The 56,418-nt window shown below is 62.3% G+C and carries 49 protein-coding genes, 1 other RNA gene and 3 pseudogenes (2 of these 53 running past the window's edge); 28 read left to right on the top strand and 25 right to left on the bottom strand.

The features are described 5' to 3' along the window. Positions 1-174, bottom strand: the beginning of a protein-coding gene (locus tag NUH87_RS14450; protein ID WP_338526816.1) for a hypothetical protein. Its footprint begins 435 nt before the window's first position; the window shows 174 of its 609 coding nt (coding positions 1-174); its start codon is at positions 172-174; the stop codon falls past the left edge of the window. 361 nt (positions 175-535) lie between these two features. On the opposite strand from NUH87_RS14450, the gene NUH87_RS14445 reads away from it, so the two are divergent. Continuing rightward, on the top strand, positions 536-2,605 hold the full coding sequence (locus tag NUH87_RS14445; RefSeq protein WP_338526530.1) for an AsmA family protein: 2,070 nt from the start codon (positions 536-538) through the stop codon (positions 2,603-2,605). Between the two features lie 120 nt (positions 2,606-2,725). Further along, positions 2,726-3,616, top strand: coding sequence for a triacylglycerol lipase (locus NUH87_RS14440; RefSeq protein WP_338526529.1), 891 nt, complete (start codon positions 2,726-2,728; stop codon positions 3,614-3,616). Positions 3,617-3,630: 14 nt separating this feature from the next. On the opposite strand, the gene NUH87_RS14435 is transcribed toward NUH87_RS14440, so the two are convergent. Next, on the bottom strand, positions 3,631-4,785 hold the full coding sequence (locus NUH87_RS14435; protein ID WP_338526527.1) for a hypothetical protein: 1,155 nt from the start codon (positions 4,783-4,785) through the stop codon (positions 3,631-3,633). A 96-nt stretch (positions 4,786-4,881) separates the two neighbouring features. Here NUH87_RS14435 and NUH87_RS14430 point away from each other — a divergent pair. The 3 genes and pseudogenes from NUH87_RS14430 to NUH87_RS14415 form a co-directional block, all read left to right on the top strand. Further along, positions 4,882-5,045, top strand: a pseudogene (locus NUH87_RS14430) (triacylglycerol lipase); the annotation flags it as partial. A gap of 218 nt (positions 5,046-5,263) precedes the next feature. Then, complete coding sequence (locus NUH87_RS14425; RefSeq protein ID WP_338526525.1) at positions 5,264-5,539, top strand: hypothetical protein; 276 nt, start codon at positions 5,264-5,266, stop codon at positions 5,537-5,539. Between the two features lie 244 nt (positions 5,540-5,783). Beyond that, positions 5,784-5,996 (top strand): hypothetical protein, encoded by a 213-nt coding sequence (locus NUH87_RS14415; RefSeq protein WP_338526524.1) that lies wholly within the window; start codon positions 5,784-5,786, stop codon positions 5,994-5,996. Positions 5,997-6,006: 10 nt separating this feature from the next. Here NUH87_RS14415 and NUH87_RS14410 read toward each other — a convergent pair whose 3' ends face one another. Next, the gene (locus NUH87_RS14410) at positions 6,007-6,954 is read right to left on the bottom strand and encodes a LysR family transcriptional regulator (RefSeq protein WP_338526523.1); all 948 of its coding nucleotides are present in this window, start codon (positions 6,952-6,954) and stop codon (positions 6,007-6,009) included. Between the two features lie 131 nt (positions 6,955-7,085). Between NUH87_RS14410 and NUH87_RS14405 the strand changes: the two genes are divergently transcribed. The 3 genes from NUH87_RS14405 to NUH87_RS14395 all read left to right on the top strand — a co-directional run bounded on the left by NUH87_RS14405 (position 7,086) and on the right by NUH87_RS14395 (position 12,050). Next, positions 7,086-8,609, top strand: a complete 1,524-nt coding sequence (locus NUH87_RS14405) for a CoA-acylating methylmalonate-semialdehyde dehydrogenase (RefSeq protein WP_040064049.1) — start codon at positions 7,086-7,088, stop codon at positions 8,607-8,609. A 14-nt stretch (positions 8,610-8,623) separates the two neighbouring features. Then, a complete protein-coding gene (mmsB, locus tag NUH87_RS14400) occupies positions 8,624-9,508 on the top strand; it encodes a 3-hydroxyisobutyrate dehydrogenase (RefSeq protein WP_338526521.1) in 885 nt (294 codons plus the stop codon). A gap of 178 nt (positions 9,509-9,686) precedes the next feature. Beyond that, positions 9,687-12,050, top strand: coding sequence for a DNA polymerase II (locus NUH87_RS14395; protein WP_338526520.1), 2,364 nt, complete (start codon positions 9,687-9,689; stop codon positions 12,048-12,050). Positions 12,051-12,146: 96 nt separating this feature from the next. Here the strand turns inward: NUH87_RS14395 and NUH87_RS14390 are convergent, their stop codons facing one another. Together NUH87_RS14390 and NUH87_RS14385 are read right to left on the bottom strand one after the other, a co-directional pair. Continuing rightward, on the bottom strand, positions 12,147-12,494 hold the full coding sequence (locus tag NUH87_RS14390; RefSeq protein WP_040064052.1) for a cupin domain-containing protein: 348 nt from the start codon (positions 12,492-12,494) through the stop codon (positions 12,147-12,149). A 39-nt stretch (positions 12,495-12,533) separates the two neighbouring features. Continuing rightward, positions 12,534-13,466, bottom strand: coding sequence for a LysR family transcriptional regulator (locus tag NUH87_RS14385; RefSeq protein ID WP_338526518.1), 933 nt, complete (start codon positions 13,464-13,466; stop codon positions 12,534-12,536). 80 nt (positions 13,467-13,546) lie between these two features. Between NUH87_RS14385 and NUH87_RS14380 the strand changes: the two genes are divergently transcribed. The 4 genes from NUH87_RS14380 to NUH87_RS14365 all read left to right on the top strand — a co-directional run bounded on the left by NUH87_RS14380 (position 13,547) and on the right by NUH87_RS14365 (position 16,898). Further along, the gene (locus NUH87_RS14380; RefSeq protein WP_338526517.1) at positions 13,547-14,314 is read left to right on the top strand and encodes a sulfite exporter TauE/SafE family protein; all 768 of its coding nucleotides are present in this window, start codon (positions 13,547-13,549) and stop codon (positions 14,312-14,314) included. 137 nt (positions 14,315-14,451) lie between these two features. Next, positions 14,452-15,348 (top strand): LysR family transcriptional regulator, encoded by an 897-nt coding sequence (locus tag NUH87_RS14375; protein WP_338526515.1) that lies wholly within the window; start codon positions 14,452-14,454, stop codon positions 15,346-15,348. Positions 15,349-15,505: 157 nt separating this feature from the next. Then, positions 15,506-16,399: an NAD-dependent epimerase/dehydratase family protein gene (locus NUH87_RS14370; RefSeq protein WP_338526514.1), complete on the top strand. Its 894-nt coding sequence runs from the start codon at positions 15,506-15,508 to the stop codon at positions 16,397-16,399. Between the two features lie 130 nt (positions 16,400-16,529). Beyond that, the gene (locus NUH87_RS14365; RefSeq protein ID WP_338526513.1) at positions 16,530-16,898 is read left to right on the top strand and encodes a glyoxalase superfamily protein; all 369 of its coding nucleotides are present in this window, start codon (positions 16,530-16,532) and stop codon (positions 16,896-16,898) included. Between the two features lie 65 nt (positions 16,899-16,963). Here NUH87_RS14365 and NUH87_RS31280 read toward each other — a convergent pair whose 3' ends face one another. From NUH87_RS31280 to NUH87_RS14315, 11 genes and pseudogenes are all read right to left on the bottom strand, one after another. Then, entirely contained in the window at positions 16,964-17,668 is a 705-nt protein-coding gene (locus NUH87_RS31280) for a methyl-accepting chemotaxis protein (RefSeq protein WP_422393942.1), read from the bottom strand. 198 nt (positions 17,669-17,866) lie between these two features. Next, a pseudogene (locus NUH87_RS31275) lies at positions 17,867-18,751 on the bottom strand (methyl-accepting chemotaxis protein); the annotation flags it as partial. Between the two features lie 395 nt (positions 18,752-19,146). Next, the gene (locus NUH87_RS14355) at positions 19,147-20,607 is read right to left on the bottom strand and encodes an ArnT family glycosyltransferase (protein WP_422393918.1); all 1,461 of its coding nucleotides are present in this window, start codon (positions 20,605-20,607) and stop codon (positions 19,147-19,149) included. Positions 20,608-20,729: 122 nt separating this feature from the next. Then, on the bottom strand, positions 20,730-22,562 hold the full coding sequence (gene ggt / locus NUH87_RS14350; RefSeq protein ID WP_338526510.1) for a gamma-glutamyltransferase: 1,833 nt from the start codon (positions 22,560-22,562) through the stop codon (positions 20,730-20,732). A gap of 135 nt (positions 22,563-22,697) precedes the next feature. After that, positions 22,698-24,857 carry a hypothetical protein gene (locus NUH87_RS14345; protein WP_338526509.1) on the bottom strand — a complete coding sequence of 720 codons (2,160 nt, stop codon included), beginning with the start codon at positions 24,855-24,857 and terminating at the stop codon, positions 22,698-22,700. An 11-nt stretch (positions 24,858-24,868) separates the two neighbouring features. Then, positions 24,869-25,606 carry a PilW family protein gene (locus tag NUH87_RS14340; RefSeq protein ID WP_338526507.1) on the bottom strand — a complete coding sequence of 246 codons (738 nt, stop codon included), beginning with the start codon at positions 25,604-25,606 and terminating at the stop codon, positions 24,869-24,871. After that, on the bottom strand, positions 25,603-26,025 hold the full coding sequence (locus NUH87_RS14335; RefSeq protein ID WP_338526506.1) for a hypothetical protein: 423 nt from the start codon (positions 26,023-26,025) through the stop codon (positions 25,603-25,605). The genes NUH87_RS14340 and NUH87_RS14335 overlap by 4 nt, the downstream gene beginning before the upstream one ends. Next, entirely contained in the window at positions 26,009-26,473 is a 465-nt protein-coding gene (locus NUH87_RS14330) for a pilus assembly FimT family protein (RefSeq protein WP_338526505.1), read from the bottom strand. Before NUH87_RS14330 ends, NUH87_RS14335 begins: the two co-directional genes overlap by 17 nt. Further along, on the bottom strand, positions 26,473-26,934 hold the full coding sequence (locus NUH87_RS14325) for a type IV pilin protein (protein WP_338526504.1): 462 nt from the start codon (positions 26,932-26,934) through the stop codon (positions 26,473-26,475). Before NUH87_RS14325 ends, NUH87_RS14330 begins: the two co-directional genes overlap by 1 nt. Positions 26,935-27,178: 244 nt before the next feature. Further along, positions 27,179-28,819: an Nramp family divalent metal transporter gene (locus NUH87_RS14320; RefSeq protein WP_338526503.1), complete on the bottom strand. Its 1,641-nt coding sequence runs from the start codon at positions 28,817-28,819 to the stop codon at positions 27,179-27,181. Positions 28,820-29,344: 525 nt separating this feature from the next. Then, positions 29,345-29,523: pseudogene (locus tag NUH87_RS14315) on the bottom strand (transcriptional regulator); the annotation flags it as partial. 74 nt (positions 29,524-29,597) lie between these two features. Between NUH87_RS14315 and NUH87_RS14310 the strand changes: the two are divergent. Beyond that, positions 29,598-30,761, top strand: a complete 1,164-nt coding sequence (locus tag NUH87_RS14310; protein WP_338526502.1) for a cytochrome P450 — start codon at positions 29,598-29,600, stop codon at positions 30,759-30,761. Positions 30,762-30,806: 45 nt separating this feature from the next. Next, positions 30,807-31,466 (top strand): glutathione S-transferase family protein, encoded by a 660-nt coding sequence (locus tag NUH87_RS14305; protein ID WP_338526500.1) that lies wholly within the window; start codon positions 30,807-30,809, stop codon positions 31,464-31,466. A gap of 159 nt (positions 31,467-31,625) precedes the next feature. Here NUH87_RS14305 and ssrA read toward each other — a convergent pair. The 5 genes from ssrA to NUH87_RS14280 all read right to left on the bottom strand — a co-directional run bounded on the left by ssrA (position 31,626) and on the right by NUH87_RS14280 (position 38,324). Continuing rightward, positions 31,626-32,016, bottom strand: a transfer-messenger RNA (tmRNA) gene (ssrA, locus tag NUH87_RS14300). A 79-nt stretch (positions 32,017-32,095) separates the two neighbouring features. Next, the gene (locus NUH87_RS14295) at positions 32,096-32,374 is read right to left on the bottom strand and encodes a hypothetical protein (RefSeq protein WP_338526498.1); all 279 of its coding nucleotides are present in this window, start codon (positions 32,372-32,374) and stop codon (positions 32,096-32,098) included. A gap of 125 nt (positions 32,375-32,499) precedes the next feature. Further along, the gene (locus NUH87_RS14290) at positions 32,500-35,316 is read right to left on the bottom strand and encodes an FAD-binding and (Fe-S)-binding domain-containing protein (protein ID WP_338526496.1); all 2,817 of its coding nucleotides are present in this window, start codon (positions 35,314-35,316) and stop codon (positions 32,500-32,502) included. Positions 35,317-35,396: 80 nt separating this feature from the next. Next, positions 35,397-36,542: an FMN-dependent L-lactate dehydrogenase LldD gene (gene lldD / locus NUH87_RS14285; protein WP_338526495.1), complete on the bottom strand. Its 1,146-nt coding sequence runs from the start codon at positions 36,540-36,542 to the stop codon at positions 35,397-35,399. Positions 36,543-36,629: 87 nt separating this feature from the next. Continuing rightward, positions 36,630-38,324, bottom strand: a complete 1,695-nt coding sequence (locus NUH87_RS14280; protein ID WP_338526493.1) for a lactate permease LctP family transporter — start codon at positions 38,322-38,324, stop codon at positions 36,630-36,632. Between the two features lie 263 nt (positions 38,325-38,587). Between NUH87_RS14280 and NUH87_RS14275 the strand changes: the two genes are divergently transcribed. After that, positions 38,588-39,355 carry a GntR family transcriptional regulator gene (locus NUH87_RS14275; RefSeq protein ID WP_338526491.1) on the top strand — a complete coding sequence of 256 codons (768 nt, stop codon included), beginning with the start codon at positions 38,588-38,590 and terminating at the stop codon, positions 39,353-39,355. Between the two features lie 106 nt (positions 39,356-39,461). On the opposite strand, the gene smpB is transcribed toward NUH87_RS14275, so the two are convergent. Further along, a complete protein-coding gene (smpB, locus tag NUH87_RS14270) occupies positions 39,462-39,944 on the bottom strand; it encodes an SsrA-binding protein SmpB (protein WP_040064091.1) in 483 nt (160 codons plus the stop codon). 128 nt (positions 39,945-40,072) lie between these two features. On the opposite strand from smpB, the gene NUH87_RS14265 reads away from it, so the two are divergent. After that, entirely contained in the window at positions 40,073-40,507 is a 435-nt protein-coding gene (locus NUH87_RS14265; RefSeq protein WP_040064093.1) for a type II toxin-antitoxin system RatA family toxin, read from the top strand. Then, the gene (locus NUH87_RS14260) at positions 40,500-40,814 is read left to right on the top strand and encodes an RnfH family protein (RefSeq protein ID WP_338526489.1); all 315 of its coding nucleotides are present in this window, start codon (positions 40,500-40,502) and stop codon (positions 40,812-40,814) included. Before NUH87_RS14265 ends, NUH87_RS14260 begins: the two co-directional genes overlap by 8 nt. Before the next feature lie 46 nt (positions 40,815-40,860). On the opposite strand, the gene NUH87_RS14255 is transcribed toward NUH87_RS14260, so the two are convergent. Further along, a complete protein-coding gene (locus NUH87_RS14255; RefSeq protein ID WP_338526488.1) occupies positions 40,861-41,388 on the bottom strand; it encodes an outer membrane protein assembly factor BamE in 528 nt (175 codons plus the stop codon). 97 nt (positions 41,389-41,485) lie between these two features. Here NUH87_RS14255 and fur point away from each other — a divergent pair, with 97 nt between their 5' ends. Next, on the top strand, positions 41,486-41,893 hold the full coding sequence (gene fur, locus NUH87_RS14250) for a ferric iron uptake transcriptional regulator (RefSeq protein ID WP_338526487.1): 408 nt from the start codon (positions 41,486-41,488) through the stop codon (positions 41,891-41,893). A 98-nt stretch (positions 41,894-41,991) separates the two neighbouring features. Here fur and recN read toward each other — a convergent pair whose 3' ends face one another. After that, a complete protein-coding gene (gene recN / locus NUH87_RS14245; RefSeq protein WP_338526486.1) occupies positions 41,992-43,665 on the bottom strand; it encodes a DNA repair protein RecN in 1,674 nt (557 codons plus the stop codon). A gap of 241 nt (positions 43,666-43,906) precedes the next feature. Between recN and grpE the strand changes: the two genes are divergently transcribed. The 8 genes from grpE to NUH87_RS14205 all read left to right on the top strand — a co-directional run bounded on the left by grpE (position 43,907) and on the right by NUH87_RS14205 (position 54,263). Continuing rightward, on the top strand, positions 43,907-44,473 hold the full coding sequence (gene grpE / locus NUH87_RS14240; protein ID WP_338526484.1) for a nucleotide exchange factor GrpE: 567 nt from the start codon (positions 43,907-43,909) through the stop codon (positions 44,471-44,473). 99 nt (positions 44,474-44,572) lie between these two features. Beyond that, entirely contained in the window at positions 44,573-46,492 is a 1,920-nt protein-coding gene (dnaK, locus tag NUH87_RS14235) for a molecular chaperone DnaK (RefSeq protein ID WP_338526482.1), read from the top strand. A 194-nt stretch (positions 46,493-46,686) separates the two neighbouring features. Next, positions 46,687-47,811, top strand: coding sequence for a molecular chaperone DnaJ (gene dnaJ, locus NUH87_RS14230; protein ID WP_338526481.1), 1,125 nt, complete (start codon positions 46,687-46,689; stop codon positions 47,809-47,811). A gap of 10 nt (positions 47,812-47,821) precedes the next feature. Continuing rightward, positions 47,822-48,628 carry a 4-hydroxy-tetrahydrodipicolinate reductase gene (gene dapB / locus NUH87_RS14225; protein ID WP_338526479.1) on the top strand — a complete coding sequence of 269 codons (807 nt, stop codon included), beginning with the start codon at positions 47,822-47,824 and terminating at the stop codon, positions 48,626-48,628. 259 nt (positions 48,629-48,887) lie between these two features. Beyond that, positions 48,888-50,024, top strand: coding sequence for a glutamine-hydrolyzing carbamoyl-phosphate synthase small subunit (gene carA, locus NUH87_RS14220; RefSeq protein WP_040064109.1), 1,137 nt, complete (start codon positions 48,888-48,890; stop codon positions 50,022-50,024). A gap of 105 nt (positions 50,025-50,129) precedes the next feature. Next, positions 50,130-53,351 (top strand): carbamoyl-phosphate synthase large subunit, encoded by a 3,222-nt coding sequence (gene carB / locus NUH87_RS14215; protein ID WP_338526478.1) that lies wholly within the window; start codon positions 50,130-50,132, stop codon positions 53,349-53,351. After that, on the top strand, positions 53,348-53,830 hold the full coding sequence (gene greA, locus NUH87_RS14210; RefSeq protein WP_040064113.1) for a transcription elongation factor GreA: 483 nt from the start codon (positions 53,348-53,350) through the stop codon (positions 53,828-53,830). The genes carB and greA overlap by 4 nt, the downstream gene beginning before the upstream one ends. Before the next feature lie 28 nt (positions 53,831-53,858). Further along, positions 53,859-54,263 (top strand): hypothetical protein, encoded by a 405-nt coding sequence (locus NUH87_RS14205; protein ID WP_040064115.1) that lies wholly within the window; start codon positions 53,859-53,861, stop codon positions 54,261-54,263. A gap of 14 nt (positions 54,264-54,277) precedes the next feature. Here the strand turns inward: NUH87_RS14205 and NUH87_RS14200 are convergent, their stop codons facing one another. Continuing rightward, complete coding sequence (locus NUH87_RS14200; protein WP_338526476.1) at positions 54,278-54,586, bottom strand: YhbY family RNA-binding protein; 309 nt, start codon at positions 54,584-54,586, stop codon at positions 54,278-54,280. 107 nt (positions 54,587-54,693) lie between these two features. Here NUH87_RS14200 and rlmE point away from each other — a divergent pair, with 107 nt between their 5' ends. Both rlmE and ftsH read left to right on the top strand, forming a co-directional pair. After that, positions 54,694-55,323 (top strand): 23S rRNA (uridine(2552)-2'-O)-methyltransferase RlmE, encoded by a 630-nt coding sequence (rlmE, locus tag NUH87_RS14195; RefSeq protein ID WP_338526475.1) that lies wholly within the window; start codon positions 54,694-54,696, stop codon positions 55,321-55,323. A gap of 203 nt (positions 55,324-55,526) precedes the next feature. Next, positions 55,527-56,418: the 5' end (the start) of an ATP-dependent zinc metalloprotease FtsH gene (ftsH, locus tag NUH87_RS14190; protein ID WP_040064119.1), read on the top strand. 1,019 nt of this gene lie beyond the right edge of the window; 892 of the gene's 1,911 nt are visible here — the first part of the coding sequence; its start codon is at positions 55,527-55,529; its stop codon lies beyond the right edge, outside the window.

Below are 56,418 nucleotides of genomic sequence, written 5' to 3'. Positions count from 1 at the left end.
GGTTTCACCCAGTGGTGTACGGTCGGAGCCATCGGAAGCCAGGGTATTCAGCACTTGGCTGGCCACTGCATGGCTGGCTTGAGCTTGCGGCGCGGCTTGTTCACGGGCTGGCAAGGCATAGGCATTGGCAGTCAGGACGGCAAGGGTGAGGCTGAGAAGTAATGGGCGTTTCATGATCGGTTGCTCCGTAGGAGGGCGACAAAGTGGGTACGAAGCCAATGCTACGCCTGCAAAATCGATATAAAAGTTCATAAGCACAATGGTAATAATCAACGGAATTGATGGTTCTACCCAAAGCCCTCTAGACCGGGGCTTGCAGAGCGTTACCTTTGCCCTGTGATGGGTATTTTCGACCCACTGCTGCGCCACGCGAGTGCGTGCCGGGAACAAAAAACTGGCTGATTGGTCAGGTCCAGCCGTCGGGTGACGGTCATGATTCGGGGGGAATGGCATTAAACCTTGTCGAGCGTTTACCGGTCGTAAAGGCATAATGCGTCGAGTTTTGAACGCCAGCCGTTATCAGGAGCCCTGTGCAATGACGCGCACTCGAAAGATTCTTGCCTGGACCGGTGCCTGCCTCGTCCTCCTGCTGGTGGCGCTGGTCGCCAGCATTGCCCTGTTCGATTGGAACCGGGTCAAGCCGCCGATCAATGCCAAGGTGTCGGCCATCCTCCATCGCCCCTTCGCCATCAATGGCAACCTGGCCCTGCGCTGGCAACGCGAAGCGGACGAGGGCGGTTGGCGGGCCTGGGTGCCCTGGCCCCATCTGATCGCCGAGGACCTGACCCTGGGCAATCCGGACTGGGCGAAGAACCCGCAGATGGTCACGCTCAAGCGTGTCGAGCTGCGTCTTTCACCGCTGCCGCTGCTGGCGCGGCAGGTGGTCATCCCGCGCATCGACCTGACCGAGCCTGATGCCAACCTCGAACGCATGGCCGATGGCCGGGCCAGCTGGACCTTCCAGCTCGATCCCAAGGACCCGAATGCCGAACCCTCCAGCTGGGTGGTGGATATCGGCGCCATCGGTTTTGACAAGGGGCATGTCAGCCTTGACGACCAGAGCCAGAAAGCCCGCCTCGAGGTGGTGATCGATCCGTTGGGCAAGTCCATTCCGTTCGGCGATATCGTCGGTGACAAAGCGGCGAAAAAGGCCCTGGAGAAGGGTTCGGCCCCCCAGGACTATGCCTTTGCGCTGAAGGTCAAAGGCCAGTACCACGGCCAGAACCTTGCCGGCAGCGGCAAGATCGGCGGCCTGCTGGCCTTGCAGGACGCCGCCAAACCCTTTCCGGTGCAGGCGGACGTGAAGGTCGCCGACACCCGGATCGCCGTCGCCGGGACCCTGACCGACCCGCGTAACCTCGGCGCCCTCGACCTGCGCCTGACCCTGTCCGGCAGCAGCCTGGGCAACCTGTACCCGCTGACCGGCGTCACCCTGCCGGCTTCGCCTGCGTATGAGACCGACGGTCATCTGATCGCCAAGCTGCGCGATCCCGCCGGTGCCGCGTTCACCTATGAGAACTTCAACGGCAAGATCGGCACCAGTGATATTCACGGCGACCTCGTTTATGTGGCGAGTCAGCCGCGACCCAAGCTCAGCGGTACCCTGGTGTCCAACCAACTGCTGATGACCGACCTGGCCCCACTGATCGGCGCCGACTCCAACGCCAAGCAGAAGGCCCGTGGCGGCGAAAGCAAACAGCCGGCGGACAAGCTGCTACCGGTGGAAGAGTTCCGTACCGAGCGTTGGCGCGACATGGACGCCGATGTGGAGTTCACCGGCAAGCGCATCGTCCACAGTAGCGAATTGCCATTTACCGACCTGTATACCCACCTGGTGCTCACCGACGGCGAACTCAGCCTTGAGCCCCTGCGTTTCGGCGTGGCGGGTGGCAAGCTCGATGCGCAGATCCGCCTCAATGGCCGCAGCACGCCGATGCAGGGCCGGGCCAAGCTGACGGCGCGCAACTTCAAGCTCAAGCAGTTGTTCCCCAGCTTCGAGCCGATGCAGACCAGCTTTGGCGAACTCAATGGCGACGCGGATATCGCCGGTACCGGCAACTCGGTGGCGAAATTGCTCGGCACCTCCAATGGCGACCTGAAGATGCTGGTCAACGATGGCGCCATCAGTCGCGGGCTGATGGAGATCGCCGGGCTCAATGTGGGCAACTACGTGGTCGGGAAAATCTTTGGCGACAAGGAAGTGAAGATCAACTGCGCGGCGGCGGACCTGGGGATCAAGAACGGCCTGGCGACCACCCGGCTGTTTGTTTTCGATACCGAGAACGCGATCATCTACATCGATGGCACGGCCAACTTTGCCAGCGAACAGCTGGACCTGAAGATCACCCCGGAATCCAAGGGTTTTCGGCTATTGTCCTTGCGCTCGCCCTTGTACGTGCGGGGCAAGTTCATCAAGCCCGATGCCGGTGTGCAGGCGGTGCCGTTGATGTTGCGCGGCGCGGGCATGGTGGCCCTGGGCGTGATTGCCGGGCCGGCGGCGGGGCTGCTGGCGTTGGTGGCGCCCAGTGGCGATGTACCGAACCAGTGCGCGCCGTTGTTGCAACAGATGAAGGCGGGCAAGACGCCGAAGACGGTGAAGGGCTGACGCGCGGCCCGGCACCGGCGGGCCTGCTCGCCACACTGCATTTGTCATCTTCAATGCCGATGCTTTGACCTTCGCAGTGCAGCCAGGCTTTGGCTTTTGACCTTCATGGATGCTCACGGGATGTCGCAGGAACTTGCTACACGTTATCCGCTGGTGCTGGTGCCGGGTATGTTGGGTTTTGTCCGCCTGGTGTTTTTCCCCTATTGGTACGGGATTGTCCCTGCGTTGCGGCGCGGTGGAGCACAGGTGTTTCCGGTGGCGGTCTCGCCGCTGCATTCCAACGAGGTTCGCGGTGAACAGTTGCTGGCGCGGATCGAGCAGATTCGCCGCGATACCGGGGCTGACAAGGTCAACCTGATCGGCCACAGCCAGGGCGCGCTGACCGCCCGTTATGCGGCGGCGAAGCGGCCGGAGTGGGTGGCCTCGGTGACCTCGGTCGCCGGTCCCAATCATGGTTCGGAGCTGGCGGACTATTTCGACAAGCACTATCCACGTGAGGAGCTGCGTGCCCGTTTGCTCAGCCTGTTGCTGTGTGTCGTGGCGCGGGTGATGGGCTGGCTGGACACCGGCCATCACGGGCTGCGCCTGCCCATGGACCTGCCGGCTTCACACCAGTCGCTGACCAGCGAAGGCGTCGCGCTGTTCAATCGGCAATACCCGCAAGGATTGCCGCAGAGCTGGGGGGGGCAGGGCGATGAGCTGGTGAATGGAGTGCGTTACTACTCCTGGTCCGGCACCTTGCAGCCCGGGATCACGGATCGTGGCCGCAATCTGTTCGATGCGACCAACCGCAGTTGCCGGCTGTTCGCCAAAACCTTCGTGCGCGAGGCCGGGCAGTGCGATGGCATGGTCGGCCGCTACAGCTCGCATCTGGGCACGGTGATCGGCGATGACTATCCGCTGGACCACTTCGATATCGTCAACCAGTCGCTGGGGCTGGTGGGAAAGGGCGCGGAGCCGATCCGGTTGTTTGTGGAGCATGCTCGGCGGTTGAAGTTGGCGGGTGTCTGAAGGGCAGTAGTGCCTTATAGGGTGGTCAGCCATTCCGCCATTGATGAGTCCTCCAGCGCGTACTCGCCCCGGTTCGCCTTCCAGACCAGTTCTTTCTCACGCAGAACGTCGAGCGCTTTCTGGACGTTCGGGGTGGTTGCGTTTGGCTCGGCCTGGACCTGCTCCAGTTTCCGATTCACGTCCAGAAACGTTTGCTCCGCGAAAGGGGTGAATGGTTGCTTACTGATCGTTCGCTCGGCCATCACCACCAGGACTGCCTGTTGAAGTGGCGACAGATCGTTGTAGGCGCTCTCGTAGTCGCTCCAAACCCCAGCTTGGTGATTGAGGGCGCCTGTACGCAGCAGGTCCCCAAGGTTGCAGGCTTCGCCTAGCCCGACGCTGACTTCGGTGAGCAGTTTGTTCAACATCTCAGGGCGGCGTCCGACCAGTTGGAATGCATATTCCATATCCTCGATGTTGAACTGGTTGGTCGCGGCGAGGCGGCGATTCCACACATCAGTGACGAACCCGACAAAGTCGTGTGCCAGCAGTGGGAATGGCGTGATGTTCGCACCGTAGAAGGGCTGCTTGCTCTTGAGGACCAGGTTTGCCAGCTTGTCCCGGCTCGACCCCGTGAAAACCAGCCGCAGGCCGTCCGGGCGGTTGCCACGGTTGAGGTGATCCCGTGCGGCCTTGAGGGCGAACATTGTGTTGACCCCACTCTCGCTGTTGAGTGCATGCTGGGCCTCGTCGATGATCAGGACTATCATCTTTCCAGAGACTTCGTGAAGCACTTCCAGTGCCTTGGCGAGCGTTGTGCCACTGGGTAGCTGGGGTTTGGTGAAATCCCAACTCAGGGTGCGAAGAAGGTTGATCTTCTCGATGCCGGCTTTTTTTGCTGCTTTGCTCACGGCGCTATCGAACTCGCTTAGCGCGCTCCCGATGGCACCTGAGATTAGGTCGGCAGGGTCGGTTTCACGGTTCGCCCAGAGGTCAACGTAGACGGCCAACCATTCTCGCTTCTCGCATTCCGGGATGAAGTCGTTGTTCAGGAAGGTGCTCTTGCCGGTGCGGCGTGGTGCGGCCAAGAACAATCCCGAGCTGTAATCGACAAACGACTCACCCGCCAAGTCGCGGGCAAGCGACTCTGCCAGTGCTCCGCGCTTGAAGATTGGGCGTGATGGACTCATCGTAACTATCCTCATATATCAAGCAGGCTATAATTTATACCTGATTTGATAATGCTGGTATACAACATGTCGAATTTTATGTGCATCAGGCAAAGCTTGGTCGTCCGCTATAGCTTGCATCTGGGGCGGTGATCGGCGATGACTATCCGCTGGACCACTTCGATATCGTCAACCAGTCGTTGGGGTTAGTGGGCAAGGGCGAGGAGCCGATCCGGCTATTTGTCGAGCATGCTCGGCGGTTGAAGCAGGCGGGTGCTTGAAGGGCGCGTCAAGCCGGAATGTCAGGTCAACGGGTGTGCAAATGCCATCGCTGGCTACGGTACTGGCACGTATTTCAGGGTGTAAAAGCGGCAGCTATTCGGCGAGTCACTGGACTATAGTTCGGTGGTCATCGACGAATCGGTGACCGGTCTTAGCCGATCGAAAACTATTACGACACACAGACGCGTCCTATCGATATCGGCTAAGGAGTTACGCCATGACCAATTTCCGCCCGCTGCAAAGCAACCTCACCCAAGTCCCCGTGCTCTACCTCAAGCTCGATGTCCCGGTGCGTGATCTCTATGAGTTCGCCATACAGCGCCTCAAGGCGGCTCGCGACCTGAGCCACAGTCTGACTTGCATGAGCATCGGCAACACCTGCGACCGCGATCTCCAGCACTTCACCGCAGCGGCCTATCTGTTGTTGCAGGATGGTTGCGATGCGCTGGATGCGATGCAGGGGCGGTTCGCGGATCGACTTAGGGAGGTCTGACGCCGGGCGCGATCTTGTGGCGAGCGGGCTTGCCCGCGCTGGGGGGCGAAGCCCCCTAAAACCAGGGAACTCGATCTGTCAGGTGGACCGAGATAGCCGGTTTTGCGACTGCTTCGCAGCCGAACGCGGGCAAGCCCGCTCGCCACAAACCTCGGTCAGACTTGAGATCAGTTCTTAACTGAACGGGGCGACGCGATCCGTATCATCTCTGCCCAAAAAGCTACCAAACAGGAGGCCAAACACTATGTCGAAAGCATCGAAAACTGACAGGGAGCGCCTGGCTAAGCTGAACGACCAGGACATCGACACCAGCGATATCCCTGAGCTGGGCGAAGATTTCTTCCTCCTCGCCGAATTGCGTGTGCCGGCGATGGGCTCTAGGAAGGCTTGCATCGCCCATAATGACGCTATCGCTGGCAAGCCAGCTCCTACAAAGGACCGCGTTCGGCCTAGCTGAGCACCCGGCCTCAGTCGTGGAAAACCATCTCCCGGGTCTTCCCCATCAGCAGCGCCTTATTGCGCTCCGTCACATCCCGGATGTAATCCCACAACAAGGTAATGCGCTTCAACTTGCGCAAATCCTCCCGACAGTACATCCAGAACTGCCGGGTGATATTTACCTCATCCGTCAGCACCGGCAGCAACTTCGGGTCCTGGGCCGCCAGGAAGCACGGCAGGATCGCCAGCGCCCGGCCCTGCTGCGCCGCGACGAACTGGGCAATCACGCTGGTGCTGCGCAAATTCGCCGTGGCATTCGGCAGGGCATTGGCCAGGTACAGCAGCTCATTGCTGAACGCCAGGTCATCGACATAACTGACAAAACGATGCCGCCCCAAATCACTGGCACGGCGGATCGGCGGGTGCTGGTCCAGATACTCCTGGGTCGCATAGAGCTGCAGGCGGTAGTCGCACAGCTTGCAACACACATACGGCCCATGCTCCGGCCGCTCCAGGGCAATGACGATATCCGCCTCGCGCTTGGACAAACTGATGAAGTGCGGCAACGGCAGGATATCGACGGAAATCGCCGGGTACGCGTCGACGAAATGACTCAACTGCGGGGTGATGAAAAAGCTGCCGAAACCTTCCGTGCAACCCATGCGCACATGCCCCGACAGCGCCACGCCAGACCCTGAGACCTGCTCGCAGGCCATGTGCAAGGTGCTCTCGATGGACTCCGCATACCCCATCAAGCGCTGGCCTTCGGCCGTCAGCACAAAGCCGTTGGTACGCGACTTTTCGAACAGCAGGGTGCCCAGTGCACCCTCCAGCGAGCTGATGCGCCGCGACACCGTGGTGTAGTCCACCGCCAGGCGTTTGGCCGCGCTGCTAGCTTTACGGGTACGGGCGACCTCGAGGAAAAACTTCAGGTCGTCCCAGTTCAATGAACCCAAAGACGTGATGTTTTTTTGCATGTTGGTCCGGTTTTTATGTGCATTCTTATTAGAAGAACGCACATCTATACTCCAAAAACAGTCCAGTCACCATGCCCGGGCGCTGCCTCGCCCGCTTCGGATTCGGCCCCACAATAATTCAGGAGACTTCCATGAACGTTTCTCTCAAGCCCGACGCCACCCTCAAGACCGCCAAGCTGCTGATCGATGGCGAGTGGGTCGAATCCAAAACCGATGAGTGGCATGACATCGTCAACCCGGCGACCCAGGAAGTCCTGGCGAAAGTCCCGTTCGCCACCGCCGATGAAGTGGACGCCGCCATCGCGGCCGCCCAGCGCGCCTTCCAGACCTGGAAGCTGACCCCCATCGGCGCCCGCATGCGCATCATGCTCAAGTTGCAAACACTGATCCGCGAACACTCCAAGCGCATCGCCGTGGTCCTCAGCGCCGAGCAGGGCAAGACCATTGCCGACGCCGAAGGCGACATCTTCCGTGGCCTGGAAGTGGTGGAGCACGCCTGCTCCATCGGCACCCTGCAAATGGGCGAGTTCGCCGAGAACGTCGCCGGTGGTGTCGACACCTACACCCTGCGCCAGCCCATCGGTGTCTGCGCCGGGATCACCCCGTTCAACTTCCCGGCGATGATTCCGCTGTGGATGTTCCCGATGGCGATCGCCTGCGGCAACACCTTCGTCCTCAAGCCGTCCGAGCAGGACCCGCTGTCGACGCTGCTGCTGGTGGAACTGGCGCTGGAAGCCGGTGTGCCGCCCGGTGTACTGAACGTGGTGCACGGCGGCAAGGATGTGGTGGATGCGCTCTGCACCCACAAGGACATCAAGGCGGTGTCCTTCGTCGGCTCGACCGCGGTCGGCACCCATGTCTATGACCTCGCCGGCCGTCACGGCAAGCGTGTGCAGTCGATGATGGGCGCGAAGAACCACGCGGTGGTGTTGCCCGATGCCAACCGCGAACAGGCCCTCAATGCCCTGGTCGGTGCCGGCTTCGGCGCGGCCGGCCAGCGCTGCATGGCCACCTCGGTGGTGGTGCTGGTGGGCGCGGCGAAACAGTGGCTGCCGGACCTCAAGGCCCTGGCGCAGAAACTCAAGGTCAACGCCGGCAGCGAGCCGGGCACCGATGTCGGTCCGCTGATTTCCAAGCGGGCGAAAGAGCGCGTGCTGGGGCTGATCGAAAGCGGTATCAAGGAAGGCGCCAAGCTGGAGCTGGACGGTCGCGGCGTCCAGGTGCCGGGCTTCGAACACGGCAACTTCGTCGGCCCGACGCTGTTCTCCGGGGTGACCACCGACATGCAGATCTACACCCAGGAAATCTTCGGCCCGGTGCTGGTGGTGCTGGAAGTCGACACCCTCGACGAGGCGATTGCCCTGGTCAACGCCAACCCGTTCGGCAACGGCACCGGCCTGTTCACCCAGAGCGGTGCCGCGGCGCGCAAGTTCCAGAACGAAATCGATATCGGCCAGGTCGGTATCAATATCCCGATTCCGGTGCCGGTACCGTTCTTCAGCTTCACCGGTTCGCGCGGTTCGAAGCTGGGCGATCTCGGTCCGTACGGCAAGCAGGTGGTGCAGTTCTACACTCAGACCAAGACGGTCACCGCGCGCTGGTTCGATGACGACAGCGAGAACCACGGCGTGAACACCACCATCCATCTGCGCTGAACGAGGAAGCTGCCATGAAGATTGCATTTATCGGCCTGGGCAACATGGGCGCGCCGATGGCGCGCAACCTGATCAAGGCCGGGCACAGCCTGAACCTGTTCGACCTGAACAAGACCGTGTTGCAGGAGCTGGCGACCCTCGGTGGGTCGATCAGCGAATCGCCGAAAGCCGCCGCCCAGGGCAGCGAACTGGTGATCACCATGCTGCCGGCGGCTGCCCACGTGCGCAGCGTCTGGCTGGGCGAGGACGGGGTGCTGGCCGGTATCGGCCGGGGCGTACCGGCGGTGGATTGCAGCACCATCGATCCGCAGACCGCCAAGGATGTCGCGGCGGCGGCGGCCAAGCAGGGCGTGGCGATGGCCGACGCGCCGGTTTCCGGCGGTACCGGCGGTGCCGCGGCCGGGACCCTGACCTTCATGGTCGGTTCTTCCCAGGAACTGTTCGACACCCTGCAACCGGTGCTGGCGCAGATGGGCCGCAATATCGTCCATTGCGGCGAAGTGGGCACCGGGCAGATCGCCAAGATCTGCAACAACCTGCTGCTGGGCATTTCCATGGTAGGGGTCAGCGAAGCCATGGCCCTCGGCGCGGCGCTGGGGATCGACACCCAGGTGCTGGCCGGGGTCATCAACAGTTCCACCGGGCGTTGCTGGAGTTCGGAGACCTATAACCCCTGGCCGGGGATCGTCGATACGGCACCGGCGTCGCGCGGGTATACCGGCGGTTTCGGCGCCGAGTTGATGTTGAAGGACCTGGGGCTGGCGACGGAAGCGGCTCGTCAGGCGCATCAGCCGGTGGTGCTGGGTGCGGTGGCGCAGCAGCTTTACCAGGCGATGAGTCTGCGTGGGGAAGGCGGCAAGGATTTCTCGGCGATCGTTAACTCCTATCGCAAACCGTAGGCCTGTGGGAGCCGGCTTGCTGGCGATGGTGTCCGGATGGGCAATGCAAGGCTCAAGGGCCTCATCGCTGGCAAGCCAGCTCCTACAGGGTTTTGTGGTGTTCTCCAGACCTGTGAGACACCTGAACGGCCAGGACGCGTAGAATCATCCCCCTGAAAAAGCTTTCGAGGTACGGGTGGTGGATCTACAGCAGGGTTTTGTCCTGACCCGGCATTGGCGCGACACCCCCACGGGTACGCAGGTCGAGTTCTGGCTGGCGACCGACCACGGTCCCCGGCATGTCCGGCTGCCGCCGCAACCCTCCGTCGCCTTCATTCCCGTTGCCCATCGCCAACGCGCCGAAGCCTTGTTGCAGGGCGAGCGCGGGGTCGAATTGCGTCCCCTGGAACTGCAGGACTTCCACCATCGCCCGGTGCTGGGCCTGTATTGCCAGCAACACCGGCAACTGATGAATATCGAGAAGCTGCTGCGCAAGGGCGGCGTCGATGTCTACGAAGCCGATATCCGTCCGCCCGAGCGCTACCTGATGGAGCGCTTCATCACCGCGCCGGTCCTGTTCAGCGGCACGGCCAACGCCGACGGCCCGTTGCTCGACACTCAGATGAAACCGACGCCGGGCTATCGCCCGCGCCTGAAGCTGGTATCCCTCGACATCGAGACCACCATGCAGGGCGAGTTGTACTCCATCGCCCTGGAGGGCTGCGGCGAGCGTCAGGTGTACATGCTGGGACCGCCGAACGGCGACGCCACGCAGGTCGACTTCAAGTTCGACTACCGCGACACCCGCGCCGGCTTGCTCGAAGCCCTGAACGACTGGCTGGCCCTGCATGACCCCGACGCGATCATCGGCTGGAACCTGGTGCAGTTCGACCTGCGGGTGCTGCACGAACACGCCGAGCGCCTGAAGGTGCCGCTGCGCCTGGGACGTGGCGGCGACGTCATGGGCTGGCGCGACAACGGCGCGCGCAACACCCATTATTTCGCGGCGGCCGCCGGCCGGCTGATCATCGACGGCATCGAGGCCCTGCGTTCGGCCACCTGGAGCTTTCCCTCCTTCAGCCTCGAATACGTGGCGCAACAGCTGCTGGGCGAGGGCAAGTCCATCGACAACCCGTACCAGCGCATGGACGAGATCGACCGCATGTTCGCCGAGGACAAGCCCGCCCTGGCGCGCTACAACCTCAAGGACTGCGAGCTGGTGACGCGGATCTTCGACAAGACCCAGTTGCTGACCTTCCTGCTGGAACGCGCCACGGTCACCGGCCTGCCCGCCGACCGCAGCGGCGGTTCGGTGGCGGCCTTCACCCATCTGTACCTGCCGCTGATGCATCGCCAGGGCTTCGTCGCGCCGAACCTGGGCGAGCGCACCCCCGAAGCCAGCCCCGGCGGTTTCGTGATGGATTCACGGCCCGGCTTGTACGAGTCGGTGCTGGTGCTCGATTACAAAAGCCTGTATCCGTCGATCATCCGCACCTTCCTGATCGACCCGGTGGGGCTGGTGGAGGGCCTGCGCCATCCCGACGACAGCGACTCGGTGGCCGGTTTTCGCGGCGGGCGTTTCTCCCGCACGCGGCATTGCCTGCCGGCCATCGTCGAGAGCGTCTGGCAGGGCCGCGAGACGGCCAAGCGCGAGCACAATGCGCCGCTGTCCCAAGCCCTGAAGATCATCATGAACGCCTTCTATGGCGTGCTCGGTTCCAGCGGCTGCCGCTTCTTCGATACACGCCTGGCGTCCTCCATCACCCTGCGTGGCCACGAGATTATGCGGCGGACCCGACAACTGATCGAAGCCCAGGGGTATGCGGTGATCTATGGCGACACCGACTCCACCTTCGTCTGGCTCAAACAGGCCCACAACGAGGAAGACGCCGCGCGGATCGGCCGCAACCTGGTGGCCCAGGTCAACCAGTGGTGGCGCGATCACCTGCAACAGGAACTCGGGCTGAGCAGCGCCCTGGAGCTGCAGTTCGAAACCTATTTCAGCCGCTTCCTGATGCCGACCATCCGCGGTGCCGAGGAGGGCAGCAAGAAGCGTTATGCCGGCCTGGTGAGCCGTGCCGACGGTTCCCGGGAGATGGTCTACAAGGGCCTGGAAACCGTGCGCAGCGACTGGTCGCCGCTGGCCCAGGACTTCCAGCAGGAGCTGTACCGGCGCATCTTCGACCGGGTGCCGTATCAGGATTATGTGCGCGACTATGTGCGTCGGACCCTGGCGGGTGAACTGGATGAGCGGCTGGTCTATCGCAAGCGCCTGCGCCGCCAGTTGGGCGACTACCAGCGCAATGTGCCGCCCCATGTGCGGGCGGCGCGCCTGGCCGACGAGTACAACGACGCGCAAGGTCGACCCCGGCAGTACCAGAGCGGTGGCTGGATCAGCTACGTGATCACCCTGGCCGGCCCCGAGCCGCTGGAGATCCGGCGCGCGCCGATCGACTACGACCACTACATCACCCGGCAGCTGCAACCGGTGGCGGACGCGATCCTGCCGTTTGTGCAGGATGACTTCAGCACCCTGATCGGCGGGCAGCTGGGGTTGTTCTGAAGCGCGTCGGTGGGGCGGCTTCCAGAGGCTGAAGCGCGCCACCCACCGATGCGTGTCTGCCGCCGGTCGCGGCAGTTCGCTCCAGGCTGTGCGGGATCAGGCGAAGACGAAGTACTTGCGCACAGTTTCCACGACTTCCCAGGTGCCTTTCATCCCGGGCTCGATCACGAAGATATCGCCGGCGCGCAGGTGGATCGGCGCCAGGCCGTCCGGGGTGATGATGCAGTAGCCTTCCTGGAAGTGGCAGTACTCCCACTTCACGTATTCGACCTGCCATTTGCCCGGGGTGCAGATCCAGGTGCCCATGATCTTGCTGCCGTCTTCGCTGGTGTAGGCGTTGAGGTTGACGGTGTGCGGGTCGCCCGCCAGTTTTTCCCATTTGCAGGCATCGAGGACCGGCAACGGGTGGGTGTCGCGCAGAACGGTGATCGGTGGATTGGACATGCTGGGCTCCGGACGCAGGTTCTTGAGGAAGCCTGCACCCTAGCGGTCGTCGGGACCGGGCAGTTGTCCAGGTTCGACATCGACCTGCCCATGAGCGCATAAGGCGTCGAGCAAGGCCCGGGCATAGCCCGGCAGGTGTTCGAACGAACGGGCGCACAGCAGCAGCTTGCGCCGGGCCCAGGGTTCGGGCAGTGCACGGCTGACCAGGGATGCCGCGTCCGGCCAGCGGTCCAGGGTCGCCTGGGGCACGATGCCGGGACCGGCACCGCGGGCGACCATGCGCAACACACCGTCAAATCCGTCTGCCCGCACGCGCAGTTGCAGGCGCATCCCCAGGTGCAGGGCCTGTTCTTCCAGATACACCGCCAGGGCGCTGCCGGCGGGCAGGCCGACCTGTTCGTGGCGCAAGGTATCGCTGAAGCGCAACTGCGGCTGCCGTGACAAGGGGTGGTTCCGGGGGATCGCCAGCACCAGCGGATCGTCGCAGAAGGAGCGGGTCTGCAAGTCCAGGGTATCCACCGCGTCGGAGACGATGCCGATCTCCGCCGCGCCTTGGCTGATGGCGTGGACAATGCGCAGGCTGGGCAACTCCTGCAGGTCGATGTTGATATGCGGGTGGCTGCACAGGAAGTCCGCGAGCCGTTCCGGCAGGTATTCGCTGATCGCGGCACTGTTGCCCAACAGGCGGACCTGGCCTTTTACGCCACGGGCGTACTCGGCCAGGTCCTGGCGCAGGTGTTCGGCCTGTTGCAGCATCAGCCGAGCATGCTGGGCCAGGGCTTTGCCAGCGGGCGTGGGGGTGACGCCCCGGCGGCCGCGCTGGAAGAGCGGCGTGCCGAGGGACGCTTCCAGGGCCCGTATCCGCGCACTGGCGGCAGGCAGCGACAAGTGACTGCGCGCCGCCCCGGCGGTGATATTGCCGGCGTCGAGAATATTCAGGTACAGCCGGAGGTCGATCAGGTCGAAGTGCATGTTCAGCCTCTCTCTTTACAAGAGGCTAGCTCAAGGCATGACAGATTTTCAAACCCGTCGCGCGGGTCCAGTCTATGGCCATGAAGACCGTTATCGAGTTTTACCAATCCCTGGGCCTTGCCCTTTCGCTGCTGGTGCTGGGCACCTTTTTGCTGGCAGGCATGATCAAGGGCGTGATCGGCCTTGGACTGCCGACGGTTGCCATGGGCCTGCTCGGCCTGGCTATGGCACCGACGCAGGCTGCGGCCCTGTTGATCATCCCGGCGACCCTGACCAATGTCTGGCAACTGGCGGCGGGCGGGCACCTGCCGGCCCTGCTCGGGCGATTGTGGCCGATGCTGCTGGCGATCTTCCTCGGCACCGCCGCCGGCACGCTGTGGCTGGGCGGGATGGACGGCGCTCATGGGATGGTGCGGGCGTTGGGGGCCGCCTTGCTGTTGTACGCCTTGAGCGGTCTGTTGCTGCCGGCGCTGCGGGTCGGAGTTCGGACGCAGCGCTGGTTGGGCCCGGTCTGTGGTCTGGTCACGGGCATCATCACCTCGGCCACCGGCGTCTTCGTGATTCCCGCCGTGCCTTATCTGCAGGCGCTGGGATTGAACAAGGATGAGCTGGTGCAGGCGCTGGGCCTGTCGTTCAGCGTCTCGACCCTGGCGCTGGCACTCGGGCTGTTCTGGCGTGGGGCGCTGGGAGACGGCGCCCTTGGCGCCTCATTGCTGGTCCTGGCCCCCGCGCTCCTCGGCATGCTGTTCGGGCAGTGGTTGCGCCAGCGGGTCAGCGCCGTGCTGTTCAAGCGGGTGTTCTTTATCGGCCTGGGTTTACTGGGAACCCACCTGCTGATCGGCGGCTAGCCGGCGAGGGGAGGCGCCGTTCCGAAAGCTGGAGAAGGCAACAATCAGCACTCTATTCCTGCGTTTACAGCAAAAGCGATTTGCTTCGAGGCTGCGGGCGGCTACTCTCAAGGCTGTTTTTCCAGCGAGGGACACAGGTGAAAGCCAGATCCGATGAGTTGCAGATCTTCGTGTGCGTGATCGAGTGCGGTTCGATTTCCGCCGCGGCCGAGCAGGTCGGCCAGACGCCCTCGGCGGTCAGTCGTAGCCTGTCGCGGCTCGAGGCCAAGCTGGAAACCACCTTGATCAACCGCACCACGCGACGCATGGACCTGACCGAGGAGGGCAAGTTCTTCTTCGAGCGGGCCAAGCAGATCCTGGAGCAGATGGATGAACTGGAAGAGCGCCTCTCCCTGCGCCAGCAGACGCCGGCCGGACGCCTGCGGATCAATGCCGCTTCGCCTTTCATGCTGCATGCGGTGGTGCCTTACATCGCGGAGTTTCGCCGCCTGTACCCGGATATCCAACTGGAGCTCAACAGCAACGACCTGATCATCGACCTGCTGGAGCAAAGCACCGATATCGCCATCCGTATCGGCAACCTGGCGGACTCGACCCTGCACGCGCGTTCCCTGGGCAGCAGCCCGCTGAATATCCTCGCCAGTCCCGCGTATCTGGAGAAACATGGGGTGCCGGCCAGCGTCAGTGAGTTGTCCGCGCATACGCTGCTCGGTTTCACCCAGACCGAAAGCCTGAACCACTGGCCGTTGCGGCATGCCCAGGGCGATCGTTGGCAGATCCAACCGGGTATCAGCGCATCCAGCGGCGAGACCTTGCGCCAGTTGGCGCTGGAAGGGCAGGGCATTGTCTGCCTGTCGCATTTCATGACCCACCAGGATATCCAGTCCGGGCGTTTGCAGGTGATTCTGCCCGAGGCCAATAGCGGCTATCGCCAGCCGATTCACGTGGTGTACTACCGCAACTCGCAACTGGCGTTGCGGATCCAGTGCTTCCTCGATTTTATCCAGGACAAGCTGGCGGGTTATGCCGTGTAGGCGCTGGTTTGCTCCCGGCGGTGCTCCGACGATGACGTCGATTTTTTCAGGTAATTCGTGATTCCCGCGCAAGAGTGAATTGGGTAATACGGGCTTATTCGGCACGGATAAGTTTTCGATACTGGCCCTATCACTTATCCCTGCACGGAGTTTCTCCATGAACGTCTTCATTACCGGCGCCGCCGGCTTTATCGGCGGTTCCATCGCCACTGGCCTGGTCAAGGCCGGTCATCAGGTCACGGGCCTTGTACGCAGCGCCGAACAGGCTGAGGAAATGCGTCATCTGGGCATCACCCCGGTGATCGGCACCCTGGATGACAGCACGCTGCTCGCCGAGCAGGCACGGCAGGCCGACGCGGTGATCAACGCCGCCAGCAGTGATCATCGCGGTGCGGTCGAAGCCTTGCTCGGCGCCCTGTGCGGTTCCGACAAGGTGTTCCTGCACACCAGCGGTTCGAGCATCGTCGGCGACGCCTCCGGCGGCCTGGCCAGCGATAGCATCTACCACGAAGACCAACTGCCCGAACCGACCGTCGACAAGGCCGCACGCGTGGCCATCGACAACCTGGTCCTGGGCGCGGCAGCGTCCGGCGTACGCTCGGCGGTGCTCTGCAATACGCTGATCTACGGCCACAGCCAGGGCGTGAACCGCGACAGCGTGCAGTTGCCACGTCTGCTCAAGCAGGCACGCAAGAGTGGTGTGGTGCGCCATGTCGGCACCGGCCGGAACATCTGGTCCAACGTGCATATCGATGATGTGGTGGCGTTGTACCTGCTGGCACTGACGAAGACCCCGGCGGGCGCCTTCTACTTCGTGGAAAGCGGCGAGGCCGCGTTCATCGAGATGACCACCGCCATGGCCCGTGCCTTGAACCTGGGCGAGCCTCAGGGCTGGCCGCTGGCCGACGCTGAAGCCGAGTGGGGTTATGAAATGGCCAACTACGGCCTGGGCTCCAACAGCCGGGTGCGCGGCAAGAAGGCCCGCGAACAGCTGGGCTGGTCGCCCAAGCGCACCTCGGTGACCGAGTGGATTCTCAACGAGATGGCGTGACGCGGGACCGACGCTTTGCGACGCGGATTTTGCGACTGACTTCGCTCTTTTGGCGGTAGTGGCACCTGGCTATTAAAGAATCTGCTTTCCAGGCCGAAGCGCTTTGATCAGGTAGCCAGGAAGACCCGTCATGAGCTTCGGTAAAACCACTCCCATCTTGCGGATCCACGATGAGGGCAAGGCGTTGGCGTTCTACGTTGACTTCCTCGGGTTCCGTGTCGATTGGCAGCACCGTTTCGAGCCCGGGTTTCCGTTGTACCTGCAAGTGTCCCGGGGCGATTGCGTGCTGCATTTGAGCGAGCACAATGGCGATGCCATGCCGGGGGCGGCGCTGCGGATCGAGACCGACGAACTGGAGGTCTTCAGGGCGCAGTTGCTGGACAGGGCAAGCGGCGACACGCCGCTCGAGATCCAGGCCATGCCTTGGGGCAGCATGGACATGACGATCAACGATCCGTTCGACAACCGGCTGGTGTTCACCAACGCGATTTGCGTCTGACCCCATCACCTTCACGCTCGCCTGCTCCACGGATTCCGTTCCGTGGAGCAGGCGAGGCCGTGATGTCACACGCGGAAGTGACTGACCATCATCTGCAACTGATTGCCCAGGCGGGCCAGCTCGACGCTGGACGCCGCGGTTTCGTCGCTGGCCGAAGCGGTCTGTTCGGACACGTCGCGCACGTTGATGATGCTGCGGCTGATTTCCTCGGCCACCGCGCTTTGCTGTTCGGCCGCCGCGGCGATCTGCTGGTTCATCGACTGGATGTTCGACACCGTGCGGGTGATGTTTTCCAGTGAGCTACCGGCCTTGCGGGTCAGGGCGACGCTGCTGTCGGTCAGGCTGCGGCTGTTGTTCATCACGTTCGCCACTTGCTGGGTACCGTTCTGCAAGGCGGCCACCAGGCCTTCGATCTCCTCGGTGGACTTCTGGGTACGCTGGGCCAGGCCGCGCACTTCGTCGGCCACCACGGCAAACCCGCGTCCGGCTTCACCGGCCCGGGCCGCTTCGATGGCGGCGTTGAGCGCCAGCAGGTTGGTCTGTTCGGCCACGGCCTTGATCACGTCCATGACGGCGCCGATCTTGTCGCTTTCCTGCTGCAACACGGTCATGGCTTCGGTGGAGCGCACCACTTCGGTGGCCAGGCGTTCGATCTGGGCAATGGCCTCGCCGACCACCTTGTCGCCTTCGCGAGCCTCACCGTCCGCCGCGGCGGCAGCCTGGGACGCCTCTTCGGCATTGCGCGCGACCTCCTGAACGGTGGCGGTCATCTCGTGCATGGCCGTGGCGACCTGATCGGTTTCGACTTTCTGGCTGTTGACCCCGGCGCTGGTCTGCTCGGTGACCGCGGACAGTTCCTCGGCGGCGCTGGCGATCTGGGTGACGCCGTCGCGGATACCGCTGATCAGGTCGCGCAGGGTCGTGCCCATGCGCTGGATGCCTTGTTGCAACACACCCAGTTCGTCACGGCGGGTCACTACCAGGTTGTGGGTCAGGTCGCCGGCGGCAATGCGTTCGACCACGGCCAGGGTGTCGCGGATCGGGCGGGTGATCTGCCGGGTGATGATCACGGCGGCGAGAATCCCGACCAGCAACGCCAGCAGCGTGCTGCCCAGCTGCAAGGTGCGGGCCTGGGCGCTTTCGCTGTCACGACGGTCCAGTTGGATCTGGTACAGCGTTTCGCTGAGCGAGACGATGTCAGTACCCTGGTCGGTCATTTCCTTGCGTGACAGCACGATGGCGGCGTTGGCCGCCTTGTACGCCTGCAAGGCGTTACGGTAGTTGCCCAGGGCGGTTTCGAGCTGGCTCACGGAGCCTTGTTCGGCGCTGCTGAACGCTTGTGCCAGTGCCTTGAGGCCGTCGATCGCTTCGTTCAGTTGGTTGAACGCTTTCTGCTCGGTTTCCGGGGTGCTGTTGGCGGCATAGCCGCGTACTTCATAACGTGTCAGCTGGAACTGTTCCTTGGCCCGGTTGATGGCCTGGAAGCGTTCGAAGCGGCCCTCCTCACCGGGCGGCATTTGCAGCACCTGGTCGTGGATGGTGGTGATCAGCTTGCCGACGACCTCGGCGTTGTCGCCCATGGTCTGGCGTGCGCCGTTGCCGGTGCGATAGGCATCGCGCATCTTCTTCAGCGATTGCTGGTATTGGCTGATGACGTCGGCCTGTTGCTTGAGCAGCTTGAGGTTTTCCGGGCTCTTGAAGCTGGCGATCAGCTTCTGCTGTTGCGCGACGAACGCGTCCAGGTTGACCTGGACGTTCTGTGCGGCGGTTTCGTCGCCGTTGGCCAGCATGTATTGCAGGCGTGCCACGCGCAGTTTGGTCAGCGAGGCATTGAGCTGGGTGATGTCGCTCATCCAGTTGCTGCGGTCGATCAGACCGCCCAGGCTGCTCCAGCCGGTCAGGGCCAGGATAGTGGTCAGAAGCAGAACCAGGCCGAATCCCAGGCCCAGTTTCAGGTTGACGCTGATATTGCCAAACCAGCTATTCATTCAATTCCTCCAGGAACTTGGTGTCGCGTGCTATCGGGTGGCTGGAAGGTGTTGTTGTTGGAGCCAGCTGAATTTGTCGGTAGAGCTTGTATCGGCGGTAGCACAAATAGCTGAAAGGCATTTTGTCATACAGCATGTTTCTGAACGGCCGGGGGAGGAGGATAGCGTTGTTTATCGGTGGGTGAAGCCGGTTTTTCCCAGGCGAAAAAAACCGGCGCTTCGAGGCGCCGGTTTTTTACCCGTGGAGCGTGTGGGGCAGCTTACTGCCCATAGAAGTTATAGATCCGCTTGCCCCCGATGGTGACCGTGGTCAGGACCTTGGTCGGTGCCGGCGGTGTCGACACTTTCAGGCCCTGGTCGACGATGACCACGTTTTCCGGCGAAGCGGCCAGGAAGGTCGTCAACTCGGCGTCGGTCATCAGCACCTGCTGCTGGCGCTGGGTATAGAACACGGTGGAGGCCAGGCGCTCTTCCGGTTGGAACAAGGCAACCTGCTTGCCGTGGGCCTGCAGTTCGATGACCTGGTCGGTCAGCGGTTTGAAGGAGTTCTTGAGGTCGGAGCGCGACTCCAGCACCGCCGCTGTCAGGTAGCCGCAGACCACCAGCGCCAGCAGCCCCATGGCCAGGGGACGGTGATGTTTCACCAGTTTGGCGCTGAAGGTCGAGGTGGCCGAGCGCCGGCGCAGCCATTCGAGAATCACCGCCGCGTATTCGGCGGCGATGATGGCGGCGGCGGGTGCCATGGACATCATGTAGACCATGCGCTTGCTCGAGGCCAGGGTCAGCAGGGTGAACTGGGCCAGGATCCAGACGGTGGCGAACAGCAGGTGGCGATTGTCCGCCAGGCGCTTGCGCAGGTTCCACAGGCCCAGGTACACCAGCAGGTTCCAGGGCAGGAAGGTTTCCGGCAGCTTGGCCAGATAGTAGTAGAACGGCTCGTAGTGCCCGGCGGTGGTGAAGGAGCCGCTGAAGCGGCCGACGCTGTTGGCCCACAGCACTTGAGTGACGGCCTGCATGCCGCCGCGCTGGTGGAGCAGGACCAGCCAGATCAGCAGGGGGATCAGCCCGATCGCGGTGAACAGCGCCGGACGCAGCCAGTTGCCGAAGGTGAAGCGTTTGTCGATCAGGCTCTGGCTCACCAGGTAGACGAAAATCACGATCCCGGGCAGGGCGAGGCCCAGCACCCCCTTGCTCAGGGTCGAGATCACGATGCCGAGGGCGAACACACACCAGGCGCCCATTGTCTGGTTGCCTTGTGCCCGTTGTTCGGTGGCGCGGAAGAAGGCCAGCAGGGCCAGGGTCACCCCGAGGCTGAGCAGCGCGTCTTCGCCAACCTGGCGGGCATTGCCGAGGTAGCTGGCCATGGTCGCGAGCATCGCGGCGGCGGTCCAGGCCAGCAGGGTGGGACGACCGATCTTGCGCAGGAAAGCAAACAGCGCGAGCACCGTGAACAGGCCGGCGAAGGCCGAGGCGAGGCGCACGGCCAGGGGCGTGCCGCCGAACAGCTGGATGGCACTGGCGTCGAGCCAGAGGCTCAGCGGTGGTTTTTCCAGGAAGGGCTCGCCCAGCAGGTGCGGGGTGACCCAATCCTGGGTCAGGTGCATTTCCATCGCGATCCCGGCCACCCGGGATTCAGTGGAGCCTTGCAGCTCGCGGTTGCCCAGTCCGAAAAAGAACAATAGGCAACTCATCAGGAGCAAAAGCAGGAAGGGGCGTGTCATTCGCATAGTGATACCGAAAGGGAGGAGTCGGGTCGCAAGACAATCTGTTGATCGAAAAAGTATACGGGGCGGTTTCTCAACATATTGTGAAGAGCTGTCCTGTCAGGGTGTGTCGAGATGTTTCAGTCGCCCAAGGCCGCGCCTTCACGTCGCGGATCGGCGCCGCCGGCCCATGATGACTGACCATTGCCGTCACGTATCCGCATGATTGCCTGGGTGCCGCTGGTCATGTCCAGTTCGCTGACGGTGTGCCCCTTGTCCTGCAGGGCCTTCACCAGCTGCGCCGAGAACAGGCCTTGCTCCAGTTCGGTGGGGCCATTGCGGCTGCCGAAGTTGGGCAGGTTGATGGCCGATTGCGGATCGAGCTTCCAGTCCAGCAGGCCAACCAGGGTCTTGGCGACGTACTCGATGATCTGCGAGCCGCCTGGAGAGCCGACGGTGCCGAGGAAGTCGCCGCTCGCACGGTCGAACACCAGGGTCGGTGCCATGGACGAGCGTGGACGCTTGCCCGGCTCGACGCGATTGGCCACCGGCTTGCCGTCTTCGCTCGGGACGAAAGAGAAGTCGGTCAACTGGTTGTTGAGGATAAAACCCTCGACCATCAGGTGCGAACCGAACGAGCTTTCCACTGTGGTGGTCATCGACACGGCACCGCCCTGGTCGTCCACGGCGACGATCTGCGAGGTGGAAATGCGCATCGGCGAGCGGTCCGGGGCCAGGGCCACCTGGATCCCGGCCGGCACCCCGGGCTCGGCCTGGCCCAGGCTGCGTTCGCCGATCAGGCGGGCGCGGCTGGCGAGGTAAGCGGGGTCGACCAGCCCGGCGACCGGCACCGGGATGAAATCGCTGTCGGCGACATACAAGCCACGATCGGCATAGGCCAGGCGATCGGCTTCGGCGATCAGGTGCACGGCTTGCGGGCGTGGTTCGAGACCGGCGGGGCTGGTGCTTTTCACCGGGTCGAGCGGGGGCAGCGCCAGGCGTTTGTCCTGCGCTTCCAGGGCCTGCAAGGTGCCGAAGATCTGGGCGATGGCGATGCCGCCGGAGGACGGCGGTGGCATGCCGCAGAGCTTCCATTGCTTGTAGTCGGAGCACAGCGGCGTGCGCTCCTTGGCCTGATAGCCCTGTAGGTCGGCCAGCGAAAGCGTTCCGGGATTGGCGCTGCCATTGACCGCCGCGACGATCTCTTCGGCGATGGCGCCTTTGTAGAGCGCGTCCGTGCCTTCGTTGGCGATGCGCTTGAGCACGACGGCCAGCTTCGGGTTCTTCAGCGTTGTACCGACGGCTTTCGGGCTGCCGTCGGCATTGAGGAAGTACGCGGCCATGGCCGGCGAGTGGGGCAGGAACGGGCTGGCGACGATCTGCTTGTGCAGCCGCGGTGAAATGGGGAAGCCTTGTTCGGCCAAGTGGATGGCGGGCTCGAAGAGCTTCGTCCAGGGCAGGCGGCCTTGGGTGCGATGGGCCAGTTCCAGGGCGCGCATCACTCCAGGAATGCCGACCGAGCGTCCACCGATCTGCGCCTGGGGGAAGTCCATCGGTGTGCCGTCAGGCTTGAGGAACAATTTCTCGGTGGCGCCTGCCGGTGCGGTTTCACGCCCGTCGTAGGCATGCACTTGCTTGCCGTCCCAGACCATGATGAAGGCGCCTCCGCCGATCCCGGTGGCTTGCGGTTCCACCAGGGTCAGGACGGCTTGCATGGCAATCGCGGCGTCCACGGCGGAGCCGCCCTGGCGCAGGATCTCCCTCCCGGCTTCGGCCGCCAGCGGGTTGGCCGCCGCGGCCATGTGCCGGGCAGCGTGTTGCGTGAGCATGCCGGTGCGATAGCCCGTGCCGATTTCCGGGGCGGCGGGCAGGGCAGTGTCGGTAGAGGGAGGTGGAGCGTTACAGGCTGTGAGCGCCAGGCTGATGACCAGGGCACAAAGGGAAAAACGACGCGATGGGAAATGTGAGTGCACTGTGTAGGCTCCTGCCTTGGACGTGCACGGCACTATAGTCCGGGTGCGGTGGCTGGAACAATCGTCGATCGGGATGATGCAAAAGTGTCAGCACTGCTGACACAAAGACAAGGGACGGGTGAAGGCGGCGCTGAATCAATACGCCCGGATCCAGCGCACCTTCGTCGAGGCCTGGGTCGCTGAGCCGCCACCTCCCGTGCTGGGCGGGGTGGTGGTGATGGTCTGGTCGGCGGTCACGCTCGACACGTCGATGGCGATGCCGCCTTGGGAAATGGTGGTCGTGCTGGTGCCGTTGCCGCCGGTGGAGAGCGCGCCCTTGATATTGGTGGTGCTCCCCGTGGTGGTGACGAGGCCGCCGAGGATGACGTTGCCATAGAGGGTCCAGCCGCTGCTGGCGAGCCCGCCGTTGGCCTCGATGGCGATGTTGCCGATGGGCAGGCCGCTGTGGACCACATTGGACGAGTCGGTCCAGGTGGCCAGGGTCCCTGCCGTTTTGTTGCACAGGTTGGTCGGGTAGAACGAACCGGTACACAGGTTGGTGTAGCCGGCAAAGTTCGGCGAGTACAAGGGCACATGGCCGCTGCTGGTCAGGGTGACATTGCCGTTGCTGAGCACGGTATTGTTCAACTGGCTCAGGCTCTGTACGCCATCGAGGGTGATATTGCCATTGAACCAGAGTACGCCCGGCGGCAGGGCCTTGATACCGGTGAAAGTCCATCCGTTGCTGGGGGACGCGCTGCTGCCGCACGTGGTGTTGCCATAGTTGCAGGTCAGGAAGTTGAACCCCAGCAGGGTGCGCATATCGGTGGTTGCAAGGTTGTAGGGGCCGGCTGACACCGTCGTACCGGCGGAGGTCTTGACGTTCTGGATCGTCAACGTCGGCACGCCGCTGACAAAGTCGAACACGTAGTTGGCCTGGCTTTTCAGGGGGGTGACGTCCACCGCGGAGACGGTGATGTTGCAGTACGGCACACCGGGCAGGCCGGGCGAGGCACCTGCGACATTCTGCGTCAGGTTCGCCAGTGCGGTGCCGGTGTAGGTCGTGCCGTCCTGGTTGAGCACCTTGCCGGCGATCTGGCTGGCAGTGGTGAACGATGGCGTGTTGGATGACTTCACGCTCAAATTGCCGCCGCCCTGGAACTGACCCACAGTCGCGGTGAGGATCGATACATCGCTGTTCGCCTTGAGCGTGGTGTAGGTACCGCTGTAGCCGCCGAACGTCAGAGTGTCGCCCCAGACGGTGCCGACGGTACCGGTGAGGAAGTTGACGCCGCCGCCGTATACCGAGTTGTAGGTCAGCGAGATGCTGGCGGGCAGGGTGCCGGTCCCGGAAATCAGCGTCGCGCCGGCCGTCGTGGTGATAACCCCGCCGGACTGGGTGACCTTGCTCAGGTTCAGGGTATAGACCGTACCGTCGGTGAGGGTGATCAGGGCGGTGCCGGTGCTGGCGGCGGTGATCGAGTTGTCGGTGTTTTTCGTGCCTCCGACCAGGGCGGTGCCGATCGTCGAGCCGCCCGACAGCACATTGGCCTTGAAGGCGCCCGCGGTGATCGCCACATAGCTGCCGCCGGACTGGGTGATATTGACGGTCTTGGCCCCCACGGTCAGGCCAGACGGCTGGCTGCTGGAACTCATGGAGAAGGTGCCCTCGGTGTTGAGGGTCGCGTTGGCCACGATACCGCCGCCACTGAGGTTGATACCACCCTTGGCGCAGCCGGAGACAGTAGCCTGCGAACCGTTGGAAATGGTCAGCACGCCCATCACGGCGATATTCGCCAGGGTTGTGCCGTTGGTGATCGACAGGTTGCCGCCGCTGTAGTTGAAGTCACCGTTGAACTGCAGTGCCGGCGGCAGGTTGCCGCTGGCGGGCGCGCTCGCGGCACTGGCCGGCGTCAGCAGGTAGACCACCTGCAGGGTGTTGGTCGCCAGGTTGTTGGTGGCGGTGATGGTGGCGGTGACCAGCGTGCTGCTGCCGCTGGCGACCTTGGAGATGATCTGCGCGCTGAGCCCGGTGGCGCTGATGGGCAGGCTGCCCACGGTGACATTGGCCAGGGTGCTGTCCTGCAGCAGCTGTGCCTGCAAATACAGGCGCACCCATTCCACACCGCTCCAGACCCGCGACTCCGCCGGCGAGGTGGCGTGTGCCGCCACTTGCTGCTGCTGGGCGCCGCGTATGCCGTACATCATCCCCAGGGCGGTCACGGTCAGTGCCATGCCGACGAACAGGATCATCAGCGTGGCGGCCATGCCGCGTTGAGCGGCGCGTGTCGATGTGGAAAACGAGGGAACTGGCATCGAGCGCTCGGCTAGGAAGTGGGCTTTTCGAAATTGATCAGACAGGCCGTCGCCTTGCTTTTGACGTAGGCGGGCTGGGGATCGGTGCTGTTGGGGTCCAGCGTGCTGTTATTGGCGCTCAGGGTCACTTGCAGGCGATAGGCGGTATTGGTGGTGTCGGTGGTGCGACCGTAGGGCCAGCAGGTGGCGAAGCCTACCGAAAACATCGTGGCGCCCTGGCCGGCTTCGATCAGCGTGGTACTGGTCCAGGTGGTGCTGTTCCATTGCGTCGAGGCCTGGGTACAGCCAGCCGCGCCCTTGAGGCTGACCAGGGCGCCGTTGATGACCGCCAGCCCTGCGCAACTGGCTACCGCCGTGGAACTGGTCTGATAGGACCAGACAATGGCGTTGCCGGTGATGCCATTCGGTGCGGCGCTGGTCAGGGTCGGGAAGTTGGCCTGGGCGGTGGCGGTGCCGGCCAGGGTGCCGTTGGTCAGGGTGGCGCCGGACAGCAGCACGAAATAATTGTCGATATCGGAGCTGGCGCGCGCGGTGGCGCTGCCGCTCCAGAAACCGCCGTTCATCAGTTCGCGCTGGGCCGTCAACAGCGCCGAGGACACCTGGCCATCCTGCCTGGCGCTCTGGATCGAGGTCGCCGAGGTGTAGACCAGGTTTTTATACAACGAGAGCATGGCCAGGATGCCGAGCAGGGAAATGACCGTGCCGACCATCAGGCTGACCAGCGTGAAGCCACGCTGCCTGCGGTTCATGACTCGTCTCCCACGCGGATGATGCCGCCGAAGATGCTGCTGTCCGAGCTGCGGGTGGTGAGTACGACCGAACTCTGTTGCGGCCCGCCGGTAAGGGGGGTGGTGCTGGTGCCAACCGTCACGGCTGGGGCGCTGGTGCAGGTCGCTATGATCGGCACGGTGGCGGTCTGGGTGGGGATGGAGACGACGAGCAAGGCGGCGTTGGTGGTGCACAACAGCGCACCGTTCTGTTCCAGCAGGCTGCGCATCTGGCTGACCACGATATTCTGCAGTTTCATGTCGCGTTGGCTCACCGCTGCCCGTGACGCGGCATAAGTGATGCCCAGGCCGATAAGCGCCATCAGCAGGATGCCGACCAGGGACTCGAGCAGCACATCGCCCCGTTGCCGCCTTGAGGCCGGCTTATATGAGCGGGACATTGACTGAGCTCTCGCTGCCTGCGGTCACCTGGATGGTGCCGGTGGTGCACGAGGTGGTGCTGACCGCGAAGCCGCGGTTGCTGAAGGCGACGCAGGCCAGATCGGCGTTTGCGACCTGGATAACCGCGGCGCTCGGAAGTGGGGTGCTCCAGAGGATCTGCGTGGTCGAGGTACAGTCGATGGTCTGTCCGGGGGTGAGGCTGAACAGTTTCAGGTTCTGGCCGGAGCGACACAGGACGGCGGCGGGCGCGGTGTCCTGCACGGCGCCCTGGTTGCGCAGGGCGATGGCCTTGGCGCGGCTGATTCCTTGCTTCAAGAGACCGGCGGCATCGCGCTGATAACCGCTGTTGGTCCACGACTGGGTCAAGGGCACCCCCACGAGCAGCAAGAGACCGAATATGGTGATGGTAATCATCAACTCGATCAGGGTGAAGCCGCGGTTGTACATCACAACCAACTGCCGTTATACGGACTGCAGGAGGCGATGCTGCGGTTGTTGCCTTGATCCAGTGTGATGACGCAGCCATTGACGTTGCCGCTGGTGCCCGTTGCGGTCACGGTATAAGTCGTGGCGGTGGAGTTGATGGAGTAGCCGAAGGTGCTGGACTGGCTGGGTTGCCAACCTGACGACGGGCTGGTGCAGGGCGACGGGTTGCCGATCAGCGCGCACTGGATCGAGGTCGTGCCGCTGGCCGTCGAGACCGGGTAGGCCAACTGTTTCTGGTAGTAGTTTTCCAGGTTGAGGCTCAGCGCGACCAGGTCGGCCTGGGCGGCCTTGATGTTGCTCTTGGTGACGTAGCTGTTGTAGGCCGGAAGGGCGATGGCGGCAAGGATGGCGACGATCGCGACGGTGATCATCAACTCGATCAGGGTGAATCCCGGTTGTGTTCTGGTGTTGTTCATAGGCATTTGATTGAGATCTCCCCCTGACTCAATGGTCACGCATCATTATATGACATCATTGAATGACCGATTGGGAATCAGGCAAGGCAGAACGCCCCGTCCTGAATAATCTTTCAGTATGCTGCTTATTCCAGATCCTTCTGGTGATCTCCATCAATTCGCCGGTCGAGGTATTGACCGAACGCAGCCCCGCTCATGGCAGGGCTGCGTTCGGTCAGGCTGGCCGGCCTGTGCGTTCAGATCGAGGCGTTTACGCCATCGCCAGTTGGACCACCTTGAAAATCACCATGCCCATGGCGACGACCAGGTAGCCGCGCAGTACACCCATCCAGATCCGGTTGCGCTGCGACAGGACCAGGGGCTTGAGCTGGTTCAGTGGCGGCATGCGCCAGGAATTCATCATCTCCTGGGTGAAGGTCTTCGTCTTATCGGTCAGGCCAACCTCGTCCACGGCTTTGCGAGCGTGCAACACGTTCACCGCGATAGCGATGACCAGGCCCACGATACCGCCGCCGATCAGGATATCGGTGATGGTTTCACCGGACATGTCCGGGAAGGCCACGGCCGAGGTCAGGATCACCGACAGCAGCACCAGGATGGCGACGATGACCGCCGTCACCACATTGGTGAAGCGCTTGTTCACCCAGGGGCCGAGCACTTCCTTGTCATTGCACAGCAGCAGCAGGAACACCGTGGCGCTTGGCAGCAGCACGCCGGCCAGAGTCTGTACCGCGTTGGTCAGCAGGCCCAGCGGTACGCCGGGGATCAGCACCAGAGCCGCCGCGAGGGCGATCAGGCCGCAGTACATCAGGTAGAAACCCTTGGCATCGCCGGGTTTGCGGTGCAGCGAGTGCTTGAGGCTCAGCACATCGCCCAGGGCGTAGGCGGTCGACAGCGACACCGCCATGGCACCGATGATGCTGGCGTCGATCAGCGCGACCGCGAACAGCACGCCCGGCAGGCGACCATGGTACTTGGCGATGCCCGCGGCGATGGCGCCGGCGTCGGTGAATTGACCGAACTCCGGGGTACCGACGAAGACCTGCGCGGTGAAAGCAATCATCGCCACCGCACCGATCACCACCAGGGCGATGCCCAGCCACAGGTCGGCGCGTTCGTACTTGATGAAGCGCGGGGTGATGCGCTTGTCGATCACATAGCTTTGCTGGAAGAACAGCTGCCAGGGCGCCACAGTGGTACCGACGATCCCGATGATCAGCAGCAACACATCCGACAGCTTGCCGTCAGCCGGCAGTTGCGGGGTGAAGAAGTCGTGGGCGACCTGGGTCATGGGCGGATGGATCATCACGAAGATCGGCACCAGCAGCAGGCTGCCGAACACCAGGAACAGAGAGAAACGCTCGAAACGGCGGAAGTCGCCCGTGGAGGCCGCCAGCATGATGAACACCGCTGCCAGGCACACGCCGATCACCTTGGGTACTCCGAGGAATTCCATCCCCAGGCTGATGCCGATGAACTCGGTGACGATGGTCAGGGCGTTGAGAATAAACAGGTCGATGGCACTGAACGCCCCCCAGAACTTGCCGAAGCGGTCGAGGATCAGGCGGGCATGGCCGACACCGGTCACAACGCCCAGGCGCAGGACCATCTCCTGGTTGACGTAGAGCACCGGGACCAGCAGTGCCAGGGTCCACAGCAGCAGCGTGCCGTAGTTCTGGCCGGCCTGGCCGTAGGTGCTGAAGGCGCCGGCGTCGTTGTCGCCGACCATGACGATCAGGCCTGGGCCGAGAATCGCCATCAGGGTTTTGAGGCGATGCCACCAGGTGTTGCGTGGGGCGATATCGTCATGGCGGATGGTGCCGAAGGCTCCGCGGATATCGCCGACGTGGGCGCTGTCGAGGACAGCGGATTCTGTATTCAGGTTGGACATAGTGAGTTCCTCCAAAGCGTGGCATTGGCAGCCGCTTTCGGTTCCCATCGGACAGACGTGCAAAGGTCTTCCTTCTCCTGGCCACGATCCGTGGGCGTTAATAGGAGACGAAATGACAGGCATTCCTGGCGTTACGGGAAGCGCAAAAATTTGGGTATTCAACCGCTGACCGAGATCGGTCCGGGTTGCTGGGAGGTCACACTGAAGGGAATTGCGTAAAGCGAGGGGCGTTCGAGCGGGGGGAGATCAACTAGGGTCAGTCCTACCTGCCAGGCGGCACCATTCCAGTCAGTGTGACCGGCCTACTAGAGCTGGGGTCCATAGGAGTTCTCCGTGGGTATTTCTCTAAATGTAACAGAATGTGAGAAAAATGCTGAGTGAAACTTTATGAAACTTTTATGAGGGGGGCTGCCAGGGCGTGAGGTGGTGGCTGTGGCAAGACGAGTGCGTTGTGGCGTTCCTCAACGGTGCGACCCTTGTTCCATTCGTTGTCTTGGTGACATCGCCTTTCGGCCCTGACCTTTTCTCTTTGAGTCTTGCCAAGCGCGTGCTCGCCGTGGATGCACTAACATAGGCGACGACGGCCATTTCTGTGCTGGTACGGACGTGACGGTCCATCAGTGAGCAAAGCATTTTCGTCCTCGCCGGTTCGGCAATAGCGCCAGCGGCCCGAGAAAGGGCGGTTCATTGCCTTGGGAGTCCATATTTCGTTCCTGAGCGAATCGTCGGCATGAAGAGTGTTCGATAGTAGCCGTTCTTTGTGAACAGGACTCCCCAAATGACGCCGTTTGAAGCAGCCACCCATGCCGATCCCTACGCTTATTACTCACGCCTCAGGCGCCAAGGGGAGCTGTTATTCGATGCAGATCTTCGTTTATGGATTGCCAGTGGCGCCACAGTTGTCGAGACCATTCTGGAGCATCCCGACTGTCGGGTACGTCCGCTACACGAGCCGATTCCTCTTGCCATTGCGCAAGGCGCCGCAGGACATATTTTCGGTCGTTTGATGCGCATGAACGAGGGGCCGCAGCACCGGTGTCCCAGGATGGCTATCGAACCTGCCTTGGCCTCCATGGGGACGGAAAACATCGCAGACATCGTGGCGCGCGTTGTCGAGACACTCGATGGCCCGGTCGATAACCTGGATGAGTTGATGTTCACGTTACCGGTTTCGGTCGTTGCAACCTTGATAGGTTTCACACCCAGCCAGCTACAAGAGGTCGCGGAGCTGACACGGGATTTTGTTGCCTGCCTGTCGCCGTTAAGCAACGAAGTTCAACTCAGTAACGCCAATTCTGGGGCGGCTCGGCTAAGCCAGATGTTCAACGTGCTGCTGAGTAACGATGATAAGGGTAGCCGCTTCTTGAGTCATATCTGTAGCGAATACGAAGCCTCAGCCTGGGGAGATCATGACGCTTTGATCGCTAACCTGATCGGCCTGCTGTCACAGACCTGCGAAGCCACCGCAGGCCTGATCGGCAACACCCTCATAGCGCTCCATCGTCGCCCTGATCTCTTTGAAGACATGCAACCTACACCGAGGCTCGTCGCAGAGCTGGTGGCAGAGGTAGCGCGCTACGACTCGCCAGTACAAAACACACGGCGATTCGTTGCGAAGCGATGCACTATCGGCGACAACGTTCTAGAGGCGGGCGATACCGTTCTATTGTTGCTCGCTTCTGCCAACAGGGATCCCTCCGCGAACCCAGACCCTGACAGCTTCTTGCTCAAACGAAGTCAACGACGAACCTTCAGCTTCGGCTCAGGAAGACATGAATGTCCAGGCCAGCAAGTAGCGTTGACTATCGCCTCGGAGGCGATTTTGGCATTGTTGCATCGACAGCCTACCTTTTCTGCTCGTCCTTATCGGTGGAGTTATTTGCCTTCCCTTAATGGCCGCATCCCTCGGTTCTACCGTGATTGGGAGACACAGCCGGCTTGAAGGTATGAACACCCATCAGTATTTGTATTCTTGGAGGCTCCTAACATGTCACTGGTGCTCTACGGTCATCCCTTCTCGTCGTACACACAAAAAGTGCTCATCGCGCTCTACGAAAACGGGACCCTCTTCGAGTTCCGCTGCCTCGGGCCTGACACTCCGCAGCATGCCGCCGAATGGCTGCGACGCTGGCCGCTGGGCAAGTTTCCGTTGCTGGTGGACGGCGAGCGCAACGTAGTCGAAACCAGCATCATCATCGAGTACCTGCAACTCGTGCATCCCGGGCCGCTGCGCTTGCTGCCCGGAGACCCGATGGCCGCGCTGGATGTGCGCTTCCTCGACCGCTTCTTCGATTTGCATGTAATGAGCCCGGTGCAGCACGCGGTGGGCGGTGCGCTGACGGGGGACCCGGTAAAGCGCCAGGAAGGACTGGCGTTTGCTGAGCAAAAGCTGGAACTCGCCTATGTGTGGCTCGAAGGGCAGCTTGCAGGCAGGATCTGGGCCGCAGGGGCGGACTTCACACTGGCGGACTGCGCGGCCGCACCGGCGCTGTTCTACGCGGACTGGACGCACCGGATTTCCGAGGCGTTTCCCGTGCTCCGCGCGTACCGTGCGCGGTTGCTGGCCCGCCCGTCCTTCGCCCGGGCGGTGGAGGAGGCAAGGTCGTTCCGTCCGCTGTTCCCGCTCGGGGCGCCCGATCGAGACTGAAAGACATAGATGTTCTGGCAGCAGGAAGATTGAGATTGTTGCGGCTGGCCTCATCGCCAGCAAGCTGGCTCCTACAAGGGGGGGGGTGAGTCGGCTCCGAAAAAGCCAAAGCCCAGATGCAACAAAGCCCGCACAAGGCGGGCTTCGTTTTGCTTCGTTTGGTGGAGCCGGGGGATTTGAACCCCCGTCCGCCAGTACTCCGCTGTCGGTACTACATGCGTAGCCGTGTCTATTGAGTTAACCCGCAGCGACCCGACGGGCAGGGTGCTTTGGGCGAGTTGTGTAAGTTTTAGCCGCTTCGTCCACAACGTACTGCACGGCGATTCTGTTCTATATGACAATCATTTTGGGTTTACAGACATCCCCTGATGATTGCTGGCACCGAAGTAGCCAGGAGGAAGGCTAGCGCCGCTTACGCAGCGAGAGCTTGTTCCCCGTAGTGGTCGTCATTGGCAACTATAAGTAGTTGCAACAGTGGATTTACGAGTTCTGTTACCAACTCGGCATGCACCTAGAGTTTCGCAACCGGCGTCGAATCCTAAACGGCCCCGAACCTGCTGTGCATAAATAGCAGGTATGCATAGTGTACGCCAATCCGCCTCGCAAGGCCATCCCGGCGCGCTCCCGCTTTACTGGGCGCTTTTGGGGTGGTTCTGGATTTCCTGGAGCGCCCGGCTGGTGATGGCGACGCATTCCCTGGCGCTGTCGTTGGTGTTCCTATCCGCGGCGGCCTTGGCTTGCTGGATGCTGGTCTCGAGGTTGGCCTGCTGGTTGGCATCCAACTGGGGCTTGGCACTGTTGAGGCTCTGCAGGTTGACCGCGCAAAGGTCCTTCTCGGCCGAGGCGAACGCAGGGGCGGCGAGGACGCAAGCGCTGACGAACAGACCCAGCAGCACAGAACGGTTCATGCATTTCTCCTTGAACGGAATGGCTCGAAGTAATCAGCATCAGGGCGACTGTCGAGTAGAGGAAGAAGTCCCGCGCTCGCGGGACTTGATCTATGGACTGCCGCCGGTTGCCAAGGTTCTATTTTTTATCCGCGCGCCGACTTGGCCCGGGTGACCCGATCCACCAGGTACACCAGCCCGTGGTAGTCGATCCCGCCATGCTGGCTCAAGCCGATCTCGCAGGTGCGGCTGGTGGAGATACCCTCTTCGCAATACTGCACGGCGTCCTTCAAGGTCCGCAGCGAGTGGGCATTGAGCTCTGGGGTGGTGAAGCCCTTGTCGCCGGCAAAACCGCAGCAGTGAATGCCTTCCGGAATCACCACGTTGCGGCTGCAAAGCCGCGCCAGGTCAATCAGGGCCTGGCTCTCGCCCAGATGCTGGGTGCTGCAGGTCACGTGCACCGCAATCGGTGCTTCCTGCGGTGTGAACTCCAGCCGTTCCAGCAGGTGTGTGCGAATGAAGCGCACCGGGTCGTAGAGGTCGAGGCGGGTATCGCCCAGGTCCTGCACCAGGCGCAAGGTGCAGGGGCTGGTGTCGCAATAGATCGGGTCGAGACCGCCGCGGCTGGCATGCAGCAATGCGCCGATCAACTCCTGGCGCTTGTGCTCGGCCTGCTCGGCGTAGCCCTTGGAGGCGAACGGCTGGCCGCAGCAGAGCTGGTCGGTGTTGTCCGGGAACACCACCTGGTAACCGGCCTTCTCCAGCAGGCCACGGGTCTTGTCCAGCAGTGACATCTGCTCCTTGTCGCCCGCCGCCGGCCCCATCACCCTTGAAACGCAGGCGGCCAGATAGACCACCCGTGGGCGTTCGTCGTTGACCACCGGACTGAAGCGCACCGCGTGCTCCGGCTGCGGCATGGCGTTGGTCCATTGCGGCACGCGGCCCTTGGACAAGCGCGTCAGGGTCGACGACAGCTTCGCCAGGCGCGGCGCCCCGAGCAGCCGGCGCGCACCATTGGCGACATGCAGGGTGAAGCGTGCGCCCTGCAATACCGTATCGAAATGCGTCCCGAGCCAGTCGGCGGCTTTCCCGTGGCTGGCGTGCTCGCCCCGCAGCTTTTTCACCAACTCGCCGGTGTTGATCCCCACCGGGCAACGCTGCGCACACAGCCCGGTCGCGGCACAGGTATCGATGCCCTGGTACTGATAGGCCGCCTCCAGTTCCGTGGTGTCCAGGCCTGCGCGTTTTTTCGCCTGGATATCACGCCAGATCACGATCCGCTGGCGCGGGCTCAAGGTCAGCCCCTTCGACGGACAGACCGGTTCGCAGAAACCGCACTCGATGCATTTGTCGACGATCTCGTCGGCGGCGGGCAACGGCTTGAGGTGCTTGAGGTGAATCTGCGGATCGTTGCTGAGCACCACGTCCGGATTGAGAATGCCCTGGGGGTCGAGCAGGCGCTTGATGGCCCACATCAACTGATAGGCATCCCGGCCCCATTCCAGTTCGACAAACGGCGCCATGTTGCGACCGGTGCCGTGCTCGGCCTTGAGCGAACCGCCGAACTCGACGGCCACCAGGTGCGCGACGTCATCCATGAACGCCTGGTAGCGGGCCACTTCGGCAGGGCTGTTGAAGCCTTGGGTGAAGACGAAGTGCAGGTTGCCTTCCAGGGCGTGGCCGAACAGGATCGCTTCGTCGTAGTGGTGTTTGTCGAACAGGGAGATCAGGCGATTGACGCCGATGGCCAGTTGTTCGACCGGGAAGGTCACGTCCTCGATGATCACCGTGGTGCCGGTCTTGCGCACGGCACCGACGGCGGGAAAGGTGTCCTTGCGGATGGCCCAGAGTCGGGCGTTCTCGGTCGGGTCTTCAGTGAAGTCGACCTGCTTTTCCACCGGGAACGACGCCAGCGACGCCATGATCTGCAGCAATTGCTCCTGCAACAAGGACGAGGAAGCGGCGCGGGATTCGATCAGCAGCGCGCAGGCATTGGCGGACAGTTCACGCACGAAGGCCGGCATGCCCGGTTTGTCCTGTACGGAGCGCAGACTGCGGCGGTCCAGCAGTTCCACGGCGGACACCGGTTGGCTTTTCAGTACGGTGACGGCGTTGCAGCAGGTCTCCACATCGGGGAAGACGATCAGCGCCGAAGCCTTGTTCGGGTGGTCGATCACGGTGTCGTAGGTCACCGCGCTGATAAACCCGAGGGTCCCTTCGGAACCCACCAGCAGATGGCTGAGGATCTCCAGTGGTTCATCGAAATCCACCAGGGCATTGAGGGACAGGCCGGTGGTGTTTTTCAGCCGGTACTTGTGCCGGATCTTCGCCGCCAGCTCGGTGTTGGCGCGGGTTTCCCGGGCCAGTACGGCAAGCTGATGGAGCAGCGGACCATGGCTCTGGCGAAAGGCTGCGACGCTGGCGGCATCCTCGGTGTCCAGGCGGCTGCCGTCGGCCAGTACCAGGCGGATTCCGGCCAGGGTGTGATAGGTGTTCTGCGCGGTGCCGCAGCACATGCCACTGGCGTTGTTGGCGACGATGCCGCCGATCTTGCAGGCGTTGATCGAAGCCGGGTCCGGACCGATCTTGCGGCCGAACGGTGCCAGCCAGGCATTGGCCTGGGCGCCGATCACGCCGGGTTGCAGGCGGATTTGCGCACCTTGATCGCGAATCTCGCGACCGTTCCAGTGGTCGCCGAGTACGATCAGCACCGAGTCGCTGATGGCCTGGCCCGACAGGCTGGTACCGGCGGCGCGGAAGGTCACCGGAACTTGGTCGCGGCTCGCCAGCTTGAGCAGGGCCACCACTTCGTCTTCGGATTCGACACGGATCACCAGCTTGGGGATCAGCCGGTAGAAGCTGGCGTCGGTGCCGAAGGCCAGGGTCGAGAGCGGGTCGTCAAAGCGGCGCTCGCTGGGGATCAGGCGTTCGACCGCGTGGAGGAACGGGTGGGGTAGGCTCATGCAAACTCCTCACGGGGTCGCGGCGTCTGGTGCGCTACGTGCCCCGTTCAATCAGGCGGTGATTCGTGCGGGCGCGATGTTCAGGCGCCCAGTTCACGAACCAGCGAATCACGGTTGATCTCGCTGATGGACTTGGCGCCGGTGAGCACCATGGCAACGCGCATTTCCTTCTCGAACAGGTCCAGCAGGTTCTTCACGCCCGCTTCGCCCGCGACGGCGAGTGCGTAGAGGAACGCGCGGCCGATCAGCACGGTGTCCGCGCCCAGGGCGATCATGCGCACCACGTCCAGGCCGCTGCGAATGCCGGAGTCGGCGAGGATCTTCAGGTCGCCTTTCACGGCGTCGGCGATGGCCGGCAGGGCGCGGGCGCTAGACAGTACGCCGTCGAGCTGGCGACCGCCATGATTGGAGACCACGATGCCGTCGGCACCGAACTTCACTGCGTCCCTGGCATCCTGCGGATCGAGAATGCCCTTGATGACCATCGGACCCTCCCAGAATTCGCGGATCCACTCCAGGTCCTTCCAGGAAATCGACGGGTCGAAGTTGGCGCCCAGCCAGCCGATGTAGTCGCCCAGGCCGGTCGGGTTGCCGCGGTACTTCGAGATATTGCCCAGGTCGTGGGGCTTGCCCAGCAGGCCCACGTCCCAGGCCCACCGTGGGTGGGTCATGGCTTGCCAGACACGGCGCAACGGCGCATTCGGGCCGCTCATCCCGGAGTGCGCATCACGGTAGCGGGCGCCGGGAACCGGCATGTCCACGGTAAAGACCAGGGTGGTGACGCCCGCTGCCTTGGCACGCTCCAGGGCATTGCGCATGAAGCCGCGGTCCTTGAGGACGTAAAGCTGGAACCACATGGGGCGGTCGATGGCCGGGGTTACTTCCTCGATCGGACAGACCGACACGGTCGACAGGGTAAAGGGAATGCCCTTGGCCGCCGCCGCGCGTGCCGCCTGAACCTCGCCGCGACGGGCATACATGCCGGTCAGGCCGACGGGCGCCAGTGCCACCGGCATGCTCAAGGTCTCGTTGAACAGCCGGGTTTCCAGGCTCAGCTCGGACATGTTCTTCAGTACGCGCTGACGCAGGGCAATGTTGGCCAGGTCCTCGACGTTATGGCGCAGGGTGTGCTCGGCGTAGGCACCGCCGTCGGCATAGTGGAACAGGAACGGCGGCAGCTTGCGTTGGGCGGCTGCGCGGTAGTCGGTAGAGGCGGAAATGATCATGGGGGCTCGCAGCGTTGGTTGAAAGGGCGCGGTTGCCGGGGACTTGGACTGGCCCCCGGCCCTTGTCACTTTAGGATCGTACAGAGCCTAGTGCACCAGCATGCCGGTGAAGATGTAGCCCTGGAGCAGGGTGATCAGGCCGACAATCGTGGCGAAGAACAGGCTGTGCTTGAGGGTGAAGCGGAACAGATCCGACTCCTTGCCCACCAGGCCGGTGGCGGCGCAGGCCACGGCGATCGATTGCGGCGAGATCATCTTGCCGGTCACGCCGCCGGTGGTGTTGGCCGCCACCAGCAGGACGTCGTTGACCCCGATCTGGTGCGCCGTGGTGGCTTGCAGCGAGCTGAACAGGGCGTTGGACGAGGTGTCGGAACCGGTGAGGAACACGCCCAGCCAGCCGAGGAACGGCGAGAAGAACGGGAACGCCGCGCCGGTCGCGGCCAGGACCAGGGCCATGGTCGAGGACATGCCCGAGTAGTTGGTGACGAAGGCGAAGGCCAACACCATGCCGATGGACAGGATCGGCCAGCGCAGCTCGTAGAAGGTCTCTTTCAAAGTGGTCAGACCAGTTTTGATGCTGATCTTCAGGATCAGCATCGACACCAGCGCCGAGAAGAAAATCGCCGTGCCGGTGGCCGCGATCGGGTCGAGCTTGAAGACGGCCGGAATCGCGGTAGGGGTCGCGACAATTGGTGCGGTCTTGATCACCAACTGGTCCAGGTGCGGGATGGCGAAGTTGAACACGCTGCTGTACATCGCGCCGCCGGTGGCGAACATCGCCTTGAACGACTTCAGGGTCCAGATCGTCACCAGCACGGTGAGGATCAGGAACGGCGACCAGGCCTTGAGGATCTGTCCCAGGCTGTAGGGCGAGACGAGGCTGCTGCGTGGCTGGCCGAAACCACCGACGCTGGCGGTGACCGTCACGCCCGAGGCGGCGCCGGCGAGCTGTGCGCCCGCGGTGCGCTTGGGTTGCCAGACTTTCAGGAACAGGGTCAGCGACACCAGGCTGACCAGCGCCGAGGTGATGTCCGGCAGTTCCGGGCCGATGAAGTTCGAGGTGAAGTACTGGGTCACGGCAAAGCTCAGGCCCGCCACCAGGGCGGCCGGCCAGGTTTCCCGCACGCCGCGCAGGCCGTCCATCATGAACACCAGCCAGAACGGCACGAACAGCGACAGCAGCGGCAGTTGGCGACCGGCCATGGCGCCGATCTTGAACGCGTCGAGGCTGGTGACCTGGCCCGCGACGATGATCGGGATGCCCAGGGCGCCGAAGGCCACCGGTGCGGTGTTGGCGATCAGGCACAGGCCGGCGGCGTAGAGCGGGTTGAACCCCAGGCCCACGAGCAGGGCGGCGGTGATTGCCACGGGAGCACCGAAGCCGGCGGCACCTTCCAGGAAGGCACCGAAGCAGAAGCCGATCAGCAGCACCTGCAGGCGTTGGTCATCGGTAATCGACAGCACCGAACTGCGGATGATTTCGAACTGGCCGCTCTTGACCGTCAGTTTGTAGAGGAACACCGCCGCGACGATGATCCAGGCGATGGGCCACAGGCCATAGGCGAAACCATAACCGGCAGCGGCGAGCGCCATGTCGGCCGGCATCTTGAAGGCGAAGATCGCCACCAGGATCGCCAGGACGAGGGTGATGCTGCCCGCCACATGCCCCTTGAGGCGAAACACCGCCAGGGCCAGGAAGAAGAACACGATGGGAATCACAGCCGCGAGCGCGGACAGGCCGAGGCTGCCGAGAGGGCTGTAGAGCTGTTGCCAGGTTTGCATAGTGGGGTGGCCCCTAATTGTTGTTGGTCAGGCACTGGTCGATGATTTGGATAATTGGTAATACCAATTTACAATCGCCGGACGCTAGGTTAAAAGCCTTGTTGGTGATGTGTCAATTTGCCGCTCTGAAACTTTCGTCTGAGAGGTGTTCGGTGCCAGGGCTGAGCAGGTGATTTATGTCGTGCCTGGCAGGTGCTGGCGGCGTCTCTAATAGGCCAGAATAGGCGGTCCCGGCGAGGGTTCGGGATCGTGAGGAGTGAGTGATGGGGTTTGATCAGATTCGTCAGCGCCGTTTGTCTGACGATATTGTCCAGCAGCTCGAGGAGATGATCCTCGAGGGCACGCTCAAGGCCGGTGAGCGGCTGCCGGCCGAGCGTGCGCTGGCCGAGCAGTTCGGTGTCTCACGCCCGTCGCTGCGCGAGGCGATCCAGAAGCTGGTGGCCAAGGGGCTGCTGGTCAGCCGTCAGGGCGGTGGCAATTATGTGGTGGAGTCGCTGGGTTCGACTTTCAGCGATCCGTTGTTGCATCTGCTGGAAAGCAATCCGGACGCCCAGCGCGATCTGCTGGAGTTTCGCCATACGCTGGAAGCCTCCTGCGCTTATTACGCGGCTTTGCGGGCGACCGAGGTGGATCGGGAGCGCTTGCGCCTGGCCTTCGAGCGGTTGCAGAGCTGCTACGGGCGGGCGGACGAAGTGAGTCGGGCGGAGGAGGGCGCGGCGGACGCGAGTTTTCACCTGGCGATTGCCGAGGCGAGTCATAACGCGGTGTTGCTGCATACCATCCGTGGCTTGTTCGATCTGCTCAAGCGCAATGTGGTGACCAATATCGGCGGCATGTACAAGCAGCGCAGCGAAACCCGGGACATGCTGATCAGTCAGCACCGTGAGCTGTACCTGGCGATTATCGAGGGGCGTGCGCAGGATGCGCGGGAAGTGTCCAGCCGGCACATCCTGTATGTGCAGGAGGTGCTGGAAGAGGTGCGCCAGGAAGTGCAGCGGGTGGCGCGGGCGGAGCGGCGCAAGGGGATCTGAAGGCGAGAGACGCATAAACTGTGGGAGCGGAGCTTGCCCGCGAAGCTTTTGGCGGCCTTGAGGGCCCCTTCGCGAGCAAGCTCTGCTCCCACAGTCGAGATCAGGCTCAGTCTTCCTTGCCCTTGTTGCGCACGGCGCGCTGCAAGTCCCGGTTGGCATCGCGCTCGCGCTCGGTATCGCGCTTGTCGTATTCCTTCTTGCCCTTGCCCAGGGCAATCTCGCACTTGACCAGGTGCTTGCTCCAGTACAGCGACAGGCAGACGCAGGCATGGCCTTTCTGCTGCACGGCCGCGAATATCTTTTCCAGCTCGCGCTGGTTGAGCAGCAGCTTGCGCGTGCGCGTCGGGTCGGCAATGACGTGGGTGCTGGCGGTGGTCAGCGGTGTGAAATGGCTGCCGAACAACCAGGCCTCACCGTCCTTGAGCAGCACATAACTGTCGACCAGCTGTGCCTTGCCTGCACGTAGACTCTTTACTTCCCAGCCGGCCAGGACCAGACCAGCCTCGAACCGTTGTTCGACGAAGTAATCGTGGCGCGCCTTTTTGTTTTGCGCGATGGTCCCTGTGGGGTGTTTCTTCTGTTTAGCCATAGGGGCGGCATTATAGGGAGTTGCGCGTCACTCGGCTACGGTGAAGCTGTGTGCTTGAGCGCGTAGGATGAATCCCGGACAATGCGCCCACTTTTTGTTTGCCGCCCAGCCGTGGAATCAACGCTGACATGACGACCCATATTCAACGTTCGGCCTTGCTGCCTTATCCGGCGCAGGCGCTTTATGACCTGGTGAACGACGTGGCGCGTTACCCGGAATTTCTCCCGTGGTGCTCGGCGGCCCAGGTGCTGGAAAGCTCGGATGTGCTCATGCGCGCCACGCTGACGGTGGCCAAGGGCGGTTTGAGCCAGCATTTCGTTACCCGCAATACGCTGGTGCCGGGGCAGTCGATCGAGATGAACCTGGATGAAGGGCCGTTCAATCAACTGCACGGCATCTGGGTGTTCAAGCCCCTGGGGGCGAAAGCCTGCAAGATCAGCCTGGACATGACCTTCGATTACGCCGGCCCCATCGTGCGGGCAACCCTGGGGCCTCTGTTCAATCAGGCGGCCAATACCCTGGTGGATGCCTTCTGTCAGCGGGCCAAGCAGCTCCATGGTTGAGTCATTGATCGCGATAGAGGTGGTCTACGCCGATGTCGGGCGTCAGTGTCTGCAGAGGGTTTCGGTGCCAGCGGGGACGACGTTGCGGGCGGCGGTGCGCCTGTCGGGGATAGGCGAGCAGTTTCCCGAGCTGGATGTGCTGGGTTGTCCGCTGGGGATTTTCGGCAAGCTGATTGCCAATGCGGAGACCCGCGCGGTTGAGGCGGGTGACCGCATCGAAATCTATCGCCCCTTGCTGGCCGATCCCAAGGAGGTCCGACGCCTGCGAGCGGAAAAAGCGGCCAGGGCCAAGGCACAAAACCTGTAGGCAGCAAAAAGCCCGGACATGCCGGGCTTTTTTTGTGTCGCTTGTTTTACTGCGGTGAAGTCTCGAGCGGTGCCGGGGTCGGGACCGGTACGGTTTTCACGCTGTCGACATCTTTCTGGATCTGGTCCAGCAGCGAACCCGGCTTGACCGGCTTCTCGGGTTTCGGCTGCTCGGCGTTCTGTGCCGGCGCCGTCACCGTCGTGCCGCTGTCCTTGCCGAGAATGGCCTCGTCGCGGCTCACGCCCGGCTTGAAGTCGCCGGACAGGCTGACCAGTTGGTCGTTGCCATTGAACAGCAGGCTGATACGTTCCTGTTGGCGTTCACCGCCACCGGGTTGCAGGCTATACAGATAATCCCAGCGATTGGCGTGGAAGGTGTCGATCAGCAGCGGGTTGCCCATGATAAACCTTACTTGTTTGCGGGTCATTCCGGGGCGCAACTGGTCTATCATGTCTTGCGTGACGACATTGCCCTGTTGGATGTCGATTTTGTAAACCCCGGGGAATGAACAACCGGCGAGTGCGAGCAGTCCCACTAAGGTAAAACTGGTTAGCAACAGCTTGGTGTTTTGCATCGGTGGGCGACTTCCACTATCTTGGCTGGGACAACGTAAACCCCGATCATACCCGTATTAAGAGAAGCTGCGAAGCAGCATCGCGAGAAAGCTGACCATGGTTGAAAATAGCGAACTACGTAAAGCCGGCTTAAAAGTGACTCTGCCACGGGTCAAGATTCTGCAAATGCTCGATTCCACCGAGCAGCGTCACATGAGCGCCGAGGATGTCTACAAGGCGCTGATGGAAGCTGGTGAGGATGTAGGCCTGGCAACGGTCTACCGCGTACTGACCCAGTTCGAAGCGGCCGGGTTGGTGGTTCGCCACAATTTCGACGGCGGCCATGCGGTCTTCGAGCTGGCGGACGGCGGGCATCACGATCATATGGTCAACGTGGAGACCAGCGAGGTGATCGAATTCACCAGCCCGGAAATCGAGAAGCTGCAGAAGGCGATCGCCGAAGCGCACGATTTCGAACTGGTGGATCACAACCTGGTGCTGTACGTGCGCAAGAAGAAAAAGTAAGGCTGTCGCGAATACAGCTTCGCAAAGCGATCAAAGGCGACCCAAGGGTCGCCTTTGTATTTTTGTTGCCTGATTTTTCCTGGCGCAGATGTCCGGGCTCAGGCTTTGGCCGTGACCACCATCTTTTTCGCGTGAGCCAGGGACTCCTTGGTCAGGTCTATGCCCCCGAGCATGCGCGCGACTTCTTCGATCCGTTCGTTTTTGCCCAGTTTCGAGACGGCCGTACGGGTGGCATCGCTGCCGCGCATTTTATGCACGAATAGATGGTGGTGCCCTTGCGCCGCCACTTGGGGCAGGTGCGTGACCGTCAGTACCTGCCCGCGTTCGCCGAGACGGCGCAGCAGTTGGCCAACGATCTCGGCGGTCGGGCCGCCGATGCCCACGTCCACTTCATCGAACACCAGTGTCGGGATGCGCGAGGTTTGCGCGGTGATGACCTGGATCGCCAGGCTGATCCGTGACAGTTCACCACCGGAGGCGACCTTGGCCAATGCCTTGAGCGGCTGGCCAGGGTTGGCGCTGACCAGCAGTTCGACCTGTTCGAGGCCATAAGGCAGTAGCTCGCCGCCGGCGTTGGCATGCAGTTCGATACTGAAGCGTCCACCGGGCATGCCCAGGCGCTGGATTTCCTGTTCCACGGCTCCGGCGAGGCCGGTCGCCGCCTGATGGCGCAGGTCGCTGAGTTCCCGTGCCCGCTCCTGATAATGCCGGGCATAAGCCGCCAGCTCTTCAGTGAGTCGTTCGATGGCTTCATCGTTGGCGTTGAGGGTTTCGATTTCATCCAGCAGCTTTTGCTGGAGGGTTGCCACTTCTGTCGGCTGGATACGGTGCTTGCGCGCCAGGGTGTAGATCGAGTCCAGGCGTTCCTCGAGCTGTTGCAAGCGAGCGGGGTCGGCGTCGAAGTGATCGAGGAAGCGGTTCAGTTCGCCGACGGCCTCCTCGACCTGGATCTGGGCGCTGGCCAGCAGGTTGGTGGCTTCGCCCAGGGCACCGGAGCCGTTGCTGACGCTGGACAGGCGGTTGAGGCTCGCGGTCAGCGCATTGAGCACATTGCCCGAATCGCTCTCGCTGCACTGCTCCACCACCTGGCGGCAAATGCCGAGCAAGGCTTCGGCGTTGGTCAGGTTCTTGTGTTCCTGCTCCAGGTCCTCCAGCTCGTTTTCCCCGAGGTTCAGGTTCTCCAGCTCTTCAAGCTGGTAGCTGAGCAACTGGTGGCGCGCACGCTGTTCGTCGCCGGAGTTGGAGAGGCGCTCCAGTTCCTGGCGGGTCTGGCGCCAGCGCTGGGCCGCGAGCTGCACCTGGCGGGCGAGATCGGTGGCGCCGGCGTATTCGTCGAGCAGCCGGCGATGGGTGTCGGTCTTCAGCAGGGACTGGTGTTCGTGCTGGCTGTGGATATCGATCAGCAGCTCGCCGAGGGCCTTGAGGTCGCCCTGGGGGCAGGGCGAGCCGTTGATATAGCCGCGTGAGCGGCCTTCGGCGGTAATGACCCGGCGCAGGATGCACGGGCCGTCGTTGTCCAGGTCGCGTTCGGCCAGCCAGGCCCGGGCTTCGGGGATGTCTTCCAGATCGAAGGTGGCAAGGATGTCGGCCTTGTCCGCGCCGGGACGGACCACGCCGCTGTCGGCGCGATCGCCCAGGGTCAGCCCGAGTGCGTCGAGCATGATCGACTTGCCGGCGCCGGTTTCGCCAGTGATTACGCTCATCCCGCGATCCAGCTCCAGATCGAGGTGTTCGACGATTGCGTAGTTGTGTACGGACAGGTGCACCAGCATGAAGGCCGCTCCCAGGCTTTAGGTATGGTTATTTATACAGTGCTTTGATTTGCGCTGACAATGCTTGCCCTTAGTTCGATTGGCTTGAATGTCGAGTTTTTTTAGCGCGATCGGTAATCTCGCCGGGCATGCCGGGAGGCGATTGCCGTGCTCCCGGCCCTTGAACCTGAAAATTGCGGCCCCATATACCGGGGCAGAAGCGCGAGTCGAGCTCGCGGACGATATTGAAAGGAGGTTTTTTATGGCTGACGAACAGACTCTGGATTCGCAAAATCAGGAAGCCGGCCCGGCCGCACAGGCCCAGGGCGACGATCTGGCCGCCCGCGTCCAGGTGCTCGAGGAGCAACTGGCGGCGGCGCAGGATCAAGGGTTGCGTGTCGCAGCCGACCTGCAGAACATCCGCCGGCGTGCCGAGCAGGATGTGGAAAAGGCGCACAAGTTCGCCCTGGAGAAGTTTTCCGGCGACCTGCTGCCGATCATCGACAGCCTGGAGCGTGGGCTGGAGTTGTCCAATCCGGACGATGAAAACATCCGGCCGATGCGCGAAGGCATCGAGCTGACCCTGAAGATGTTCCAGGACACCCTCAAGCGTTATCAGCTGGAAGCCATCGATCCGCACGGCGAACCCTTCAACGCCACCCTGCACCAGGCCATGGCCATGCAGGAAAGCGCCGATGTCGAGCCCAACAGCGTGCTGAAAGTGTTCCAGAAAGGCTACCAGCTCAACGGTCGCCTGCTGCGCCCGGCGATGGTCGTGGTCAGCAAGGCGGTCGCTCCGGTTTCGCCGACGATCGACGAGCAGGCTTGAAATCGGTCGTAAGGCCCCCATCTACAAGTCAAGCGTTTAAGTGCTACCGCAGTTGGCCATAACCGCTGCGGCAAAAAATCAAAGTTTCGGGAGAGTGAAATGGGCAAAATTATCGGTATCGACCTGGGGACCACCAACTCCTGCGTCTCCATTCTTGAAAACGGCAAGGCCAAAGTGATCGAGAACGCCGAGGGTGCGCGTACCACCCCGTCGATCATTGCTTACGCCAACGATGGCGAAATCCTGGTTGGCCAGTCGGCCAAGCGCCAGGCCGTGACCAATCCGCATCACACCCTGTACGCGGTGAAGCGTCTGATCGGTCGCAAGTTCGACGAAGAAGTCGTTCAGAAAGACATCAAGATGGTCCCTTACAAAATCGCCAAGGCTGACAATGGCGACGCCTGGGTTGAAGTGAACGGCCAGAAAATGGCACCGCCACAGATCTCGGCTGAAATCCTCAAGAAGATGAAGAAGACCGCCGAAGACTACCTCGGCGAGGCCGTGACCGAAGCGGTGATCACCGTTCCGGCCTACTTCAACGACAGCCAGCGCCAGGCGACCAAGGACGCCGGCCGTATCGCCGGTCTGGACGTCAAGCGCATCATCAACGAACCGACCGCAGCCGCTCTGGCCTATGGTATGGACAAGGCCAAGGGCGACCACACCGTCATCGTTTATGACCTGGGTGGCGGTACCTTCGACGTGTCCGTGATCGAAATCGCCGAAGTCGATGGCGAGCACCAGTTCGAAGTGTTGGCCACCAATGGCGACACCTTCCTCGGCGGTGAAGACTTCGACATTCGTCTGATCGACTACCTCGTCGACGAATTCAAGAAAGAAAGCGGCATGAACCTCAAGGGTGACCCGCTGGCCATGCAGCGCCTGAAAGAAGCTGCTGAAAAGGCCAAGATCGAGCTGTCGTCCGCTCAGTCGACCGACGTCAACCTGCCGTACATCACTGCTGATGCAACCGGTCCGAAGCACCTGAACGTGAAGATCTCCCGCGCCAAGCTGGAAGCGCTGGTTGAAGACCTGGTTCAGCGCACCATCGAGCCTTGCCGCATCGCAATGAAAGACGCCGGTATCGACGTCGGTTCGATCAACGACGTGATCCTGGTCGGCGGTCAGACCCGCATGCCGCTGGTGCAGAAGCTGGTGACCGACTTCTTCGGCAAGGAAGCTCGCAAGGACGTCAACCCGGACGAAGCCGTTGCCATGGGTGCTGCTATCCAGGGCGCCGTTCTGGCCGGTGACGTGAAGGACGTTCTGCTGCTCGACGTCAGCCCGCTGACCCTGGGTATCGAAACCATGGGTGGCGTGATGACCGCGCTGATCGAGAAAAACACCACGATTCCGACCAAGAAGTCGCAAGTGTTCTCGACTGCCGACGACAACCAGGGCGCCGTGACCATTCATGTCCTGCAGGGTGAGCGCAAGCAAGCCGCGCAGAACAAGTCCCTGGGCAAGTTCGACCTGTCCGAGATTCCGCCGGCTCCACGTGGCGTGCCACAGATCGAAGTGACCTTCGACATCGACGCCAACGGCATCCTGCACGTGGGTGCGAAGGACAAGGCCACCGGCAAAGAGCAGAAGATCACCATCAAGGCCAACTCGGGCCTGTCGGATGAAGAAATCCAGCAGATGGTTCGCGATGCCGAGCTCAATGCCGAGGAAGACCGCAAGTTCGAAGAGCTGGCCAGCGCCCGCAACCAGGGCGATGCCCTGGTGCACTCGACCCGCAAGATGATTGCCGATGCCGGCGACAAGGTGACCGCGGAAGAGAAGACCGCGATCGAGGCCGCCGTGGTTGCCCTGGAAGCCGCTGTCAAGGGCGACGACAAGGCGACTATCGAAGCCAAGGTCGAGGAGCTGTCCAAGGTCTCCGCGCCTGTGGCCCAGAAGATGTATGCCGAACAGGGCGCCAAGCCTGAGGCCGGTGCACAGCCTGCCCAGGAAGAAGCGCACCACAAGGATGACGTCGTCGACGCCGAGTTCGAAGAAGTCAAAGACCACAAGTAATCCACTTGTTGGTCGGCCGGTTGACTGCGCTTGAGCGGTGACTGGTAGGATGTCGCCGCGCGGGGGCTTGCTCCCGCGTTGGCGTGTCTGGAATAAGCAAATTTTTACAGCATGCGACAGCGTTCGGATGCTGATAGTAGGGGCGGGACTGTTCCAGTCGGGAGTCCCGAACATCCTCAAGAGTGCAAAGAACCATGGCAAAGCGTGATTATTACGAGGTATTGGGGGTCGAGCGCGGCTCCAGCGAGGCGGAGCTGAAAAAAGCCTATCGCCGTCTCGCGATGAAACATCACCCGGACCGCAATCCGGATGACAAGTCATCGGAAGAGCTGTTCAAGGAGGCTAACGAGGCCTACGAAGTGCTGTCCGACTCCAGCAAGCGTGCGGCCTACGACCAGTACGGCCATGCGGGTGTCGACCCGAGCATGGGCGGCGGCGGTGCCGGCTTCGGCGGGCAGAACTTCTCCGATATCTTCGGCGACGTATTCAGCGATTTCTTCGGTGGCGGTCGCGGCGGTTCCCGTGGCGGTGCACAGCGTGGCAGCGATCTGCGCTACACCCTGGAGCTGAACCTGGAAGAGGCGGTGCGGGGTACGACCGTCAATATCCGCGTTCCGACGCTGGTCAACTGCAAGCCGTGCGACGGCTCCGGGGCCAAGAAAGGTTCTTCGCCGGTCACCTGCCCGACCTGTGGCGGTATCGGCCAGGTGCGCATGCAGCAAGGCTTCTTCTCGGTGCAGCAGACCTGCCCGCGTTGCCATGGCCAGGGCAAGATCATTTCCGATCCGTGCGACTCCTGCCATGGTCAGGGCCGTGTGGAAGAGTACAAGACCCTGTCGGTGAAGGTGCCGTCGGGCGTCGATACCGGCGATCGTATTCGCCTGTCCGGCGAAGGCGAGGCGGGGGCGCAGGGTGGTCCGACCGGCGACCTGTATGTCGTGATCAATGTGCGCGAGCACGATATTTTCCAGCGTGACGGCAAGCATCTGTTCTGCGAAGTGCCGATCAGCTTTGTCGACGCGGCGTTGGGTGGCGAGCTGGAAGTGCCGACCCTGGACGGTCGCGTCAAGTTGAAGATTCCGGAAGGTACCCAGACCGGCAAGCAGTTCCGCCTGCGCGGCAAGGGCGTTGCGCCGGTGCGTGGTGGTGGCGCGGGCGACCTGATGTGCCGCGTGGCCGTCGAGACTCCGGTGAACCTGAGCCGCCGCCAGCGTGAGCTGCTGGAAGAGTTCCGTGCCTCCCTGGCTGGCGACAGCTCCCATTCGCCCAAGGCCAGCGGCTGGTTCGAAGGTATGAAGCGCTTCTTCGGCGACCTGTAAGGAGCTTGGCATGCGACGTATAGCTGTAATGGGCGCCGCCGGGCGCATGGGCAAGATCCTGGTCGAGGCGGTGCAGCAGCGTGCGCCGCTGACCGGCCTGACGGCGGCGGTCGTGCGTCCCGGCAGCTCGCTGGTCGGTGCGGATGCCGGCGAGCTGGCCTCGTTGGGGCGTATCGGCGTGCCGTTGTCCGATGACCTGGAGGCGGTGGCGGATGAGTTCGATGTGTTGATCGACTTCACGCTGCCCGAGGTGATGCTGAAAAACCTGGCGTTCTGTCGCAAGGCGGGCAAGGCCATGGTGATCGGTACCACAGGCCTGGACGCGGCGCAGAAAGCGTTGCTGGCCGAGGCGGGCAAGGACATCGCGATTGTCTTCGCGGCCAATTTCAGCGTCGGCGTGAACCTGTCGTTGAAGCTGCTGGATATGGCGGCGCGGGTGCTGGGCGATGAGGCGGATATCGAGATCATCGAGGCGCATCACCGGCACAAGATCGACGCGCCTTCGGGTACGGCGCTGCGCATGGGCGAAGTGATCGCCAAGGCGCTGGATCGCGACCTGCAGAAGGTGGCGGTGTATGGCCGTGAAGGGCACACCGGTGCGCGTGAGCGGGAAACCATCGGTTTTGCCACGGTGCGCGGCGGTGATGTGGTCGGTGATCACACCGTGCTGTTTGCCGCTGAAGGCGAGCGCCTGGAGATCACCCACAAGGCCTCGAGTCGCATGACCTTCGCCAAGGGGGCGGTGCGTGCGGCGTTGTGGCTGGAAGGGCAGGCGCCGGGCCTGTACGATATGCAGGACGTGCTCGAACTGCACTGAATGATGTCTCTGGAACAGGGTTGGCCTTGCAGGCTGGCCCTGTCTCACGCCGCAAAGCGACGTCCTGTCGCATTCCCTAGCCTTTTCGGCTCATTAGCGGTGGATTAAAAAAGCCTTTTTCTGTAAGCTACAGCTTTAGTGTGTCCACTAAAAGCGCGCAGAATAATTCAGTGAACGAGCGGGGTGACGTGTCCATACGTCACTCCGCTTTTTTACAACCTGCGATCGCCCTTTCAGGCTTTATTTACGGGAGGTCTTCTTGACTAAGCCAGCCATACTCGCCCTTGCTGATGGCAGCATTTTTCGCGGCGAAGCCATTGGAGCCGACGGTCAGACCGTTGGTGAGGTGGTGTTCAACACCGCAATGACCGGCTATCAGGAAATCCTTACCGATCCTTCCTACGCCCAGCAAATCGTTACCCTGACCTACCCGCACATTGGCAACACCGGCACCACGCCGGAAGATGCCGAGTCCAACCGTGTCTGGTCGGCCGGCCTGGTCATTCGCGACCTGCCGCTGGTGGCGAGCAACTGGCGCAACACGCTGTCCCTGTCGGACTACCTGAAGGCCAACAACGTGGTGGCCATCGCCGGTATCGACACCCGTCGCCTGACCCGTATCCTGCGGGAGAAAGGCGCGCAGAACGGCTGCATCCTGGCCGGCGACAATATTTCCGACGAGGCGGCCATCGCCGCCGCGCGCGGTTTCCCGGGCCTGAAGGGCATGGACCTGGCCAAGGTCGTCAGCGCCAAGGAAGCCTACGAGTGGCGTTCGACGGTCTGGGACTTGAAGACCGACAGTCACGCGACCATCGATGCCGCCGACCTGCCTTACCACGTGGTGGCCTACGACTACGGCGTCAAGGTCAACATCCTGCGCATGCTGGTCGAGCGCGGTTGCCGCCTGACCGTGGTGCCGGCCCAGACCCCGGCCAGCGAAGTCCTGGCCCTCAAGCCGGACGGCGTATTCCTGTCCAACGGCCCGGGCGATCCCGAGCCATGCGACTACGCTATCCAGGCGATCAAGGACATCCTGGAGACCGAGATTCCGGTCTTCGGCATCTGCCTGGGTCACCAATTGCTGGCCCTGGCCTCCGGCGCCAAGACCCTGAAAATGGGTCACGGCCACCATGGTGCCAACCACCCGGTGCAGGACCTGGACACCGGTGTCGTCATGATCACCAGCCAGAACCACGGTTTCGCGGTGGACGAAGCGACCCTGCCGGGCAACGTCCGGGCGATCCACAAGTCGCTGTTCGACGGCACCCTGCAAGGCATCGAGCGCACTGACAAGAGCGCGTTCAGCTTCCAGGGTCACCCTGAAGCCAGCCCGGGCCCGAACGACGTTGCGCCGCTGTTCGATCGCTTCATCAATGAGATGGCCAAGCGTCGCTGATCGCCTGGACGCCCAGGGCGGCCCCGGACAACGGCGGCCCCCTCGGTGTCTTCAAGGATTGTTCAACGGCTTGCCGACTGACCCGCGGATTTGAGTGACAAACCCATGCCAAAACGTACAGACATCAAAAGCATCCTGATTCTCGGTGCCGGCCCGATCGTGATCGGCCAGGCCTGCGAATTCGACTACTCTGGCGCCCAGGCCTGCAAGGCCCTGCGCGAAGAGGGTTACCGCGTCATTCTGGTGAACTCCAACCCGGCCACCATCATGACCGACCCGGCCATGGCCGACGCCACCTACATCGAACCGATCAAATGGCAGACCGTGGCCAAGATCATCGAGAAAGAGCGTCCGGACGCCCTGCTGCCGACCATGGGTGGCCAGACCGCCCTGAACTGCGCCCTGGACCTGGAGCGCGAAGGCGTCCTCGAGAAGTTCGGCGTGGAAATGATCGGCGCCAACGCCGACACCATCGACAAGGCCGAAGACCGTTCGCGTTTCGACCAGGCGATGAAGTCCATCGGCCTGGCCTGCCCGCGTTCCGGTATCGCCCACAGCATGGAAGAGGCCAATGCGGTCCTCGACAAGCTCGGCTTCCCGTGCATCATCCGTCCGTCCTTCACCATGGGCGGCACCGGTGGCGGTATCGCCTACAACCGTGAAGAGTTCGAAGAAATCTGCGCCCGTGGCCTGGACCTGTCGCCGACCAAGGAACTGCTGATCGACGAATCGCTGATCGGCTGGAAAGAGTACGAGATGGAGGTGGTCCGCGACAAAAAGGACAACTGCATCATCGTCTGCTCCATCGAGAACTTCGACCCGATGGGCGTGCACACCGGTGACTCGATCACCGTGGCGCCGGCCCAGACCCTGACCGACAAGGAATACCAGATCCTGCGTAACGCCTCCCTGGCGGTGCTGCGCGAGATCGGCGTGGAAACCGGCGGTTCCAACGTCCAGTTCGGTATCTGCCCGAACACCGGCCGCATGGTCGTGATCGAGATGAACCCGCGGGTATCGCGTTCCTCGGCCCTGGCTTCGAAAGCCACCGGCTTCCCGATCGCCAAGGTCGCCGCCAAGCTGGCCGTGGGCTACACCCTGGACGAGCTGTCCAACGACATCACCGGCGGCAAGACCCCGGCGTCCTTCGAGCCGTCCATCGACTACGTCGTGACCAAGCTGCCGCGCTTCGCCTTCGAGAAGTTCGCCAACGCCGACGCCCGCCTGACCACCCAGATGAAGTCGGTGGGTGAAGTCATGGCCATCGGCCGGACCTTCCAGGAATCCCTGCAGAAAGCCCTGCGCGGCCTCGAAGTGGGCGTCTGCGGTCTGGACGAGAAGCTCGACCTGAGCAACCCCGAGAGCATGAGCGTGCTCAAGCGCGAACTGACCGTGCCGGGTGCCGAGCGCATCTGGTATGTCGCGGACGCTTTCCGTGCCGGCATGAGCGTCGAAGACATCTTCGGCATGAACATGATCGATCCATGGTTCCTGGTGCAGATCGAGGACCTGATCAAGGACGAAGAGAAGGTCAAGACCCTCGGTCTGTCGGCCATCGATCGCGACCTGATGTTCCGCCTCAAGCGCAAGGGCTTCTCCGACCAGCGTCTGGCCAAGCTGCTGGGCGTGACCGAGAAGACCCTGCGTACTCATCGTCACAAGCTGGAAGTGTTCCCGGTCTACAAGCGCGTCGACACCTGCGCGGCCGAGTTCGCCACCGACACCGCCTACCTGTACTCGACCTATGAGGAAGAGTGCGAGGCCAGCCCGTCGACCCGCGACAAGATCATGATCCTCGGCGGCGGTCCCAACCGTATCGGCCAGGGCATCGAGTTCGACTACTGCTGCGTGCACGCGGCCCTGGCGCTGCGCGATGACGGGTACGAGACCATCATGGTCAACTGCAACCCGGAAACCGTTTCCACCGACTACGACACCTCGGACCGCCTGTACTTCGAACCGGTGACCCTGGAAGACGTGCTGGAAATCGTCCGCGTCGAGAAGCCGAAAGGCGTGATCGTCCAGTACGGCGGCCAGACCCCGCTGAAACTGGCCCGTGCCCTGGAAGCCGCCGGCGTGCCGATCATCGGTACCAGCCCTGACGCCATCGACCGTGCCGAAGACCGCGAGCGCTTCCAGCAGATGGTCGAGCGCCTGAACCTGCGTCAGCCGCCGAACGCCACCGTGCGCAGCGAAGACGAAGCTGTGCGGGCTGCCAGCAAGATCGGTTATCCGCTGGTGGTGCGTCCGTCCTATGTACTGGGCGGCCGGGCGATGGAAATCGTCTACAAAGAGGAAGAGCTCAAGCGCTACCTGCGCGACGCGGTGCAAGTGTCCAACGACAGCCCGGTGCTGCTGGACCACTTCCTCAACTGCGCCATCGAGATGGACGTGGATGCGGTCAGCGACGGCACCGACGTGGTGATCGGCGCGATCATGCAGCACATCGAGCAGGCGGGCGTACACTCCGGTGACTCCGCGTGCTCGCTGCCACCGTACTCGCTGCCGGCGCACATCCAGGACGAGATGCGCGAGCAGGTCAAGAAAATGGCCCTGGAACTGGGCGTGATCGGCCTGATGAACGTGCAGTTGGCGTTGCAGGGCGAAGACATCTACGTCATCGAAGTCAACCCGCGCGCCTCGCGTACCGTGCCGTTCGTCTCCAAGTGCATCGGTGTGTCCCTGGCGATGATCGCGGCCCGCGTCATGGCCGGCAAGACCCTGAAGGAGCTGGGCTTCACCAAGGAAATCATCCCGAACTTCTACAGCGTGAAAGAGGCGGTGTTCCCCTTCGCCAAATTCCCTGGCGTGGACCCGATCCTGGGCCCGGAGATGAAGTCCACCGGTGAAGTGATGGGTGTCGGTGACACCTTCGGCGAAGCCTTCGCCAAGGCCCAGATGGGTGCCAGCGAAGTGCTGCCGACCGGCGGTACCGCCTTCATCAGCGTGCGCGACGATGACAAGCCACTGGTTGCGGGCGTGGCCCGTGATCTGATCAACTTGGGCTTCGAAGTGGTGGCAACCGCCGGCACGGCCAAGATGATCGAAGCGGCCGGCCTGAAAGTGCGTCGGGTCAACAAAGTGACGGAAGGTCGTCCGCATGTCGTCGACATGATCAAGAATGACGAAGTCACCCTGATCATCAATACGACCGAGGGCCGCCAGTCGATCGCCGACTCGTACTCCATTCGTCGTAACGCGCTGCAGCACAAGATCTACTGCACGACTACCATTGCTGCTGGCGAAGCCATCTGCGAAGCGCTCAAGTTCGGTCCTGAGAAGACCGTGCGTCGCTTGCAGGATCTACACGCAGGATTGAAAGCATGAGTGTAAACAAGTACCCGATGACCGTTCAGGGCGCGCGCGCCCTGGAGGAAGAGCTGACCCATCTGACCAAGGTCGTGCGTCCCAAGCTGAGCCAGGATATCGGCACGGCGCGGGAGCTGGGCGACCTGAAGGAAAACGCGGAATACCATGCGGCCCGTGAGCAGCAGGGTATGGTCGAGGCGCGGATCCGTGATATCGAAGGCCGCATGCAGAATGCGGTGATCATCGATGTCACGACCATTGCGCACACCGGCAAGGTGATTTTCGGCACTACCGTCGAAATCGCCAACGTCGAGACCGATGAAAGCGTGACCTACCAGATCGTCGGCGAAGACGAGGCGGACATCAAGCAGGGCAAGATTTCGGTGGGTTCGCCCATCGCCCGCGCGCTGATCGCCAAGGAAGAAGGCGATGTGGTTGCCGTCAAAACGCCTAGCGGCGTTATCGAGTACGAGATTGTCGAAGTCCGTCATATCTGAACGCAGGCGCCCGCTACGTGCGGGTGCGATGCTCTGGCAACTGACCCAGATGCTCTGGGTCGGTGGCCTGTGGCTGCTGCACGTCGGATTGTTGCCGGTTTTGGCGAAAATAGGCCTGGCACCGCTGTTGATCGACGAGATCAATAGCCTGCTGGGCTCTTTATTGATAGGGTTTGCAGCGGTGTGTGTGATCGTGCAGACCCTGGTGTTGCTCCATGCCGAAGGCCGGGCAAGCCTGTGGCGCGATGTTCGCGGGCAACTGCTGTTGCTGGCGCTGTATGCGTGCGGGATGTATTTCGCGGTGCGAACCTGGATGCCGGGTGCGCCGCGCTGGCAGTTGTTCAGTTACCTGATATTGGCGCTTTGTGGCCTGGTGCTGGTGCTGCAGCCGGTGCCTGGCGAGAGTGGCAGGGTACGCACGGCGTACCCTTGACCCTTGTCCCTACGTCACTTGAAGCGATGGACGTTGGACAGCTGCTTGTTGACGCTGAAGTTCTTGCGATAGATCAGCGCCATCTTGCCGATGACTTGTACCAGGTCCGCCTTGCCGGTCTGGCACAGTTGCGCAATGGCCTCCAGGCGCGATTCGCGGTCGAGGATATTGAGCTTGATCTTGATCAGCTCATGATCGGACAGCGCGCGTTCAAGCTCGGCCAACACACCTTCGGTCAAGCCGTTGTCAGCCACAATCAATACTGGTTTCAGATGGTGGCCAATGGATTTGTACTGTTTCTTCTGCTCTTGAGTGAGCGGCATAATCTGACCCCTGCGTCTGATCTTGTAAAAAAGCGGCGGCCAGTTTACCCGAGCGCGTCCGGGACCGCCCAGTTAATCGCGATTCGACTATTTTTTTGAGGTGGCCCGTGGCCCGTTCCAAGACTAGCCATAACTGGCTGAAAGAACATTTCAACGATCCGTTTGTCAAAATGGCGCAAAAAGACGGATACCGCTCCCGCGCCAGCTACAAATTGCTGGAGATTCAGGAGAAGGATCGGATCATTCGCCCGGGCATGACCGTGATCGACCTCGGCGCGGCGCCGGGTGGCTGGTCCCAGGTGACCAGTCGTCTGATTGGTGGGCAGGGGCGTCTGATCGCTTCCGACATCCTGGACATGGACAGCATCCCCGATGTGACCTTCATCAAGGGCGACTTTACCGAGGACGCCGTGCTGGCCCAGATCCTCGAAGCGGTGGGAAATTCCGAGGTGGACCTTGTGATTTCCGATATGGCCCCCAATATGAGTGGTACACCCGCGGTGGACATGCCGCGTTCGATGTTCCTTTGCGAGCTGGCACTCGATCTCGCAGGACGCGTCCTACGTCCGGGTGGTGATTTTTTGATCAAGATTTTCCAGGGTGAAGGCTTCGACGAGTACCACAAGAACTTCCGCAAGCAGTTCGACAAGGTGCAGACGCGCAAGCCGACGTCCTCCCGCGATCGGTCCCGCGAGCAGTATCTGCTGGGCCGTGGTTTTCGCGGACGGAGTGAGTAAATCGAGGTTTTTGGCCGGGGTGATAGGTTTTTCGTATTTCGCCCCGTGAGAATAAGCGCATATTGTGTAGTGATTGTTTCACAAAGGGTTACAGACGGCGCCTGCAGGATCTGTAGGTAATGTAGTAAGTTATGCCGGTGAATATCATGCGAAGCGCGCGCCAGTAGCGGATCCCGCTTCATGAGGGTAGTTAATTGAACGATATGGCAAAGAATCTGATCCTGTGGTTGATCATCGCGGCTGTCCTGGTGACGGTGATGAACAACTTCTCCAGCCCTAGCGAGCCACAGACCCTCAACTATTCCGACTTCATCCAGCAGGTCAAGGATGGCAAGGTCGAGCGCGTGGCCGTGGACGGCTACATCATCACCGGCAAACGCAACGATGGCGACAGCTTCAAGACCATCCGCCCGGCGATCCAGGACAACGGCCTGATCGGCGACCTGGTGGACAATCACGTTGTGGTCGAAGGCAAGCAGCCTGAGCAGCAGAGCATCTGGACCCAGTTGCTGGTTGCCAGCTTCCCGATCCTGGTGATCATCGCGGTGTTCATGTTCTTCATGCGCCAGATGCAGGGTGGCGCGGGCGGCAAGGGCGGGCCGATGAGCTTTGGCAAGAGCAAGGCGCGCCTGCTTTCGGAAGACCAGGTGAAAACCACCCTGGCCGACGTGGCCGGTTGCGACGAAGCCAAGGAAGAAGTCGGCGAGCTGGTCGAGTTCCTCCGCGATCCGGGCAAGTTCCAGCGCCTGGGTGGCCGTATTCCCCGCGGCGTGCTGATGGTCGGTCCTCCGGGTACCGGTAAGACCTTGCTGGCCAAGGCCATTGCCGGCGAAGCCAAGGTGCCTTTCTTCACCATTTCCGGTTCCGATTTCGTCGAAATGTTCGTCGGTGTCGGTGCCAGCCGTGTTCGTGACATGTTCGAGCAGGCGAAAAAACACGCACCGTGCATCATCTTCATCGACGAGATCGATGCGGTCGGTCGTCACCGTGGCGCCGGCATGGGCGGCGGTCACGACGAGCGCGAACAGACCCTCAACCAGTTGCTGGTGGAGATGGACGGTTTCGAGATGAACGACGGCATCATCGTGATTGCCG

Origin of the sequence: Pseudomonas batumici (assembly GCF_036585405.1) — a bacterium.
GTDB lineage: Bacteria > Pseudomonadota > Gammaproteobacteria > Pseudomonadales > Pseudomonadaceae > Aquipseudomonas > Aquipseudomonas batumici.
This window is presented reverse-complemented; position numbering and strand designations above follow the sequence as displayed.

Excerpts from the sequence above, each read along its gene's own strand:
- grpE (WP_338526484.1), top strand. The coding sequence starts at position 43,907 with ATGGCTGACGAACAGACTCTGGATTCGCAAAATCAGGAAGCCGGCCCG.
- NUH87_RS31280 (WP_422393942.1), bottom strand. The coding sequence starts at position 17,668 with ATGACCGCCACCGTTCAGGAGGTCGCGCGCAATGCCGAAGAGGCGTCC.
- NUH87_RS14295 (WP_338526498.1), bottom strand. The coding sequence starts at position 32,374 with ATGAACCGTTCTGTGCTGCTGGGTCTGTTCGTCAGCGCTTGCGTCCTC.
- NUH87_RS14260 (WP_338526489.1), top strand. The coding sequence starts at position 40,500 with ATGGTTGAGTCATTGATCGCGATAGAGGTGGTCTACGCCGATGTCGGG.
- NUH87_RS14310 (WP_338526502.1), top strand. The coding sequence starts at position 29,598 with ATGACGCCGTTTGAAGCAGCCACCCATGCCGATCCCTACGCTTATTAC.
- NUH87_RS14290 (WP_338526496.1), bottom strand. The coding sequence starts at position 35,316 with ATGAGCCTACCCCACCCGTTCCTCCACGCGGTCGAACGCCTGATCCCC.
- NUH87_RS14275 (WP_338526491.1), top strand. The coding sequence starts at position 38,588 with ATGGGGTTTGATCAGATTCGTCAGCGCCGTTTGTCTGACGATATTGTC.
- NUH87_RS14200 (WP_338526476.1), bottom strand. The coding sequence starts at position 54,586 with ATGCCGCTCACTCAAGAGCAGAAGAAACAGTACAAATCCATTGGCCAC.
- NUH87_RS14325 (WP_338526504.1), bottom strand. The coding sequence starts at position 26,934 with ATGCCTATGAACAACACCAGAACACAACCGGGATTCACCCTGATCGAG.
- NUH87_RS14205 (WP_040064115.1), top strand. The coding sequence starts at position 53,859 with ATGCTCTGGCAACTGACCCAGATGCTCTGGGTCGGTGGCCTGTGGCTG.
- NUH87_RS14405 (WP_040064049.1), top strand. The coding sequence starts at position 7,086 with ATGAACGTTTCTCTCAAGCCCGACGCCACCCTCAAGACCGCCAAGCTG.
- NUH87_RS14390 (WP_040064052.1), bottom strand. The coding sequence starts at position 12,494 with ATGTCCAATCCACCGATCACCGTTCTGCGCGACACCCACCCGTTGCCG.
- NUH87_RS14305 (WP_338526500.1), top strand. The coding sequence starts at position 30,807 with ATGTCACTGGTGCTCTACGGTCATCCCTTCTCGTCGTACACACAAAAA.
- NUH87_RS14425 (WP_338526525.1), top strand. The coding sequence starts at position 5,264 with ATGACCAATTTCCGCCCGCTGCAAAGCAACCTCACCCAAGTCCCCGTG.
- NUH87_RS14280 (WP_338526493.1), bottom strand. The coding sequence starts at position 38,324 with ATGCAAACCTGGCAACAGCTCTACAGCCCTCTCGGCAGCCTCGGCCTG.
- dnaK (WP_338526482.1), top strand. The coding sequence starts at position 44,573 with ATGGGCAAAATTATCGGTATCGACCTGGGGACCACCAACTCCTGCGTC.
- lldD (WP_338526495.1), bottom strand. The coding sequence starts at position 36,542 with ATGATCATTTCCGCCTCTACCGACTACCGCGCAGCCGCCCAACGCAAG.
- NUH87_RS14320 (WP_338526503.1), bottom strand. The coding sequence starts at position 28,819 with ATGTCCAACCTGAATACAGAATCCGCTGTCCTCGACAGCGCCCACGTC.
- recN (WP_338526486.1), bottom strand. The coding sequence starts at position 43,665 with ATGCTGGTGCACCTGTCCGTACACAACTACGCAATCGTCGAACACCTC.
- NUH87_RS14410 (WP_338526523.1), bottom strand. The coding sequence starts at position 6,954 with ATGCAAAAAAACATCACGTCTTTGGGTTCATTGAACTGGGACGACCTG.
- NUH87_RS14345 (WP_338526509.1), bottom strand. The coding sequence starts at position 24,857 with ATGCCAGTTCCCTCGTTTTCCACATCGACACGCGCCGCTCAACGCGGC.
- smpB (WP_040064091.1), bottom strand. The coding sequence starts at position 39,944 with ATGGCTAAACAGAAGAAACACCCCACAGGGACCATCGCGCAAAACAAA.
- NUH87_RS14445 (WP_338526530.1), top strand. The coding sequence starts at position 536 with ATGACGCGCACTCGAAAGATTCTTGCCTGGACCGGTGCCTGCCTCGTC.
- NUH87_RS14385 (WP_338526518.1), bottom strand. The coding sequence starts at position 13,466 with ATGCACTTCGACCTGATCGACCTCCGGCTGTACCTGAATATTCTCGAC.
- fur (WP_338526487.1), top strand. The coding sequence starts at position 41,486 with ATGGTTGAAAATAGCGAACTACGTAAAGCCGGCTTAAAAGTGACTCTG.
- NUH87_RS14380 (WP_338526517.1), top strand. The coding sequence starts at position 13,547 with ATGAAGACCGTTATCGAGTTTTACCAATCCCTGGGCCTTGCCCTTTCG.
- NUH87_RS14365 (WP_338526513.1), top strand. The coding sequence starts at position 16,530 with ATGAGCTTCGGTAAAACCACTCCCATCTTGCGGATCCACGATGAGGGC.
- NUH87_RS14435 (WP_338526527.1), bottom strand. The coding sequence starts at position 4,785 with ATGAGTCCATCACGCCCAATCTTCAAGCGCGGAGCACTGGCAGAGTCG.
- greA (WP_040064113.1), top strand. The coding sequence starts at position 53,348 with ATGAGTGTAAACAAGTACCCGATGACCGTTCAGGGCGCGCGCGCCCTG.
- dnaJ (WP_338526481.1), top strand. The coding sequence starts at position 46,687 with ATGGCAAAGCGTGATTATTACGAGGTATTGGGGGTCGAGCGCGGCTCC.
- dapB (WP_338526479.1), top strand. The coding sequence starts at position 47,822 with ATGCGACGTATAGCTGTAATGGGCGCCGCCGGGCGCATGGGCAAGATC.
- NUH87_RS14440 (WP_338526529.1), top strand. The coding sequence starts at position 2,726 with ATGTCGCAGGAACTTGCTACACGTTATCCGCTGGTGCTGGTGCCGGGT.
- NUH87_RS14355 (WP_422393918.1), bottom strand. The coding sequence starts at position 20,607 with ATGACACGCCCCTTCCTGCTTTTGCTCCTGATGAGTTGCCTATTGTTC.
- NUH87_RS14265 (WP_040064093.1), top strand. The coding sequence starts at position 40,073 with ATGACGACCCATATTCAACGTTCGGCCTTGCTGCCTTATCCGGCGCAG.
- NUH87_RS14335 (WP_338526506.1), bottom strand. The coding sequence starts at position 26,025 with ATGTCCCGCTCATATAAGCCGGCCTCAAGGCGGCAACGGGGCGATGTG.
- NUH87_RS14340 (WP_338526507.1), bottom strand. The coding sequence starts at position 25,606 with ATGAACCGCAGGCAGCGTGGCTTCACGCTGGTCAGCCTGATGGTCGGC.
- NUH87_RS14255 (WP_338526488.1), bottom strand. The coding sequence starts at position 41,388 with ATGCAAAACACCAAGCTGTTGCTAACCAGTTTTACCTTAGTGGGACTG.
- NUH87_RS14370 (WP_338526514.1), top strand. The coding sequence starts at position 15,506 with ATGAACGTCTTCATTACCGGCGCCGCCGGCTTTATCGGCGGTTCCATC.
- NUH87_RS14330 (WP_338526505.1), bottom strand. The coding sequence starts at position 26,473 with ATGTACAACCGCGGCTTCACCCTGATCGAGTTGATGATTACCATCACC.
- mmsB (WP_338526521.1), top strand. The coding sequence starts at position 8,624 with ATGAAGATTGCATTTATCGGCCTGGGCAACATGGGCGCGCCGATGGCG.
- carB (WP_338526478.1), top strand. The coding sequence starts at position 50,130 with ATGCCAAAACGTACAGACATCAAAAGCATCCTGATTCTCGGTGCCGGC.
- NUH87_RS14415 (WP_338526524.1), top strand. The coding sequence starts at position 5,784 with ATGTCGAAAGCATCGAAAACTGACAGGGAGCGCCTGGCTAAGCTGAAC.